A 57,671-nucleotide genomic window follows, 5' to 3' on the forward strand; every position below is an offset into this window, starting at 1 on the left:
AAAGTTGTATGAGAAGTCCATCAGGAAAAAACATAGTTTTGGTTGGACACCTAAGTATGAAGAAGAGACACGTACTGTTCTTAACAAGAAGGTCTTTATCCCCATTACCATCAAAGTATTTGAGAAATTAGGCTGGGACCTGGTGCACCGGGATGAAACATCGGCAGAGGCGAAAAAAGGGGAAGGGAGTCGGTGGACAGAAAAAATATCTGTTACCTGGGTCTATGGGAAAGTGGAGGTGAAACTCAACACTTTGATAATACCAGTACCTAACAACATCTGTACAAGCAATGAAAGAATATAAAATAGCCAAAGGCTGGGCAATATTTATTTATCTGACTGCCCCTTTTTTGATTGCACTATTTGGCTGGCTCTTGATACTACCCATCAAGGCAGGAACTACATCACCCAACATAAGCTGGATCTTCATTCCTGTTTCGATTGGCATGATGGCACTTATGATTGTTGGCGTGATAGACGCTTACAAAAGCAGGCTGATCATTGACAAAGAAAAAATTGCTTCCATTAGTACTCTTTCGAAGCGGGAATTGAAACTGCACGAGATCAAAGGCTATACGGTAAATGAACAGTACATCATTGTTGAGCCGAAGGATAAGCACAAAAAGAAGATTAAAATCAGCAAGTACGTTAGTAAAACACACGAAATCACCCTTTGGCTTTCAAAGAGGTTTCCTGATTTAGACCTGATAACTGCCAAAGAAGAGGAGCAGGAAATACTAACCAACCAGAACCTGGGCTGGACAACCAAGATAAGAGAAGAAAAACTAAAGAAAGCCCGTAAAACAGCTAAGATAATCAATTGGGCTGGTGGCCTTAGTGCTGCCTGGACTTTCTTTTATCCTACCCCTTATCAATTAGCTATTCTTAGCGCCATGGCAATTCCTGTTATAGCATTGGTAGCGGTTAAGCTATCGGATGGTCTTATACGCATTGACGAAAGGAAAGGCAGTGCCTACCCTTCAGTGATCTATGGCCTGATATATCCATCGCTTGGCCTGATGCTAAGGGCTTTTCTTGACTTCGATATTTTTGAATACGACAATGTATGGGGAGGCACCATCCTGTTGACACTTACTTTTGTAGGCCTTGTTTTTCTGATTCAAAAGGAGCTGTCTTTCAAAAATAAATTGGACTATTTCACATTATTGAGCATTAGCTTGTTCTTATTCTTTTACAGTCTTGGGACAATCATTCATATTAACTGCTATTATGATGATTCCCAGGCAGAACAATATGAGGCTAAAATATTAAACAAGCGCGTGAGTTCAGGAAAATCAACCTCTTACTACTTTGAATTATCTCCCTGGGGCAGAAAAAATGAAATAGACGAAGTAACGGTTGATAAAAGCTTATATAACAGAATGGAAGTCGGTGAAGAGGTGAAGATTTATTTTAAGAATGGAAAACTAGACATCCCATGGTTTATGGTTGATGATAGATGACAAAAACAGCAAACAAGCTTAACAGGGCCTGCGAAGTTTATAGCAAAGTAATGGTTCATTGAACCGGAACATGGCAACCAACTTTTGAGTACATTGGGATGTGAATTACCAGGACTACACAGAAATAAGAGCTGTCAAGAGATTTGGCAGGCCTACTATAAAGGGTACCAGGATAACGGTATATGATGTACTCAACTGGCTCTCAAATGGTATAACCAAATCAGAGATCATCTCTGACTTCGAAGAGCTGAACGAAGACATGATCAATGCCTGTCTTACCTTTGCTGCTGATAAAGAACATAAATCCCGGATTGCATCTTGACTCTGCTGTTCGACCAGAATATTTCTCCAAAAAATGTGGTAGCAATTCGCAATTTTCCTGCATTCCGAGGAAGCACAGATCCTGGAAATATTAAAATAGTAAACGAACCGTAACCACAGCAGGCCCGCAGAACAGCTGGCACACAAGCACAGTCTCTCTTTGCAAGCATCATTTGTTTTTATCCTAACAAATACTACCTTAGCCAGTACTAACACCCTGAACTAAGCAGTGACCAGCGCAGCATTGGCAGTGCAATGCTGAATCCGCGCTGCTATCCGCTTCGGTTCTCCTGTACAGGTCTGTAAATTTTTTCAGGTTAAGCTTATGAAATTAACTGCAAGCTTTTTTTTGGCCATTCTGCTACTGTTTGCCGGCTGCGAGAAAGAGGAACCAGCCATTAGCCAGCTGCTGGAGGTTGAGTTTGATGGCAAAACGACCACCTTCATAAATGAAGATTTGTCGGCCAATGAAAATTGTGGCAGGATCTTTATCAATGCCTCTGCAGTGACGAATAAATTCAATTCATCATTTCACATCAGCCTGGATATTACCCGTGACGGTCACATAAACAGCATGCTGCTCGTTGATTATGCAGATAAGAACCAACACTACAAAACAGCAAATTACAATGCTGCAAATGTGTTTTCTATCAGAGACTACAGCTATTCTCCACTTGATAAATCCGTGACTTTTGAGTTTGACGGCACTTTGTATGAAGCGGACAATCCGCTGAACACAAAAGCACTAAAAGGGAAAGTCAGGCTGCAGCACCTGTATGAACATCCCTGCTCCTATTGGCCGGAGGTAGTAAAAGCCAACATCAATAGTGCTCCTTTCCATGCAGTAAAACACACCGGCAGAGGCACCACCTCAATCACCAACAGAACTGCCTATTCTGATGATGGCTACAGAATTTCTATCGTTACAGCCCGTGAAATAAAAGAGATGCCAGTGGGCAGCTATCATTTTGCCAAAGAAGATGCGACCAACCGGGTGATGCTTGAAAAATACCTGGGCAGCCCCAATGCCAATACATACGAACCATTGTGGGAGCAGGAATGGGAAAGTTATGACTACGAGGGGGTGCTGCACATTCTGGAGCAGACCGCCGATCCCATGCCTCATACTAGCGGGACTTTCAGCTTCAAGGCCTACCAAAACAACAAACTGGTGTACGAAGTAACCGGGGGTAAATTCTCACTTTAGATAATCCCCTGGCGGTAGATCTGCTAGAACACCCACTGACAACTCCCTGATCTGCAGGAACAACTTCATTTCAGCTGACTACATCACTCAAAGATTTAACAAGAAACAATCCTCTCCTGATTGCAAAAATATTTGCAGGAAAATTTGTGTAGCCAAATAGCTACACATAAATTAGTAGCCATATAACTACATAATGAATTTAAGACGAGATGTATTTCAGGCCATAGCAGACCCTACCAGGAGAGCAATACTGCTGCTGCTGGCCTCACAATCCCTGACGGCCGGGGCCATCGCCGCAAACTTTGATACCGCAAGGCCTACCGTTTCAAAGCACCTGCAGATACTCACCGAGTGCGAATTGCTTACACAGGAGCAGAGCGGCAGGGAAATATACTATCACTTAAATCCCGGGAAGATCAAGGAAATAGCAGACTTCATTGAACCCTTCCGCAACATGTGGGACGACAGGTTTAACAAACTGGAGAGCATCATGAAGCAGTACAAACCAAAACAATAGCAGCATATGGAACGAAAAACAAAAGTCAATGCCGAAGCGGGCAAGCAGGAAATAGTAATTACGAGGGAATTTGAGCTGCCCCTGGAACTGCTTTTTAAAGCCTATGTGGAGCCTGAAATTGTTGAGCAATGGATGGGTACCAAAGTGCTGAAACTTGAGAGTAAAAAGCACGGCAGCTGGCAGTTTGAAACCACCGATCCAAAAGGAAACAAGCACGGGTTCAATGGGGTCATTCATGAGTTTGTGCCAAACCAGAAAATCACCCGGACATTTGAGATGGAAAAAACGCCATTTCCCGTACAGCTGGAGTTCCTGGAGTTTGAACAGCTCTCCGCCGACAGCAGCAAACTCACCATGCATATCGTGTACAAATCAGTAGCAGACAGAGACCAGATGCTGAAACTACCCTTTGGACAGGGCATTAACATGGCCCATAATCGGTTACAGGACGTTGTCAGCAAATCCAAATATCATGGCAAAGAGCAATAAAATCATCTATTGGGTTGCTACCGCCTGGCTTGCATTAGGTATGCTATCTACCGGAATAGTACAGTTGCTGAAAATGGAAGAGGAAGCAGATAACATTACGAAACTGGGCTATCCTCCCTACCTGCTAAGCTTACTGGGTATATGGAAAATTTTAGGAGTTGTAGCAGTGCTTATCCCTAAATTTCCTTTGCTAAAGGAATGGGCCTATGCAGGCTTTTTCTTTGCCATGTCGGGAGCCACATTCTCACGCATGGCTGCGGGAGATTCCCTGAATGAAGCTTTTCCCTCCCTGCTACTGCTAATCCTGACGGTGGTGTCGTGGTATTTCAGACCTGCAGACAGAAAAATCAATTCTGCTACCTGATTAAATAGTTTAGAAGCATTCCCTGAGCGATACCAGAAATCCAGCCGGTGCACCTGCTGTATAAGGCAGAGCACTTTGAGTTAAGATTTAGAAGTTATACAGTTAGTGTCCCAATCAAAAAGCGTTACTCATACATTATGAACAACATGGTTAGCAGCAAAAAGCAGTTAGCGCCAGCACAAGGTGCAGCACTACTCAACACATTGAAATCCCGTTTTCAGAAAAACCCAGACCGCCACAAAGGCCTTGTCTGGTCAAAGGTACAGGCAAAGCTGGAGGCTAATCCAGAAAAGCTATGGTCACTCAACGAAATGGAAAGGACTGGTGGCGAACCGGATGTTGTTGGGTATGATGATAAAACGGGCGAATACCTTTTTTTTGATTGTTCAGCGGAAAGTCCTAAAGGCCGCAGAAGTGTTTGTTACGACTGGGATGCCCAGGAGTCGAGGAAAGAACATAAGCCGGCAAATAATGCCATTGATATGGCAGCAGCCATGGGAGTTCAGCTTTTAACCGAAGAACAATACCGGGCCTTGCAGCAGCTTGGAAACTTTGATATGAAAACCTCGAGCTGGATCATCACACCTGCTGCAATCCGGGAGCTTGGTGGCGCCCTCTTTGCTGATTTTCGCTATGGTAATGTGTTTGTGTATCACAACGGCGCACAGTCTTATTATGCCGCCAGGGGGTTCCGTGCTTCACTAAGGGTCTAGGTTTAGTACTCCAGCAACATTTAGCACAGCCAGGTTTTTCCACAAAGGCAGAGGCTTCCTTTGCCTTTGCACCTCAAAATCATTACCTTATCATCAGAACAATCAGACTGGTGGCCGGCACCCGGTGCGCAACATCCGGTGGCCGGTGGGCGGTGCTCTACACCACTTGCCCTGCAGCTGCATTTTCAGGAGCAGTACATGAGTAAACAGACAGCAAAAACATGAAAATCTGCATTGCACAGATCAGGCCCTATAAAGGTAATATTGCTGCCAACACTAAAGCCCACCTGGGGTTTATAGAGCTTGCTGTGTTCTTACAGGCCGATGCCATATTTTTCCCCGAGCTGTCCCTCACCTGTTATGAGCCTGAACTTGCCTTTGCACTGGCTACCGAGCAGGAAGCACTCCAGCTCAGGCCATTTCAGCGCATCAGCGACAGCAGCCATATTGCAATAGGGCTTGGCCTGCCCGTTAAATCCTTAACAGGCGTGCAGATCGGCATGGTGATTTTTCGGCCCGGGCAGCCCCGCTTAACCTACTCCAAACAACAACTCCATACCGACGAATACCCATATTTTGAGCCGGGCAGCGGGCAGCTCATCCTGCAGCTGGCCGGTAAAAAGATTGCCCCTGCCATCTGCTACGAAAGCCTGCAGCCTGCCCATGCCGAAAATGCCTTTAACATGGGTGCACAAATTTACCTGGCAAGTGTGGCTAAGTCGGCCAGCGGAGTAACCAAAGCCCGGCAATATTATCCTGAAGTAGCCGGCAAATATGCCATGCCCGTACTCATGGCCAACAGCATTGGCTTCTGCGACAATTTTTTAAGCGTTGGCAACAGTGCCGTATGGTCAAAAACAGGGGTGCTGCTCGGGCAGTTGGATCAGGATACTGAGGGAATACTGGTTTTTGATACCGAAACCGAAGAAGTTGTTCAACAGCTGGTTTAACCAGAGCACATTAGTGCTTACTCAACGATAAGAACTACTCAGGCTACTGATAGAACAAAGCTTTTGAAACTCTAAATACAGGTACCCATGAACAGATTTTTTATTATTACAATCCTGATGTATCTGACTGCTTCTCCCCTGTTTGCACGTTAGGTTTTACAGAAGAAGGTATTTTAAGGGAGCATTACAACTGGAACAATCAACTTTTTGATTCAGTGGTTTTCTCTGTATTAAAGTCTGGATTCATATAAGCGCCTGCGCAAAACACTACGCTGATTTTGGCAGAAGTGATCTGATAAGATTTACTGGAAACTAAACTATATGAAGGGAACATATCATTCTTCAGCAATGGTGAAAAAAGGCCTATCCCCTATCGTGGGGGCTAACGAACTGTTAGCCCTGCATCAGCAGCAAGATTTTATTCTTATTGATGTGAGTAATAGTCATGATGCCTTTACCAATTACCAGAACAGGCATTTGAAGGGCGCCTTGTTTGTTGACTTAAACGCACAGCTTGCCGATATAAAAGATGATTTCAGCAAGGGCGGCAGACACCCCCTGCCTACAACAGAACAATTTTCCAGAACACTATCAAGCCTGGGCATTACCAAAAACAGCCATGTAGTTGTATACGATGATAAAAGTGCTGCGAACTCAGCTGCACGTTTTTGGTGGATGTTGAAAGCCGCAGGCCATGAGTGGGTACAGGTTTTGAATGGGGGGTTGCAGGCGGCCCAAAAAGCAGGATACCCGCTGGAAAAAGATATTAACCAACCCCAACAAGCAGAACCATATAAAATAGAAAAGTGGCAGCTTCCTTTGGCTGATATGGCTGAAGTTGCAAGTGCAGCAACAGACGGAAAAAGCATTGTGATAGATGTTCGGGACAGTGAACGTTACAATGGAATAGTAGAGCCTGTTGACTTAGTGGCAGGGCATATTCCCGGCGCAATTAATATTCCTTTCAAACTGAACCTGGATAGTAACGGACTCTTTTTACCTCCGGAAGCATTACAGAAAATATACCAGGAGAGCTTTAACAGGGCACAGCCTGCTAATATGATCGTGCACTGCGGATCTGGTGTTACTGCTTGCCACACTCTTTTAGCGATGGCTTATGCAGGTTTTGAGCTTCCAAAGCTTTATGTAGGATCCTGGAGTGAGTGGTCAAGAAACAACCAGCCCATTGCAGCACAAAAACTGTAAAGAAACTCAGTACATTGTTTATATAGGCTGTAGATGCATATACAGGAAGTCAAGTTATCGCCACGCCTCAGGGCAATAGTTGAGGCACTACCCCTTTACCCTGGTATTCGGGTGCTGGAAATTGGCTGTGGCCCGGGTGCGGCCGCCAGGGCTGTGGCAAATCGTATTGGCTATGGTTATGTTCTCGCCATTGACCGATCGGCAAAAGCTATACAACAGGCCACAGCAGCCTCGGTGCAAGAAATTGCCTCCGGACGTTTACAGTTTCGCCAGCTTGCAGTTGAAAACTTAGTGCTGGAAGCTGGAGAACCATTGTATGATCTTGCTTTTGCCATGAGGGTTGGCGCACTGGACGGACGTTATCCAGGCATTGGTCAGCTGGCACTTCCACGTATAGCAAAAGCCCTTACTTTAAATGCAAAACTGTTCATTGATGGTGGCAACCCATTGCTGGAAATTCCTCTTGACAGCTACCGCTGAGCATGGCTGTAGCTTAAATACCCGATAAAACTCACCATTACAGAACGTGAACCAAAGAATAGCCCATATTACACTGCTAGTCAGGGATTATGACGAATCCATTGAATTTTACACCAGGAAGTTAGGGTTCCTTGTAGTTGAAGATACTGAACTTGATGCAGGAAAAAGATGGGTACTGGTAGCGCCTCCTGGTGCAACAGCATGTTGTCTCTTACTGGCAAAAGCAACTAATGAACAACAGGCCTCACGCATAGGGAACCAGACAGGTGGAAGGGTTTTTCTCTTTCTCCATACAGATAATTTCTGGAGAGACTACAACAAAATGCTTGAAAGAGGCATTCGGTTTATACGGCCACCAAAACAGCAAGAATACGGTTTAGTAGCCGTTTTTGAAGATTTGTACGGCAACAGCTGGGACCTTTTAGAACCAAATGTAAAGAACAAGGGACTATAGACCTACCTTCCAATTAGTTAGCTTAAGTACAGGCTATCGCAGCAGCCAAGGTGCCTCTGCAAAGTGCAGAAGGCTTCAGGCAAACTTATAAACAGAAAAGAAATGGGAAAACAGTTCTCTGAAATTAGCCCCGAGCAAAAGGAATTCATAGAAAAGCAGAAACTGTTTTTCGTTGGCACAGCGGCGCAGGAAGGCAGGGTAAATATTTCACCTAAGGGCATGGATACTTTTCGGGTAATCTCTCCCAATAAGATCATCTGGCTAAACCTGACCGGGAGCGGAAATGAAACTGCAGCGCATTTGATCCTAAACAGCCGGATGACCATCATGTTCTGTGCTTTTGAAGGCAAACCCCTGATCCTGCGCCTCTATGGAACAGCCAGATTGTACCACAGCCGTGATAGCGCTTACCAACAATTTATCCAGCTCTTTCCTGAGATTGCCGGGGCCCGCCAGATCATAGAGATGGAGGTAGATCTGGTGCAGACCTCCTGCGGATTCGCCGTTCCCTTCATGGATTTCAAAGAAGAGAGAACACAGCTGAAATCCTGGGCGGAAAAAAAGAGCGAAGAGCAGTTGACGAACTACTGGAAAGAAAAGAACAGTCGCAGTATAGATGGCTTTGAAACAGGCATCCTGCGGGATTCATAAAGGGGCAGATGATGTGAGCTTTTCATGAATGCCCAGCCCCTTATTGGGCTGCGGAGGGTCATATATCATACACGCAATCTGTTACCAGCCTAAAAGCCCAGGCCACGCAATACTGGCACAGCAAATAATAAACAGCATTTTGTTCTAAACAAAAGATATTGTATACTTGTACTATACATATAGTACAATATATGTTTAGTACATAGGAGCAATGATTGACTTTAAACTAGATCCTAAAACAGGCACTCCATTTTATCGGCAAATCATCGATCAGATAAAATTCGGTATTGCAACCGGAAAGCTGAAAACAGGTGAACAATTGCCGACCGTACGCTCCCTGGCGGTGGATCTGAAAGTAAACCTGAATACAGTGGCCAAAGCATATAGAGAGCTTGAAATACAGCATATTTTAGAAACCCAGCAGGGCACGGGCACCTTTATCGGCGACATCAGTATTCAGCTTACGGAAAAGGAGAAGCATGACAAACTGGAAGAAATATGCCATGAATTTACCTCCATTGCCTTTAGCTATGGATTCTCGATAGATGACATCATAAACCAACTACAAAAACAGGAATAAGGCAGCAGACACATAAAAAGCTATCGCAGCAAAGAGCGGTAGCCATCATGCAGACGTTGTCCGGCCTTTTAACCCTATTTACTATGAAAGCAAACAAGAATATCAAGAGTGGGCTAAATGCTGTTTCAGTAACAGTGTTTGTCCTGTTGGCCGGAACTTTCGTTGCATTCTTTTACTGGGGCTACATTAACATACCGTTGCTGGTCCTTTTCCTGATTATTACTATATTAATTACCAGCTCCATACATATTGCCGATCAGTGGGAAAAAGCTGTTGTGTTAAGAATGGGCAAATACAAAGGCCTGAAGGGTCCCGGCATTTTTTTCATCATTCCCATTATTGACCAGGTAGATAATTTCATAGACCAAAGGGTAAGGGTTACTGACTTTACTGCCGAACAAACCCTGACAAAAGACACTGTGCCGGTAAATGTAGATGCCGTGGTGTACTGGACGGTGTGGGATGTGGAGAAAGCTGCCCTGGAGGTGCAGGAATATGTAACGGCCATAGGCTATATTGCCCAAACTGGCTTACGGGATGTAATCGGAAAGCATGAATTATCTGACCTGCTCCAGGAAAGAGATAAGGTGGCAGATGTTTTACAGCATATGCTGGATGAAAACACCAGCCCCTGGGGCATTACAATCCAGAATGTGGGCATCAAAGATATTGTGATTCCGCAAATACTGGCCGATGCCATGAGCAAGGAAGCTCAGGCAGAAAGAGAGCGCAGGGCAAGGGTAATTCTGGGTACGGCCGAAACCGAAATAGCAGAAAAGTTTGCAAAGGCCAGCCAGCAGTATATCGATAACCCTGTTGCGCTGCACCTAAGGGGAATGAACATGCTGTTTGAAGGTCTGAAGGAAAAAGGCTCGATGGTGATTGTGCCCAGCTCTGCACTGGATACCATGAACCTGGGGGCGATGGGTGGCCTGGTTTCGCTCTCAAAAACCAATGAACCAGTGCCTGCACATAAACCAAAGCAGATCTATGAGCCGGAACAAGCAAAGATTCAGGAGCCTGAAAAAACAGATAAATCTGAAAAAACGGCATAGGCATATAGCCAGTCTTTGAAAACAAACAGGCGGCGGCTTAGCGGGATACGATCAAAATAAACCAGCCATGGACAAAAGCTTTTACCATTTTGCAAACTTCTTTATCATCCTGTCAGTCGCTGCCAGCGTTTTTCAGAGCACCATCCGCATTATGCTTGGTCCCGGAATTTTCTCGCTGGAATCATTTCCGATATGGTTCCTGGTAACAAGTGCTGTTACCCTGGCAGGATCATACTACATGCTGAAGTACTACTACCTTAGGCAATACAGGGCCACCTTTTATACAGGAACAATAGCTATTCTTACCGGCCTGATCCATGCCGGCATTGTTTACATCATGCTGACGTCAGGAGGGTTAGTGAGTTATGTAATGCCCACGTTATTGATATCTGTGGGCGCTAACCTGGTATATGCCATCAGCCTGATGTTCTCCAGGGCACGCAAAAAGATCTGGCTAAAAACAGCCGGTATTTCCATCTTCATCACTGGCCTGGCGGCAGGAGCCCTGTTTATCTGGGGCATGAATGTACAGGAGGTTCAGTTGGATGGCACCCTGGAAAAAATAATTCAGCGGCTTTCACTGCTTGGTAGTTTAATACCCCTGCTGTATATCCTGAATTTTATGCTTGAGCTGAAGGAGCTAAAGGAAAACTCAGTACACACCGGCACCCATAAATCTGAAGCTGCCCCCATGAGCATTGTGGTAATAATGGCTTTGTGTACAACGCTGGTTTTCGGCGTGCTGGTTGCCACAGAAGCTGGTTCCGCTCTCTACTGGCAGAAACAAAATGCAAAAAAAACAGAAGCGCTGGTACAGCTGTCGGACACCAGAACCTTTGTGGGCAGCAGGGGCGATACCCTGCAATACCTGCTGCTGAAGCCCCTGGACTACGAAGCTGGCAAGCCCAGCAACGATAGCAGCACCTATCCTTTGGTGGTAAACCTGCCCTATGGCGGCTACGAAGGCGCCGAGATTGCACAGATCTTATCAGTTAGTCATTACAGAAAGCATTATCCCGCATTTCTCTTCATCCCCTACTGCCCGCCAGGAAGTGGCTGGGGTGGCATTCCCGCTTATCCCGATATAGACACACTGGTTTTTGAAGCCATCGTGGCACTGGATCAGGAGTTTCCCATAGATACAAACAGGCGTTACATTACAGGCATCTCCAGGGGTGGCTACGGATCGTGGCATTTTATCACTACCCGTCCCCAAATGTTTGCTGCCGCCATACCAGTTTGTGGGGTGGGCGACCCCAGGTTTGCTCCCGATGTTGCCAATGTAGCCGTATGGGCTTTCCATGGCGAAGAAGACAGGAACGTTCCGGTGAGTGGCTCCCGTGAAATGGTTGCGGCTATGAAAAAGGCAGGTGGAGATCCCCGCTATACTGAATTTAAAAATGAAGGACATAACATCTGGCACCTGGTGAGGGACAGCCCGGGCCTACTGGACTGGCTTTTTGCACAAAAGCGGGAATAGGTATAGTGGCGAAAGATGTGTTGTACTATTAAAAAACTATTCAAAGCAAAGTCGGCGCTTTAACTCCTGGCAGATAGCTTCAGGATCAAAATAACATTAAGAATGCAAAGCCCATTAAATAATTACCAGCATAACATACAGCAATACAGGCTCGCTGCAGCTAAACTGGCAGAAAGACTGAAAATGCTTTCTTTCTCCAGGATAGCAGCTTTTGTAGCCTCTATCATCTTCATCGTCATATTTGCCAATGCAAGAATGGTGGCCTTGTTATTCTTCGTTGTGCCACTGGCCGTGCTCGCTTTTGTTGTTTTATTGAAGAGATATAACAAGGCAGCCTACCAGAAACAGCATGCTGTTTTCCTGAAAGAAATAAACGAACAGGAGGTTTTACGGCTGGAGAACAAGCTTTCCTCTTTTCCTGCAGGAGAAGCTTATCGCAGCCCTCATCATCCGTATGTGGCTGACCTGGATATTTTCAGATCGCACTCGCTGTTCCAGCTGATCAACCGCACCACCACAGAATCGGGCAGTGTGTGCCTGGCCGCCTGGATGTCTGCCTCCGCTCCTAAACCTGAAATTCTTAACAGGCAGCAAGCAGTAAAGGAACTTGCGCCCCTCCTGGACTGGCGGCAGGATTTCCAGGCCTCGGGCATGCACCACAGCAATGCCAAGAGCGACTATAACAAGCTGCTGGCATGGCTGGAAAAGCCGGTGCAACTGCTTCCAAACAAGACAAAATATTTAGCTGCAGGCATTAGCCTGGCCCTCTTAACCAGCCTTGCGCTCCTGTATCATTTTATCTATGCCTATACTTCAGATTACCTCCTGAACACATTGCCCCTGCTCCTCATGCTGATCGTCAATTACATCGTACTGAAAAGGCTAAAGCCTGTTGCGGAAGAGATCATTGATGATACCCATCAGAACATTAAAATACTGGGAGGTTACCAGTCACTGATCCGGAAAATTGAGGGCGAACAGTTTAAAGCGCCACTGCTCCTACAGCTTCAGTCTGTTTTTAGCCAGCAAAACTACTCTGCTGCAGCCCAGATCAACAAGCTGAAAAACATACTGGAGGTATCGCAGCTAAAGGGCACAAAAAGAAACTTTGGCAACCAGTTTTACACCATCCTCAACATGTTCTGGCTCCTGGATATTTACTGGATCATCCAGACCGAGCAATGGAAAGTCAGGAACAGCTCCTACCTGAGGTCATGGGCAGCTGCCGTAAGTGAGTTCGAAGCCCTAAGCAGCATGGCTGGCTTTGCTTACTCAAATCCCTCTTACACCTTTCCCGAGATAAAAACAGGCCCCTGTACCATTGATTTTGAAATGCTCGGCCACCCCCTGCTAAAGCCTGAAGGCCGGAGATCGAACGACTTTAGCTTAAGGGCCCGCGAAAACATCGCCATGATCACAGGCTCAAACATGGCCGGCAAAAGCACCTTTTTAAGAACCGTAGGCGCTAACCTGGTGCTGGCGCTCATGGGCGCACCCTGTTGTGCCAAGTGGGGCGAAGTTTCGGAGCTCAAGATATTTACCAGTATGCGTACGCAGGATAACCTGGAGGAGGGCATTTCCTCTTTCTATGCAGAGCTGAAAAAGGTAGAACAGCTGCTGCAGCTGGTTCAAAGCGGAGAAGCCATCTTCTTTATGCTGGATGAGATGTTCAAGGGCACCAACTCCAAAGACCGGCACCGGGGCGGCTTTTCGCTGATCAAGCAGCTGGAGGAACTGAATGCCTTTGGTATCATCTCCACCCACGACCTGGACCTGGCAGATTTAGCAGGAAAGCACCGGCTGGTAAAGAACTACAGCTTTAACAGCGAGATCCGGCAGGGAGAAATGATCTTTGACTATAAACTCACTCCCGGCCTCTGCAAGGATTTCAACGCCAGTGAACTCATGAAAAAAAGCGGCATCAAGGTGCTGGATTACATAGAGGAGGGCTGATCTATCAGGCTACAGTTGCAGACGCCATCCTGATACAAAATCTCTATGCAGCTCAATATTAAAGCTGTTTACCACAGGAATCATCTACCAAAGAAACCACATGCAGCTGAAGCACTGTTTTGTGCATTACTAACAGAAAGGTCTGGAAGTGTTTTCCCGGGGATAGCTTCCTGTTACAGAAGCATTCTGCCCGGGCTTCGATGGTTTAAAAAATTGCCACATGAAGTATAAAATAATCCTTACTTCATGTGGCATCTCAAGGTCTTTCAGCTATCTCCGGGAGTAAAGACCACCCTGTTCATTTAAGAGCACCCACTGCTTTTTCTTTCCATGCTGGAGCAGTACCTTATACTGTACTGTATGGCGGGCAGTTGCTGCGCCTGTTTCAACTTTTTTGATGATCTCGGTTCTTTTGATCAGCCAGCCATTATGTTCTCTGCCAATGTACCTGTACACCTCACGTGGCATGGCTGCGTTAAACATGCTTTCTTTTGAGTGGATCAGGTTCCCTTCTTTATCATATACCTCTGTTTTCCGGTAATTCTTCCCTTTGTATTGAACGTGGTAGGTCGGTGATGACCATGAGTAAATCTTGTTTCCATTTTTCACCTTTTTAGCCTTATCTACAGCTGCTGTCAGGTGCTGACTCATGTTCAGGCCGGGGTTTTTGGTCTCCATCGCGGCAAGCACCTCCTGAGGCACATTCGCTTCTATCCAGGGGCTTACTTTCACCAGCTTTTTTTGTGCATTTACTCCACCTAAAGAAATAAGCAGAATGATTGCTAGTAAACTTAACTTTTTCATGATGATAATTATTTAAAGGTTTGTAAGAGGCATTGTTGAATGCTGTGTTAAGTTACAGGCAGAGGATGTGCCAGAATCAATATACTCTGATAATCAGCATCTTATGTAATAATAAAAAATTTCTGATGCGCGAATGCGTACAGCTGGCGTACGGTTTTAGTACATTTTCACCTGAAAGGGTCTATAAAAATCAACAGCCGTGTAGCTGCTGGTTAATAAGGCTTAAGAATGGATTTTAGGGAAATAATAAATTGGCTACCAAACCTGCTGGCCAGATTCTGAAAGGGCATGAAAGCTAAGTACGACATAATCGGAGATGGATATAATGTAAGCAGGAGCGCAGATCCATACCTGGCTAACCGGTTCCTCCAGCTCCTGGATACAGGCAAAAACGGACTCTGGCTCGACATTGGCTGTGGTACAGGAAACTACACCAGCGAGCTGCAGCAGAAAGGCCTCCGCTTTATAGGCATTGACCCTTCAGTACAAATGATAACCGAAGCGGGAAAGAAAAATAAAATGATCGACTGGCGCGTGGGCACAGCAGAAAACACTGGTTTGGACAACCATAGTGTGGACGGCATTATGGGAAGCCTCACCATTCACCATTGGTCTGACTTTGAAAAAGCCTTCTCCGAATTATCGAGAATCATGAAAGCTAACAGCCGAATTGTAATTTTTACGGCCACACCAGCGCAAATGGAAGGTTATTGGCTGAATCATTACTTCCCTGAAATGCTTAAAGCTTCCATCGATCAGATGCCCTCTTTTGAACGCGTAAGAGGCGCCATGGAAAGTGCAGGCATCAGGGTAATCAGCACTGAAAAGTATTTTGTGCAGCCACATTTACAGGACTATTTCCTTTACTGCGGCAAGCAAAGACCTGAACTATACTTTGAAGAACGGGTCAGGAGGGGCATTTCGTCCTTTTCGGCCCTGGCAAACCAACAGGAAGTTGAAGCAGGCTTACTGGCGTTAAGAAAAGATGTGGATAGCGGAGAGATCAGTAGTGTGATAGCATCATACCAAAACAACGAGGGTGACTACTTATTTATAGCCGGACAAAAGATCAGTAGTTAGCAGCACCAGTCCGCTGATGGCCTGATCAGGCGCAGGGAAACACTACCCGCTGGTTTTTGCCCTGCGTGCTTTCCGCTTCGACATTTTACTGCTCACTTTTGGCTTTTTGTAAACAACCTTTTCTTTTTCCCTGGCTTTTCTACTACTCTTTTGCTTTGTAGTATCCTGCGGATAAAGGGAGCGCCCTCCAGCGGGAAGCACTTCAAAGAGATCATATTTTACATCAACAGCAGCAGCAGCCGCACCATCAGGCATATGTACAGCCGCTGATGCACCGGCAGGCCTTTGCTCAGGCAGAAGAACTTTAGCGACAGCACCCTTCCCCTGCTGACCTATACTGATGAAGGGAATAATGACAGAGGATAACACCAAAAAAAGAGATCGTAATTTCACTTTAGCAGACTCCAGAGGGTTCATCCTCAAATATATAAAGAGAAGGGCCTGGAAATAATGCAGAATAGCAGCAGTTCCTACATTGTAAGCTCCTGCGGGAATAAGTTTCTGTTTAGTGCAGCTTTGGCACTGCAGCTGCTTATATTTAGAAAAACGAAAGACTCACAGCTAAATAAAATTCATGCCTAAATATCTATAACAGAGGTTGTAATCAATAGCTTACTATCTTATGCTCTACAGGCATTAACTGCTATCTTAGCTATAGTTACATTCAGCCAAAGGGCACTACCAGCTGCGGTAAACACCCGGAATGCTGGATCTCCATTAGCGCTAAATCTTCTTTAACTAACTGCCTGTATACCTGCAGCTTTAAAATCAAAACCACATGGCCGGAGAGACTGACATACATAAACTTGTGCGGGGAATGACCCCGGTGCTGAATCCCGGAGAATATATTTTTACAACTACCCAGGATGAAAACATTATCAAACGGGCCGATACAATCGGAACCTTCAGGGAGCAGGAAGGAACCACCCTGATCATGGAGCGCACAAAGGCAGATGCCTTAGCACTTCCCTATGAGTACATTGCAGCCTGGATTAGCCTGATGGTACATTCCTCCCTGGAAGCGGTAGGTCTTACTGCCTTGTTTTCGGCTGCACTGGCAAAGCACAACATTAGCTGCAATGTAGTTGCCGGCTATTATCACGATCATATTTTCGTGGATAAGAAAGATGAAGCCAGGGCTATGGAAGTACTAAGTAAATTATCAGAAACCCAGCAATAAGCACCCAAAACAGGCCGCCACACAACAGGCAGCTTTGATAAGTCAAAGCCTCGATAACAAACCAGGCTTAAGCCACAACAGCGCTTATGCCACGCTCTCTTTTGTTTTTCTGCTCATAAGCAGGAGTGCGAATTTTACAGTACCCCTGTCATCATGCACCGGAGTCATGCTACAGCCATAAACAAGGCCGGGTGTAGTGGTGTGGGCACTGTTGAAAGAGAGTTTCTGGCCGGCAAAAACAGTAGCACAGCGCTCCTGCCATAGCTCCTGATCTTCCTTCAGCAGGTGCAGAAAGTTTTCACCTTTGCTCAGCTTACCCTTTACCCACTTAAAGCTATGCTTCATTTCATCATTAAGGGCTATAATTTTATGATCAGCATTCAGGGCCAGCACAGCATCTTCCGTACCCTCCATAATAGCTCTGAGAATTAATTCACTTTGCTGGCTTTCGGCATGCAGGCGATGCATGGCCTCCTGGGTAGCTTCCAGTTCTTCAATGTTTTGCCGCATTTCCTCTTCTGCAGCTTTTAGTTCTTCAGTACTCTTCTGCGATTCTTCCAGCAGCTTTCCTGTGCGTAAAGTAATGTTGTGGCTGAAGATAAAGGAGGCAATCGTTTCCCCTACTTTCTCTACAAACTCAATCTCATGTTTCCTGAACCGCTTAAAAGAAGCTAATTCCACCACGCCAAGTACTTCACTGTTGAGCTTTAAGGGTACAATGAGCACAGAGTTTGGCGGAGCATCGCCAAGGCCGGAGGTAATGCGAACGTAGTTTTCAGGTAACTGCTCAAGGTAAATGGTATCTGCCTCCAGCACGCACTGACCTACAATGCCCTCGCCTATTTCTATTTTCTTTTCCAGGTGCTTTTTCCGGTCAAAGGCATAGGTCCCCATAAGCTCCAGGTATTTTTTTCCTCCTCCATCTTCATGAATCAGAAAAATTCCACCCTGGTTAGCCTTCAGGTATTTTACAAGGTTCCTGATAATGATAAAGTAGAAATCTTCTGTTTCATCATTGTTAAAGCGCAGTATTTCGGAGAATTCAGCAATACCCTGGGTAAACCAGTTTCTTAGTTCGGCCTGCTCATTATTTTGTTTCAGGCTGTTACGCATGTGCTCCAGTGCTATGCCCAGCTTGTCTTCCCTATCTATTTCACCAATTTGGGTATCCAGCTTATTTTCCCCAATGCTGGTGGCAAACTGCACCTTTTGCTCCAGAGAATCGATCAGTGTATTAAGGGAATGTGCCATTTCACCAAGCTCATCCTGGTTATTGATAGCAAGCTTTAGTTTGCTGTCAACATTACCCCTGGAAAGCTCTTTGAGCAGTTTGCTGGTATGAATAACCGGCTGAATGATTTTACCTGAAATAAAGCCGGTGAGCAGGAACAGGATGATCAGCCCTGTAATACTGATGATGATGGAATAAGTAAGAATACGATCGGTTTCCATGGTCATGTCGTCCATGTGCACAATGGTGCCCAGCGCCCATGGATGATCAGAACCCCCAAGCTGTATGGGAGCAAAGGTTACATATACGGCTTCGTCCTGTAAATTAGTATTAAAGGAAAAAAACTTGCCTTCCCTGATGCTGCCTGCTATTTCCAGCTCGGCACTGTTAAAGATATCTGCAACAGTTTTACCTATCAGCTCCTTGTTCTGGTGCGCTACAATAGTTCCGTTGTTTGCCAGCAGAAAAGTGGTGGAGTGCTCGTAAGGCTTGATCCGGGTAATGAAATCGAAATTATTCAGGGCAATGTCCATGCCTACCAGGCCGGCAAATGCACCATTACGCATAATTGGAAAGCAAACCGAGGTACCAAAAACATCATCTTTGTTGGTACTGGAGTATTCACTAAAAGAATATGGATCGGTAATTTCCTCTTTGCCGGAGAGCTTTAAATTATGGTACAGGCTTCCTGCTTTGTCTCCATCAAGGTTCAGGGAATCAACAACAGAATCTTTACTCCTGTATACAGTATATCTCTTTCTGCCGTAGTTTTTGTTCCAGCCTCCATCCAGTGCATTTAGTTCCAGACTTGCCCAGGTGCTGTGGTAACGGTCGTCCTGCTGAACCACGCCAAGCAAAAGCCTTAAAACGGCCTCGCTGCGCATGCTGTCATGCTCCTGGAAATACTGTTCAATAGCTGCAGCCATTGTACCGGCCACCCCTAAATCATGGGCTAATAAAGCCTTGGAGTCATTTGCATTACGGAGTGCATACTGGTTGGCTAAATCTTTAGCATCAGCAATAGCCTTATTTTGCGTATTGATGATGATGTAGCCTATGATGATCACATAAGTAACCAGAAAAACAGCCGCAATTGATAAGCTAAGCTTAGCCCGTAGTTTTAGCTTCATAACTTTAAATCTTCAGTTTAACGAGGAATAGGGAGCATCAAAAATAGCCTGACATGCTCATTGGCACACCACTATCAGCTAAGCCAGATCAGCTGATGGCAGTTACTTCATAAATAGTTTTTACTAAGTAATTAGCCGGTACAGCCAAAGGTAGCCTAATGGTTTTCCCTTATAAAATAAAAGACTGTTAAAACATTACTTGAAAGAATACAACATACGCAAACGTTCGTTTAGCCATTAATCTCGCTGTATCAGACACTTTTCTCAGAATAAGAAGCTTGTTTTGGTACTAAAAAACCCGGGTGTCATACATGCCGAAAGCTGATGTGATAATTTTTTTAGCTTTTGATTTTACATAAAATTATGCGCTGAGGCATAAAAACATTGGCATTCGCCTGCTTCCTGCCTGGGTAAAAAAACTAAATCAAATGCTTTGATGGCATACAGGCTAACTCTATCTCTGGGAGTGCTATGTTATTATTTCATTATCATTGGGTGTCTGTGATATGAAATTCCTGCAAATACTTGCTACTCTTTTTGCATTTTTTTATTTTAATTATATGTTTGAAAAGTAGTCGTACATTTTTGCAGTTCAGGCTAATCCTGCATAGTCCCCCCTTCAAATGATTGAAATTCAAGATGATTTATTAAGAGATATCAAGGCTGTTAGACAAATACCCATAGTCCCCTCCATGCTGGAAGTAATTTGCCAGACTACAGAAATGGGCTTTGCAGCAATTGCCCGGGTAACAGAAGACAGGTGGGTAGCCTGCAGCGTTCGGGATGAGGTGGAATTTGGGTTGAAAGAAGGGGGTGAGCTGGAAGTCAAGACAACGATTTGCAATGAGATAAGGGATAGCCGCGAACCGGTTGTAATCGATCATGTAGACAAAGACCCGCATTATAAATTCCATCACACGCCGCAGATCTATGGGCTTCAAAGCTATATTTCTTACCCAATTATCCTGCGAGATGGTTCTTTTTTCGGTACACTCTGCGCTATAGATGCCCAGCCGGCGAAAGTGAACAACCCCAAGGTGATCAACACTTTCAAGATGTTCGCAGAGCTTTTGTCCTTTCATTTACAGAGTCAGGATTTGCTGGAACGCAGCTATCATACCACAGCTGAACTCCAGAAGCAAAACGAGGTGCTGACCATCGTTAATAACGACATGGACAATTTTATCTACACAGCATCTCATGATCTTAAATCCCCTATCAACAACATCGAGGGTTTGATTAACGCCCTTTCCCATACATTAGAAAAAGAAAATCTTAACAGGGATGAGCTCAACAAGATCATCCATATGATGAAAATTTCTGTTAAGCGTTTTGCCCTTACCATCCAGGATCTTACCACTATTGTTAAAGCCGACAGTGAGCAGGCTGAGGAGATTACTGAAACGGTAAATCTATTTGAGACAGTAGAGAATGTTAAGCAGGACCTGATCAGCCACATAACAAGTTGTAATGCAAAAATCAACATTAGTTGTGAGGATGGCCTTGCCTTAGACTTTTCTAAAAAGAGCTTCCATAGCATTATATACAATCTGCTAAGCAACGCAATAAAATACCGTTCTCCTGAACGGCTGCCAGAGGTAGAGGTGAAGCTGCATAAGGTTGATGGAAAAGTAAATCTGTCCGTTACAGATAACGGACTGGGAATTCCCGCTGACAAACAGGAAAAATTGTTCACTATGTTTGAACGCTTTCACGACCATGTGGAAGGAAGCGGCGTTGGCTTATACATTGTAAAAAGAATGGTAGACAAGGCCCAGGGGCAGATTAGCGTAAGCAGTACCGAAAGCCAGGGCACTACCTTTACAATCATTTTTAATTAATCGTGCATGCCCGACTGGCTCCCTGGCAAGCGGCTGGCTTAACCTGGAAAAAGAATAGAATAGTTTAATCTGCCAGACCCACCCACCGCACTGCACTCCTGCTTTACCAGCGCCCCCTGCCCTAGGGTAATCGGCAGCGGCCTAAAGCCTGTAATGATCGCTATTGAACAGTAACGTTACCTTTCCCAAAGCCTTCTGCATCCACCCGACACCGATTGCAGCCTTTCTTATAACTTCATGATAAAGTACAGCCTCCTGCTCTTACCTTAGTACTGTCAGCCTTCAGGCAGACTGGCTTTTGCACTTATTCAACCTATTAACAACCACCTGTATCATAACCCGTTAACCGTTCCTGTGGGTTTGTATACGCCTGTAGGTTAAGCGCAACAGCGGTATTATTCATTTGCGAAAAACAGGCTAACTTAATATTCGCCCATGAGTTTGAAAACAGGCTAAGGCTGCACTTTTAAGCATAAAACAAGAGGATAATCTGATGAAAGCCATCGTGTACACAAAATACGGAATGCCCGATGTTCTTAAACTCAAAGAGGTACCGAAGCCTACTCCCAGGAATGGTGAGGTACTGGTAAAAGTACATGCGGCATCTGTAAACTCCTGGGACTGGGACCTGCTAAGAGGCAAGCCATTCCTGACACGCCTCGGTGGTATACTATCACCAAAACACAACATCCTCGGTGCTGATGTTGCAGGACAGATAGAAGCGGTAGGCCCGAACGTAGAGCAGTTTAAGCCTGGAGATGCCGTATTCGGAGATCTATCCGGCTGTAGCTGGGGTGGTTTTGCCGAGTATGTTTGTGCGCCCGAACATGCTTTTGCATTAAAATCTGCCGGCATGAGCTGGGAGGAAGCTGCAGCCATCCCCCAGGCAGCCACACTGGCCCTGCAGGGGCTGCATTATAAAGGCCAGATCAGGAAAGGACAAACAGTGCTGATAAACGGTGCGGGTGGTGGTGTAGGTACCTTTGCAATACAAATGGCCAAATCATGGGGTGCTGAGGTAACCGGTGTAGACAGCACGGGTAAACTGGAGCTGCTGCGTGCAATTGGTGCAGACCACGTGATCGATTATACCAAGGAAAATTTTACTGATAAAGGGCAACGCTATGACTTTATCCTGGATGTGGTAGGCAATCGCTCCTTGTATGACCATAAACGCGCTTTAAACCCCGGGGGCACCTATGTTATGATTGGTGGTTCTACCAACCGTATTGTTCAGCTGCTGTTCATGAGGGCCTGGATCTCAAGGGCCGACAAGCAGCTAGCCGGGCAGGGACACAGTAAAATGGGGCTCCTGATGCACAAGCCAAATACCAGTGATCTGGATATTATCAAAGCCTTATTTGAGGCCGGCAAAGTAGTACCTGTTATTGACAGGCGTTACCCCCTACAAGCGGTTCCGGAAGCCATTCGTTGCCTGGGAGAAGGGCAGGCACTGGGGAAACTTGTCATCACCCTATAGCACACTATTCCCTCCCTGAAACACCTGAAAAGCTAATTTAGGTGAGATAACCGCCCGCAATCCCAAGCACTTTGGCCCGGCCTGTTTGATTTCATATCAACAAAGAATATATTGGAAGCACCATCAGGCTAAACATTCATGCGGGCACTGAAAAGCCCTACGCTTATACTGAACCTGCATAATGAAAGTGTTTGAGCACAAAGGATAGCGGAACAAAGCGCCGCTGACTTGCAACGCTATTACACTTCCCCATTGAAATGTTAAAAACAAGCAATATGAAGCAATTCTTAACAGTTCCTGTTTTACTGTTAATCTATGGCTGCAGTACCGGCACCACCGACAGCACCGCTACTGCAAGTGATACCACCACTGTGGAGGTCAGCGAGGCAACGCTGGCCCGGCATATTGAACGCCTGGCCTCAGATGACTTTTTGGGAAGAATGCCCTTTACTGAGGGTGAAGAAAAAACTGTAAACTACCTGGCAGAAGAGTTTAAAAAGCTGGAACTGAAACCCGGCAACGGCGACAGCTATTTTCAGGAGGTTCCACTGGTAGAGATCACAGGCACCCCATCAGAAACCATGAAAATTTCCGGCCCGAAGGGAAATTTCAACCTTAGCTACATGGATGATTTTGTAGCCCTCAGCAAGAAAACAGAGCCAGAAGTAAGCCTCGAAAATTCCGAGCTCGTTTTTGCAGGCTATGGCATTGTTGCCCCTGAATACGGGTGGAACGACTACGAAGGCATTGACTGGACCGGAAAAACAGCCGTTGTGCTGGTAAACGACCCTGGCTTTGCCAGCGGAGATACTACCCTGTTCAAGGGGAATGAAATGACCTATTACGGCCGCTGGACCTACAAGTACGAAGAAGCCGGTCGGCAGGGAGCTGCCGGCGTGATCATCATTCACGAAACTGCCCCGGCCTCCTACGGCTGGAATGTGGTGCAGTCGAGCTGGAGTGGCGCCCAGCTGAACCTGGAGAGCAATGCACCTGTGGCAAAGGTACAGGGATGGGTATCGCAGGAGGCAGCTGCCAGACTATTTGAGGCCTCTCAGTTAGAAAACAAAGACTATAATGCACTGGCACTGAACAGGGATTTCAAGCCTATGCCCATGGGCCTCACAGCCTCGATAAAGATCAACAATGAGATCAGAAGAAATACTTCTAAAAACGTGGTAGCACTTTTAGAAGGAAGTACTCAAAAAGATGAATACATCATTTATTCAGCCCACTGGGATCATTTGGGGGTGGGCAGGCCTGTAAACGGAGATTCTATTTACAATGGTGCCGTTGACAATGCTTCCGGAACAGCCGCCCTGCTGGCCATTGCCGAAGCTTTCAAGCAAGGGCCGCAGCCCGAAAGGTCTGTTGTATTTATGGCCGTTACTGCCGAAGAGCAGGGGTTATTAGGCTCTGCTTACTATGCTGAAAACCCAATTTACCCGCCTCAGAAAACCGTGGCAAACATCAACATGGATGCCTTTGAAAGCCCAGGCCCTATGAAAGACCTGACAATTACAGGTTTTGGCCATTCAGAAATGGATGAGTATGCCAGGGAGGTTGCCGAAAGGCAGGGACGTTACGTAATCCCTGACCCTGAGCCCGAAAAAGGCTACTTCTACAGATCAGACCACTTCAATTTTGCAAAAATTGGTATACCGGCACTCTATGCGGGTGGATCTTTCGAAGATTTTGCCAACGGGCCTGAATACATCAAAAAAATGAATGAAGAGTACCGGGTAAACAGGTACCACCAGCCCGCAGATGAATACGATCCTGAAACAACAGAATTAAGCGGGGTTCAGTCTGATGTGCAGCTGCTGTATGAAGTGGGCCTGAAGCTGGCCAATGAAGACTATTTCCCGAAGTGGTACGACCGCAGCGAGTTTAAAGCCGCAAGAGAAAGTAACTAACACTAACATGAACCAGGCTATGTCTGATGAAAACTTTTGGATCTGAAAATAATGAATGTTGTCCCTGAGCTAAGTTTCTTTTTTTAGTCCAGAGGTTAGTTGTCAGACACAGCCTGAAGCAATCCACCAGGAAGTTAAAACTCCTGGTGGATTTTTTATTGCTGGCACTCCAGAGCCGCTGCTGCTTAACCATCCACTGCCTCCTCCAGTCCCTTTCGGCTGCTTCTCTAACATTAGCATTAAACAAACTGTTGTGCTACAAATTAATCAGGAAGCTAAACAATGGCAGTTAACAGGCATAACAACCAAAACAACAATACAATTATACTGGCAGGCGCCACAGGCGCACTGGGCGGAAAGATCGCCCGATCATTACTCAAACGAGGGGCAAACGTAAGAGCAATAGTTCGCCCCGGCAGCAACAGAAAAAAAGTAGAAGGGCTTCAGGAGCTGGGTATATCAATCGTTGAGGCAGACTATAACAGCCACGCCAGCCTTACCAGAGCCTGCACGGGCGGTGATTGTGTGGTATCGGCTTTATCCGGACTTAGAGAAGTGATTGTAGAGGTGCAAACGGCCCTGCTGGAGGCGGCAATAGCGGCGGGCGTTCCGCGCTTTATCCCTTCAGATTATGCCATAGATTTTACCAAGATTCCCTTTGGCACCAACCGCAACCTCGACCTCCGCAAGGAGTTCAAGGAACGGCTTGACCAGGCCCCTGTTAAAGCTACCTCTGTACTCAACGGCATGTTTACAGACCTGCTAACAGGAGATGCCCCCGTAGTACTGTTCCCGCTCCAGCGGATCATGTACTGGGGCAATGCAGAACAGCCCATGGATTTCACCACCATGGATAATACCGCTGAATATACTGCCGCCGCTGCCCTCGACCCCAGCACCCCCCGCTTCCTGCACATTGCCGGCGATGTACAAAGCGCCCGCGGGCTAAAGCTGGCAGCGGGCACTGCTACCCGTAAAAAATTTGAACTCCTGCGCATCGGAGGTCTGGGAACACTCCGCTCCATGATAAACCTCACGCGCTTTGTGTACCCCGGGAATGGCGAGGTGTTTCCACCATGGCAGGGCATGCAGTACCTGCACAACATGCTGAGCGGACTCCCGAAACTGCAGCCACTGGATAACGACCGCTACCCCTGTATCCGCTGGACCTCCGTGCAGGAAGTGCTTTCAAGGCGCTAATACTTCCGGGAACTGGATAGATCTGCCACCAACAAACACCAGGCAGCAGCGTTTTCTCTTCTTCCAGCCATGTTTTCTAACTATAAAGCTATCCATATACTGCCTCCTGCATGCTTATGCAGGAGGTACTTGAACCGGTAGTTAGAAAGGGTAGAATCATGAAAACGAAAGCTTTCCCAGTTTACAGAAGGCAACAACAAGCCAGGCACTAAAGACTGTCAGGTACCTCTTGTTATTATTCTCCGGAAACGCTACCTTGCTCCTTTGGGCTGTCTTACAGAAAGCCTATGGGCAGCCTCTCCCATGCTTTTACACAAATACTTTTTAGAACATGCTACGGTTTGTAATATTCCTTTCGCTTTCGCTTATGTACCTGACTGCCAACGCCCAGGAAACAAAAAAGGTAACCAGCCGGAATTCCCTTCAACAGACCAAAGAAACCTATTATGTACTAAAAAGCAACAGCCAAATAAAGCAGGGCGATTATGAAAAACTCATTGCCGGAAGAACTGCTGTAAAGGGTCAGTTTGAAAACAACCAGAAAAGCGGCATCTGGGTGTTTTATGGATGGGATGGCAGGCAGGTTGTTCAAAAATATGATTTCACGAACAATCGACTCCTATACGACCAGTCCCTGGAAAATGCAGAATTTGACAGCTCCCGCTTCACAAGGCCGGCCCTTTACCTTGGTGGATATAACATGATGATGAGAGAATCAGCCTTTTCTATACAGTATCCTCCTGAAGCAATAAGGCTGGGCATTCAGGGAACGGTATCTATAAAAGCACTGATTTCTGAAGACGGCAAAATGACAAACGAAGAAGTGGTGGAAGGAATTGGTTATGGCTGTGACCAGGAAGCTCTGCGTGTTTTAAAGCTGGTACCCGATAGCTGGATCCCGGCGCTGGATTTAAGGGGTAATCCTGTAGCATCGGAGGTTACCATTCCCATGCAATTCAGAGTACAATAAACACCTGCTGCCGGCCTGCTTACAAGCGCCTCTTTGGCTACATTCTTCAAATTATTACTTTCACCTGATTGATTTTTTTTGATGGACAACCAGAACAATGGTCATCCACAACAACTCCTGGGAATTTATCATAGCGCTGAAACTTTAAGAATATGAACAAGACTCACATTCCGGAATTTAAGCTGGTAGGGCTAAGGCTTGGGAACAAAACCACAAATAAGGATGGACAGGCCAACATTGACTGTGGCAGCCTGTGGCAAAAGTTTGAAACAGAAAATTTCAAAGACAGGATCCCCGAAAAATTGAACGATGAAGTTTTTGCAGTATATTTTGATTACGAAGGTGACTACAGCAAACCTTTTTCTTATTTCATTGGCTGCAAAGTTGCATTGCATGCTGCGGTACCTGAAGGCATGGAGCACCTGTTGATTCCTGCTGAACAGTATACCGAAGTTGTTGCTAAAGGCAAAATGCCCGATTGTATTGCCAGTTCCTGGAGGGAGATCTGGAGCTCCGGACTAGAAAGAGCCTATAAATACGATTTTGAGGTTTATGATGAAAAGAGCAAAGACTGGAGCAATGCAGAAGTCCGGATTTTTGTTTCCTGAAACCAGTCTCAACAACAGGCCGGCACCGAAAAAGATTTTTTTACTCACAACTCTTTCTATACCATGGATGTAAAACAGGCATATAACCTTTGGGCCCAACAGTACGACACCAATGTTAACAAAACCAGGGACCTGGAAGCACTTGCCCTACGCACTGTTTTGGCCAGGATTGATTTCAGCAGCTGCCTTGAAATTGGCTGTGGCACAGGAAAAAACACAGCATGGCTCATCACCAAAGCCAGGGAGCTTATGGCAGTAGATCTGTCGGAGGAAATGCTTCAGAAAGCTAAAGAAAAAATAGCTGCTGATGCTGTAGTGTTTCAGCAGGCCGATATAACCAAAGCATGGCAGTTTACCTCCAAAAAGTGGGAGCTGATAAGCTTTAGCCTGGTACTGGAGCACATACAGGACCTGGAGCATATCTTTAGCGAAGCCTCCAGGAAAATTGCGGCCGGTGGCTATATATACATAGGCGAGCTGCATCCTTTCAAACAATACACCGGATCAAAAGCCAGGTTCGATACAGAAGAAGGTCAGCAGGTAGTTAGCTGCTTTAACCATCATGTAACAGACTTTACAGGGGCTGCCAAAAAATGGGGATTCGAAATAGCAGACATCAGCGAGTATTTTGACGACAACGACCGCAACACTATTCCCAGGATACTAAGCCTGCTCCTGAAGAAATCTTAGGCCCCGGGATCCTCATAACATGCCTGATCACAGGCAACCATCCAAACCTGATACAGCAGGTACATCCGGCAGCACCTCGGCCTCTACCCCCGACTTTCGCAGGAGCAGGAGCACCGGCAGCGGCTGTATGGGCCCGTTCAGGCTTTTGACGCGCAATATGTTATCACAGTCCCAAAGATCGAAGTTAGCACTGTAATGGGTAAAGGTGCTGTGAATCTGCGCCAGCAGCCTGTCTGCCTGGCTCCGGCTGCTTACGTTGGTTTTAAAAACTTCCACCACAGCTCTGTGTTCATTAGTTTAAAATACAATTATAATGTTAGGGTTTGCCTGCTACAGCAACAGTAATCACCTGACAGGTTTGAATATGCCTGTCAGGTGAGTAGTGAGCATGTTACACCTGCTCCTGCTGCACTTGCCGCTGCGGCATTTTGCTCATGTCCATATGCAGCACGCTCCAGCGGTGTCCGTCCGGATCTATAAAACCGCAGCCATACATCCAGCCGTGTTTGTAGCCAGGTTCGCCATAGAGGGTGCCACCAGCGCTAAGCACTTTTTCAGCCAGTGCATCTACTTCCTGCGGGCTTTCAGCATCTATGGAAAACAGTACTTCAACGCCCTGCTTTAGCTCTGCAACATGAGTACCGGCAAACTCTTTGAACAGCTCTTCTTTAAAAAGCATCACTGCTACATTTTTCTCCCCAATGTTCAGGCAGGCGCCATCATCGCCATTGCAGTACTGGGGGTTAAATGAAAAGCCAAGGCTGGTGAAAAACGCTTTTGATCTGTTGATGTCTTTCACTGGCAGGTTAATCCATAATTCTTTTGTCATGATTACTTTTCATGTTAATAGAGGTAATTGAGAGAATCAGGCAGTAAGGGTACTTTCGGCCTCCCGGCTGGCCGAGGAAGCCTGCTTATAGTCATAATTGACCATCCACTTAACACCAAACTTATCGGTAAAGGCACCAAAATAATCGCCCCAGAACGCCTTTTCCAGTGGCATCTCAACCTGTCCGCCTGCAGACAGGGCTGCAAAAAGAATGTCTGCTTCTTCTTCACTATCGGTACTGATACTGATGTAAAAATTGTTGCCGGCCGTGAGTGACTGCCCCATAGACTCCAGGACATCGGTAGCCATCAGGATGTTACTTTTGCCAATGGGCAGGGATACATGCATAATCTTATTTTTGTCTTCTACCACCATGCCATCGCAGCCCGGCATATCACCAAAGCGCTGCAGGTACGTAAATTCTCCACCAAAAACCGACTTGTAAAAGTTGAAGGCTTCTTCGGTGGTACCGGGAAAGTTAAGGTAAGGATTAATAGTGGCCATAAGTGTGTTGTTTAAGGTAAAAAATCAATGTTTCAATACTGATATCCAAATAATTATCATCAGCCCCAGGCTTGGGTTTCTGTGCTGCTGACAATACAAACATACGGCGCCGGGGCGTATCGAAGGGGGTGTAAAAACGGCAAGAAGAGGGGTTGATTGCGACATTCGTAATCCATAACTTAGATCCTGACATACAGCTACCCCACGCCATGAAACACATATCTATTCTTGTTCCCCAGGGAGCCATTTTAGGCAGCATAGAAGGCCCCCGCCAGGTGTTCACAGAAGTGAACAAGTTTCTGAACAGCATCAGGCAGCCGGCACTGTTTAAGGTGCAGTTGGTAGGCCTTGCCAGAGAAGTACCCGTAGCAGGCGGTAGGTACACTGTTTTTACAGATGTGCTTACCCCGGATCTGGCCAAAACAGACCTGATCATCATTCCGGCCCTGGATGGCGATATGGTAAAGACCCTGGAATTTAACCAGGAATTTATTCCGTGGATCAAACAGCAGTATAGCCTGGGTGCAGAGGTGGCAAGCCTTTGCGTAGGGGCCTTTTTACTGGCCTCCACCGGCCTTATCAGCGGAAAGCAGTGTGCTACCCACTGGATGGCAGCAAATGCCTTCAGGCAGATGTTCCCGGATGTGCAGCTGGTGGAAGACAAGATCATTACCGACGAGCAGGGCATTTACTCCAGCGGCGGTGCTTTCTCTTACCTGAACCTGATCCTGTACCTCATCGAAAAATATGCGGGCCGCAATGTAGCCGTTTTTATGTCTAAAGCCTTTCAGATCGATTACCAGCGCAACAGCCAGTCGCCCTTCATGATCTTCCAGGGGCAGAAGGAGCATGATGACGAAACCATCAAAAAAGCCCAGGAGTACATAGAGAATAACTTACAGGAGAGAATAACGGTAGATGAGCTGGCGTCTATGCTGGCCCTTAGCCGCAGAAACCTGGAGCGCAGGTTCAAGAAGGCTACTTCTAACTCGGTGGTGGAGTACATGCAGCGCGTAAAGATCGAAGCCGCCAAGCTAAGCCTGGAGTCGGCACGCGAGAATATAAATGAGGTGATGTACAACGTTGGCTATACAGACCCAAAAGCCTTCCGCACCACTTTTAAAAAGATCACGGGCCTGTCGCCGGTTCAATACCGCAACAAATACGTGCGCGAAATGCCCGTAGCGGTTTAGCATGATTTGGCTGATTGCCGCCAGCGTTGCTATGTTTGTACAGGCAGGGAGAAATTATTTTGTTCGGGCAGGGTGGCACAAATTACTGGAATACAGCTGTGCTGCCCCACCCCTTTACCTGCCCCCGGCTTAGCTGTAGGCAGCAGCCATGCTTTGTTCAACGGCATTCAGCACCACTGTATCCTCCAGTTCAGCACAAAAAAAGCCCTGCCCGTTCATTAGCCTGATTATTTCTTCGCATTGTAAACTACTGGATTCTATGCGAAGTATGTGGTCGCAGTCTTCCAGATCAAAATTCCAGATGCCTCTTTTATTGAGCAAATAGTTGAGGGCCGGTGCCAGCCCTGCTACTTCTGCCTTGTTCTGAACCGAAGTTTTAAATACCAGTACCATCAATTATCGATTTTAAATCCTTTAGAACTTTCCCCTGCTTTTAGCAAAATCTATCAGCTTCTGCCCGTGCTGCGTCATTAAACCCTCATCGATCATTCTTGCCACACGTTCTATATTGGGTTTGCTCCAGTTGCTTTTGGGCTTTCGATGTGTGAAACAGAGGTAGTAGCTTTCGCCGTCTCGTTTGTTTGCCCTGCAGTCTATCCAGCCAAAACACAAGGCTTCCTCAACTGCTTGTGCATAGGTTACACTATGTGTTGTACTCTTTTTATGGTAAATAATTAACCATATCGATTTTTCAGATTGGCAATAATCTATTAACCACTCACGCCATTGCGCTCTTGTTTCAGCATAAAAAGCAGGTATGTTGTTTCTGAATTCCATTGGCCACTTAGTTTTTAGATGATGTTGTTGAACCTGCTCCCGTTAAAAATCATAAGCCATTGCCCAGTGCAGTGGGAAAAGAAAAAGCTGCGGGATATAGCAGTAAACAGTATTTGCTTTTCCTTTGACGGCAAACCACTTTTAAAGCAGATCAGGGTGCAATAGCTCTCTTCATCATAAAAATACAAGCGCCCACTGACAACCCTATGTCAGTAGTATCCTGTTTTTTTGGTGATATTTATACCGTGTAGGAGAGGGAATCATGCGGTTGAGTTAGCTGGTTCAGTGTGCGGCAGATGTTTTGGCAGCTTCCCATCCGATCATAGCGCATTTCCGGGTGGTTCCCCACATATAGCCACCCAACATTCCCCCCGACTGTATAACCCGATGGCAGGGGATCAGGAAAGCAACCGGGTTAGAGCCAATTGCAGTGCCCACTGCCCGTGATGCACCACGCCTCGATATGCTCTCGGCAATACTGCCATAGGTAGATAACTGCCCCATCGGGATTTTCAGAAGTGCCTCCCACACCTTCAGCTGAAATTCTGTTCCTTTCAGGTGCAGTTTTACCTGGTTGAGCCTGCTCCAGTCGTGGGTAAAAATAAACAATGCATGCTGTTGCACCAGGTCAAGCATTTGCTTGTATTGTGCCCTGGGAAACTGGTTTTGCAGGCCTGCCAATGCCTGCTGCTTATTTTCTGCAAAGGCCATATGGCATATTCCCTTTTGTGTGGATGCCACCAGCATATCACCAAAAGGACTCTGGGCAAAGCTGTAATTAATGGAAAGGCTTTCTCCACCATTTTTGTATTCTCCGGGCGTCATTCCTTCAATCTTCACAAACAGATCATGAAGTCTGCCAGGGCCGGAAAGACCAGTTTCGAAGGCTGCATCAAATAGGGAAGCCTGCCGCTCCTTTAAGAGCTGCTTGGCATAAGCAATGCTGATGTACTGTAAAAATTTCTTAGGGCTAACGCCTGCCCAATCGGTAAACAGTCTTTGAAAGTGAAAAGGGCTTAGGTGTACTCTTTCGGCCACCTCGTCCAGGCTGGGCTGGCTCCTGAAATTTTCCCTGATATATGCTATTGCCTCTGCAATTCGGTTGTAGTTGATGTGGGCCTGCTCGTTCATATTTTTCCCCTTTGATTGATGTAAAGGTATTTTGTTTCTGCCGGCCGGCACACCCGAAACTTGCTCGATGTACAGCCCTACTTCTGTGGCACCAGCCCCTTATCATCAATAACAAACAGCTGGTAAGCTACTTTCACAAGCTGCCACCACATAGTATACTGATCCACTAACTTAGCGACCGCCACAAGTAAAACACCAGGTATGCCTCCCAGCCCCTGTATGGTTCCAGGCCTTTCACCAGCTCTTCCCGACTGGGTTTGGCAGCAAGATTATGGATTTTTTTCCATGCGTTTTGCAGGCCTGCATCTCCATAGGGAACACTGCTCTGTACCTTCATACTTTTCATGAGGGTGTAATTTGCCGTCCACTCCCCTACCCCGCGTATGGCAGTTAGCCGCTTAAACATTTGTTCCGGCTCCAGCCCTGCCAACGCAGTTTTACTGATCTCTCCGGCATCAAACAGCCGGCTTACTTCTAAAAGATAGGCTGCTTTGCTTCGGGAAAGCTGGAAAGACTGCAGCTTTTCCATGCTTAGTTGCAAAAGTTGAGCCGGCGCAGGAAAAGCATAATAAACGGTGCCGTTCCAGCTTATTCCTGAACCACAGGCTTCCACCAGTCTTCTTTTTAAGCGGTAGGCAAAGCTAAGGTTAATTTGCTGCCCGATAATGGACCAGCAAAGGCACTCGAACAGATCAGGAATCCCCATCAGCCTGAGCCCCCGGTATTGCCGGGCTAAAAATGCGTAATCAGGACTTTTTTGCAGCAGTCCATAGAATGGAGCAATATTTCGCGCCAGATCAAACCACTCCGCCACATATGCCTGTACTGTTTGCCACTCCATTGCAGACAGCACTGCAGGCTGCAATGCCTCTACCTGTAAATGCTTATTTTCAGAGCTGATACGGATCAGTACAGAACTATTGTTTAGCTGCAAAAGCTTTACAATGCCATTGCCCTCCAGCTGATAGGTGCTCTCATCATAATTACGATCCAGATACCAGAGACACTCGGAGAAACTGAAAATTTCCGGAGCAGAGAGCTGAATGGAAGAAGTGTCTTTTTGCATAGGGTTTATTTTACCGCAAAACAGCACCATTAGTCCTGGAATGGTGGATTCACAGCTGTATAAAAAAATCTTAAAAATCCTGCGTCTTTTCGGGAGGCACTACGACTTAAAGGTAAATAACCCGGAAAGACTTATGCAAGTACGTGAATATCCCGTGGCAGTGATTGGCGGAGGACCGGTGGGCCTTGCCGCAGCTGCTCATTTAACAGAAAGAAACATTCCCTTCAGGCTGTTCGAGGCCGGGGCAGGTGTAGGCACCAACCTGATGGAGTGGAAATGGGTACAGGTATTCTCCCCCTGGAAATACAACATCGATAGAGCCATGGGCAGGCTGCTGGATAGGGCAGGCTGGAACAGGCCCCACACCAATGCTCTGCCTACGGGAGAGGAATTAGTAGCGCAATACCTGGAGCCATTTGCAAACCTGCCTGCCATAAAACCCTACCTGCACACCAATAGCCGGGTAGTATCCATCAACCGCAAGGGATTTGATAAAACCAAAACCTCTGGCAGAGAAGCGGTACCCTTTGTACTACGGGTACAACAGCAGGGACAGCTTAAAACGTACGAGGCTTCTGCTATTATTGATGCCACAGGTACCTGGCAAAACCCCAACCCCATCGGGGTAGGCGGTGTGCCTGCCGTGGGCGAAGCGGAACATAAGAGCAGGATCTACTATGGCATACCCCACATCAGCGGCAGCCACAAAATGCGGTATGCCGGTAAAACTGTGGTGGTCGCAGGCGGAGGCCATTCTGCCATCAACTCCCTGCTGGAGCTGGCTGCCCTTAAGCAGGAGTATCCCCAAACCCAGGTCCACTGGGTACTGATCACTGATAAGCTGCACAAAGTTTATGGCGGCAGGGAAAACGACCAGCTTGCAGCCAGGGGAGCCCTGGGACAGCGGATTGAACAACTGGTGAAAGAGGGAAGCCTGCACATACATACTCCTTTCCACATCGATACCATCAGCAGCACCAGCGGAAAGCTACAACTGGATGGGGAATTGCAGGGCAGCCGCTACAGCATAGCAGGCGTAGATGAGATTATTGCCAACACGGGGGCAAGGCCTGACCTTTCCTTCTCCAGGGAAGTTAGAGTTGCCTACCATGAAGCACTGGAGTGCGTGCCGGCGCTAAGTGAGCTGATAGACCCTAACATTCACAGCTGCGGTACGGTAAGGCCCCATGGTGAGCGGGAGCTGCGCCAGCCCGAAAAAGGCTATTATGTGGCAGGGGTAAAAAGCTATGGCAGGGCTCCCACCTTCCTGATGGCTACCGGCTACGAGCAGGTACGCTCCATCGCAGCTTACCTCGATGGCGACCTGGTAGCAGCAGCCAAAGTAGAACTAAACCTGCCGGAAACTGGCGTATGCAGCACGCAAACTGATAATGAAGCTACAAGCAGCAGCTGTTGCGACACTCCTGCTTCCAGACCGGCAATCAATCTCCAAAGCAATCGAAATAGTGAACCAGGCAGCTGCAGCCCCCTTAGCTGCGGCGACAATACAATAAATGAAAACAGTATGAACACCGAGAAAAGTATGAACACAGCAACACCACAGGAACAGAAATCTGCCGCCTGCTGCGGGGCAGCACCGGCGCAAGCACTAAAAGAAGAAGCTCCGGCAGCAGCGACCGGCTGCTGTGGTGGCCCTGCAGAGGCCACCGAAGATGCCTGCTGCAAGCTGGATGAGGAAGCAAAAGCAGGTGGTTTAAGCGGCTGTGGCTGCGGCACCAGCCAGGACATCCGCATGACGGAAAAAGCTGCGCTAGCTGGTCAGCCTGGAGCTGCTGCACCAGGAGCCGAGGCTACATCCTGTTGCGGAACAACTGCCCCAGCCAAACCAAAACAAAAAGCAGTAGAAACAGTTGCCAACAGCTGCTGCTGATTACGCCTTATAAATTGCAAGAAACAGAAATGTTCTAATTTTATACATTGAAAGCAGGGGCAGAGGCGGCATAGCATGCTACAGCCCGCCCCTCCAAAAAAATGCGGTAAAATTGGGTGGGTCTGTGCTCCTCAATTTAACTTTACCCTTTGTAAGCAGCCCTTTATCCAGTAGAAGGGGCTGCTTATATAATTCCGGCCCGTTTATATAGTGCACCATGAAAATCAGCATACTCCCCTACCAGCCCCTATACCAGCCCTATTTCGAAAAATTAAACAAGGCATGGATAGAAGAATTTTTTACCGTTGAGCCCATTGACCGCTGGGTGCTCGAAAATCCTGATGAAGCCATATTGAGCAAAGGAGGTTCTATTTATTTCGCTGAATACAAGGAACAAATCATCGGAACTGTAGCCCTGAAGTGGAACGAAACGGGGGTACTGGAATTAACCAAAATGGCAGTTAACAGGCAGTCACAGGGTTTGGGAGCGGGTAAGCTACTGTGCCGTACGGCCATCGAAAAAGCCGCAGCAATGGGTGCAAAAAAACTGGTGCTCTACACCCATTCAAGTCTGGATACAGCCATTGCCATTTATAAAAAGCTGGGCTTCCAGGAAGTAGCTGTTGAGCCTGGCAAATACGCACGGGCAGATGTTAAAATGGAGATTCTCTTCTAAGGAACAAAAACGGCAGATCACTACCTGAAGCAGCCTTGGCCTTCAATACATCTGCATACAGTAATCATCAATAAACTGCGCACTGGTACGGCCATCAATCCATATTTACAAGCATGAATTTTTCCATCAGGCAGTTAACAGAACAGGATGCCGTAGCCTACAGAGAGCTGCGGCTGGAGAGTCTGCAGGAAGCTCCCTACGCTTTTAGCAGCAGCTATGAAGAAGAAGCGCTGTATAGCCTTGAGCATTTTGCTGCCTGGCTTAAGCCCCTTGGGTCGCCGCCTGAGAGTTATGTGCTGGGTGCTTATACTGATGCCCATGCACTGGTAGGTACTATTACCTTTAAGAGAGATACCCGCCTGAAAGCCCGCCATAAATCCATGATCTATGCCATGTATACCCAGGCCAGCACCCGTGGGCATGGAGTTGGCAAAGCACTGGTGGAAGAAGTAATCCAAAGAGCAAAGAAAATGGAGGGTCTGGAGCAGATACACCTGTGGGTGCTCCACTCCACAACCTCTGCTGCCAACTTTTATAAGAAATGTGGCTTCCAGGGACAGGGCCCCTTAGTAAAAAACGACCTGAAAATTAGGGACCGGTATGTAGATGCAGAATACATGGTGCTGTACCTGGCAGAATAGATTAAGCAGCTGTACCTGCTTAATCTATTCTCCTGCCTTTATGCGAAGGCGAGCTTGCCAGCCTTCGCAGTTCTCTTCCACAAATAATAAGACAGGAACATTACCCCCATAAACAGCAGGGGAGAAAGCACCAGCCCTGCACTGTCTCCGGCAAAAGCCCTGGAAAGGCAGGCGCCCAGGAAGTGAAAAGTAAAGCCGGCATAAGCCCATTCCCGCAGCAGGCTGTACTTTGTCTGCAGCAGTGCAATAGCACCAGATACCTTGGCAACGCCCAGGATGGTGAGCACATAGACCGGGTACCCGAGGTGCCGCATGATCTCCTGTCCTTCTTCAACCTGCATAATGCCCATAGCACCATCCACCAGAAAGAACAACGCAAATAGAATGGTGATGCTCCAGTACAGGATTTTAATGGTTTTAGGCTTCATGGCTTTCAAGATCAGCGGGTTGCTGTGGCAGTGCACTTTCGTCCATGTACATCAGTTCCCACTGGTGGCCATCGGGGTCAGCAAAGCTGTGGTAGTACATCCAGCCATGATCCTGTGGCTCTTTATAAATAGTACCTCCTGCTGCCACAGCTTTTTTCACCATTTCATCTACCTTTTCCCTGCTCTCTACATCAATGGCAATCAAAGCTTCTGTACTCTGCGTAGCATCACAAATTGGTTTTTGTGTGAAGGTTTTGAAAAAGGCTTCTGTGATGAGCATAGAGAAAATATTTTCGCCAATGATCATGCAGGCCGCCTTGTCGTCGGAAAACTGCGGGTTGAACGTAAAGCCAAGGCTGGTGAAAAATGCCCTGGAGACACTAAGGTCTTTTACAGGCAGGTTTACAAAAATTTTAGTTGCCATAGGGGTTTGTGTTTGATGTTATATTACAAAAATATTGCTTAATAACATCTGGTAAGCTGTGTATTTGCGACAACAAAAGGGTTGATTGCGACAACTACTTTAATCGTGGCCTAACGAAAAAAAGCCGGAGTAAACCGGCTTCTTTTATTTTCATAACAACTTAACATTTCAGAGGAGGCTGAACACCTGTTCAACAAAAAACCAGAGGTTGTTGATATAGGCTGGAATAAATCATTTCTATGCAACCGTACAGACTATTATGCCCCTCTAACACAGGTATGATCAGGATTTTGAAGGCACTACTTTCCCTGCCAGCGCCACAATGAGCAGCCCCATGAGGGCAATGATAGAGAAAGATACCTGCAGGTTACTAAAGCCGGCAACAATACCAATAAGGGGTGGTCCGATCAGGAAGCCAAGGAAACCAATGGTTGAAACCGCTGCCAGGGCCACACCAGGGGAAAGTACCTTGGATTTGCCGGCTGCACTGTACACCAGCGGCACCACCGAAGATACGCCTACGCCTACCAGCAAAAAGCCGATAATGGCTGTGTGTAGCGCAGGCAGTGCAATGGCAACGCCCAAACCTATGGAAATTAGCACACCACTTAGCTGCAGCACCAGCTTAAGACCATAACGGCTGGTAAACCAGTCGGCGATAAAACGGCCGGCGGCCATGGTACTCATAAAGGCAGTAAAGCCTGCACCTACCCAGGCCGGGTCTGCTTGTACAACCTTGCGGAAGTACACCCCGCTCCAGTCGAACATGGCACCCTCGCAAAGCATAGAGCAAAAGGCAATAATGCCCAGGATCAGCAGAGCTTTATCGGGTTTGGCGAAAAGCGGTGCATCTTTCTTTTTATTGGCATCTTCACCAAGTGTAAAGCGAAAGCTCAACAAAGCCGTAATCAGCACAAAAAGGCTAATGTAGATGTAATGCTGAAACAGCCCAATGTCGCTGCCAATCATAAAGGTACCTACTGCGGCACCGGTAAAACCTGCAAGGCTCCAGAGTCCGTGAAAAGAAGCCATGATGGATTTCTTGTACAAGGCCTCCACCCCTACCGCCTGGGTATTTACGGAGATATTCATCACGTTGCCAATCAGCCCGAAAACAAACAGGCACACCACCAGCTGAAATATACTCTCAACCAGCCCCAGGCTCAGCAATGAAAGGGTATAAAGGATTGCGGCAATAATGACCACCCGCTGGCTGCCTACTTTAGCCACCAGCCAGCCAGAGATGGGCAGTGACAGCATCAAACCTGCAGGAAGCGCCAGCAGCACAGAACCAAGTGCCGCCTCCGACATACCCAGCTCCTGCTGTATGCTGGGAATCCTTGATGCCCAGCTGGCAAAGCATAAGCCCTGGATAAAGAAAAAAGCTCCTATCGCAAGGCGGTGTGCGCCTCTAGGTATAGTCCTATTATTTTTAAGTGCAACTGATAACATAGGCAATAATAATTCTGCAAATATAGAACCTAAAACAGCCTATAATACGGATATTTCAGAAAAAGATTCCATTCAGATGCCTGAACAGAAGCCTATATCGAGCTCCAGGCACTACATTTGAAAAGTACAAACGGAAGCGCAAACGGTTGAATTACGCTGGTGCAAAGTTTAAATTTTTTTTCAAAAAGAGGCGTAAGGACTATGCCAAAAGCATGAGCAGTGAACATACGCATGCACTGATTGAGATAGTGCAAGAATAGAGAAAGATTAGACCACCTTCTGTAGATATATTCATAAAAAACATTAAATTTATTTAATTTTATTTTTTATAGGCACGGAAAGAGTTTAAGATTCTTCGAGAATTGCGATTTCCATAGCCGGTTTTCTAAGCCTGCAGCTTACAGCTTTAGAAATATTATTGCAGCCCCGCTTTTTTGTTTTTATAAAGCACCAAACCGCTTTCTAAAAATCTTCCTCCTGAATTGAGCTAGTGATACGCAGCTCCGGTGCTCCTGTTTTTACAGTACTGCACAGGCCTGCCTCCGGAGTTTTAAAAGTTGCACCCGTTTTAGCAGTAACTCCAGCTAATGCTCATATAAGCCTTACAGGTTCGGCTGCCCGGGTATGTGATGTCTCTGTGCTGTAACCGCAAAGTTCAAAGACAAACTGTTCCTAATCCAGAATTTCACTTAATCCCATGTATAAAACATTTATTCTACTCATGTGCCTGCTGTGCCTGCAGTACAGCAGCAGTTGCTTTGGGCAAGGCACTGCTGAAAAAAAACGGCCTTTATATCGTGCGCTCGTATATACGGAAGATAAAAACAGCTACAGAGGTGCAGTTTCTGCACTCAACGACTCCACCATCAGCCTTACCTGGATAAGGCTGGCAAAAAAGAACCAGCTTCCCCGGGAGCAGGAGCTAATCACCATACCCGTTAGCAGCATAAAGCAAATTAAGTTTCAGAAAGCTGGTGCCACGGGCCGAGGCTTAGTTTTTGGTGCTTTGCTGGGCACCTTAGCTGGTGTAGTGATCGGAGAACTAGCTGATAAGCCCTGTAGCGGATTCTATGGTTGTATGGAGTTTGTAGATCCGGGCGCAATCGGTGGCATCCTGGGCTTTCTGGGAGGCAGTGGCATTGGCATTGCAATTGCATCGAAAAACCAGAAGTTTGAAATTAACGGGAGCAGGCAAAACTACAATGCGCTGAAAGAAAGACTACAGCCCTACGTCTACATTCCAGATGCTGAACAACAATCAGTGGAAGCCCCTGCAGGCGAATAGCAGAAAAAATTTATTTACTTTACATTGTTAACGCATCACCTGTCCCGCACCTGGTTAAGGGAGGTGTAACACATAAACAATGGAGCCAGCTGAATGATATTTGATTTTAGACTAAGGGTATTTAAGTCGGTTGCCGATAAGCTTAGCTTCACCAAAGCGGCCCATGAGCTATTTATTTCGCAACCAGCCGTTACCAAACACATCAATGAGCTGGAAAAGCAGGTGGGCAGGCCCCTGTTTAACCGGCACGGCAACAGCATAAGCCTCACCGGCGAAGGCGAACTGCTGCTCTCCTACGCCAAAAAAATCCTGCTACTGTACCAGGAGCTCGATGATGAGCTTAATAGCCTGCAGAAAAACTTATCGGGACACCTGCGCATAGGTGCCAGCACCACCATAGCCCAGTACATTTTGCCCAGGATTCTGGCCGGCTTTAAAAAGAGCTATCCTGAGGTGCAGCTCACCCTCATTAATGGCAATACTGAACGCATAGAACAGCTGCTGCTCTCCAATGACATTGACATGGGGATGATTGAAGGCTACAGCACCCTGCCCCAGCTCCATTACGAGCACTTTGTAGAAGATGAAATTGTACTTGTTACCAGCACAGGCAATCCTAAAATAACGCAGCAGGAAATAAACCTGGAAACCCTCAGACATTTGCCGCTGGTAATCCGGGAGGATGGCTCCGGCACCCTCGATATTATTGAACATGCCCTGGAGGAGCACCAGATCAGGCGCCGGGACTGGAACATAGAAGTGCAGTTGGGCAGCACGGAAAGCATTAAGCAGTACCTGGTGCACTCCAATGCATTTGCCTTCCTCTCCATTCACACAGTGGTAGATGAATTAGCCAGCAACAAACTGCGGGTAATTGAGCTGGAGAACAAGGTAATCAGCAGAACCCTCCAGTTCATCTCCCTGCACGGCCAGCACGCCAGGCTCGCCGGCTTATTCAGGCAGCATTGCATCAGGCGTTATAACAAGGACTGACACCGACCAGTACCCCTTACAAACCATTTTACAATCTATCACTGGCTACAAGTGGTATTAGGGAAAGGATATCTACTTACTCAAGAACCTGAAGGCAGGTACTCTGCCGGTATTACCATCAAAATAAACACTATCATTAAAAGTAACCTTAAGGTATTTCATAACCTGTTCATCACATCTGTCTATTCTCATTGCAAAGTCAACAGCTAAGGTATCTTTGTATCCGATTTGGTGCGATAGAAGAAATCGCTTTTTGATTAACCGATCTACAACTCCTCTGTCAAGTTCATCGTCGATGAACCCCATATAAATGAATACACCATTATCAGGAATATGCAGGGTATCATAACCAGTTGAGCTTACTTCCACAACATCCAAACCGTATCCACCATACAGATGATCTCCCGCCGGACTTATCACTTCAAATCCAATTGCATTATCAATCGCAAAGGAATAGTCCCCGGGGCAGCCACGCCAATCATCAGCATCACAGGAGCACATTACAAAAGCATTTGTAAAGAAAATAAGGAATAACTTGTACAAGCTTTTCATGGACTGTGTTTAACCAGACTGGACAATGAGGTGTACGCTGTTTAAAAATAAACTAAATCCATGCACTTACCCAGGAAAATGTATAATGAAAGAAGATTTTCACAGGCTTTACGCCAAGCTGGACACAAAGAAGTTAATTCCGCAACTCGTTTACATGCCCCGATGTACCTCTTTCAGAAAAACAAGCCTGTTCGTGTTAGCATGTTCTCATTTCATCACGGCTCATAACCAAAAGTAATACCGTATCACTATTTGTGATTGGCATGCCTGGGCAGCATGGCTTAAGTTTGTGTAATCTTTTATGGCAGCCCCTGTTTTGGAGGGCTTTAAAATAAAACTTAAGTAAACGGATATCTATATGATAACGACTGATATTTGCATAATAGGCGCTGGCCCGGTAGGTTTATTTGCTGTTTTTGAAGCTGGTCTGTTGAAAATGCGCTGCCACCTGATTGATGCACTGCCACAGGTAGGCGGACAGTTATCAGAAGTATATCCGCAGAAACCCATCTACGACATTCCTGGTTTTCCTGCCATCAATGCACAGGCACTGGTAGATAACCTGATGGAGCAGATCGCTCCTTTTAACCCTGGCTTTACCCTGGGCGAAAGAGTGGAGACTTTTGATCGTCTGGATGATGGTTCTTTTATCGTAAAAACATCAGACGAAACCCACGTACACTGCCAGGTGGTGGTAATTGCGGGCGGCCTTGGCTGCTTTGAACCCAGAAAGCCTGCCATCGACAAGCTGGAGGAGTTTGAAGGAAAAGGCGTGTCGTACATGGTTAAAAAGCCAGAGCTGTACAGGGACAAGCGCATTGTGCTGGCTGGCGGTGGCGATTCGGCCCTTGACTGGACTATCTTCCTGGCCGATGTGGCAGAAAAAGTAACCCTCATCCACCGCAGCGAAAGCTTCCGCGGGGCACCCGACTCTACCGAAAAAGTATTTGAGCTGGCCAAACAGGGCAAAATCGACCTGCTGCTAAAGTCTAATGTAGTGGGCCTGAACGGCAACGGTCACCTGCAGGAAGTGCTGGTGGAGGATAGCAACAAAAACGTAACGCGCCTGGCAACAGACCACCTGATTCCGCTCTTCGGCTTAACCCCTAAGCTGGGACCAATTGCAGACTGGGGACTGGGCATCGAAAAAGCACAGATCCAGGTAAACACCTTTGATTACTCCACAAACGTAGAACGGGTGTATGCCATTGGCGATATTAACACTTATCCCGGTAAGCTTAAGCTGATCCTGTGTGGTTTCCACGAGGCCGCCCTCATGTGCCAGAGTGCTTTTAAATGGGTATACCCAAGCCAGAAGCTAAGCTTTAAATATACCACCGTAAATGGTGTAAATGCTTTCTAGTGTTGGCATCAGCAGCCAGACTCAGAGACAGACGACTTGATTTACCTAAAACAAAGCTGAAAATGAAAGAGTCATCCCCAGGCGGAGATGACTCTTTTTTTATACCAAATATATAAGTCTGGTAAATGTGCTACCTGAAAAAATCAGAACATTGTGTTCGCAGGTATAGATTTTAAGCAATCGGTGTTCAGGATCAAATAATGTTATTTTTCTTCTTCTTCGCCTTTCAGGGTAGAAGGGTTCTTTTGTGAAACCACTTTACCTTTTTCGTCAAAAAGCACCAGTACGCTTGGCGCAGCAGCGGCTGCATCAGCACCATCGGCCAGTGCTACTTCGTACTGAACAGCTGCTGTAGCAGCACCTGCTTCTGGCTTCACTTCAGTTACGGAAACAACTTTATAAGCTTTAAACTCATCACTCTTCAGGTTTGCCTGAACAGCCTGAGGCAGCTCTTCAACTTTTATAGTACGACGTCCGGCCTCTTCAGGCTTGTCAGACATTTTATCTACGCTAATGGACTGCTCGGTATTTTGTTGCTGATCGGTTTGGGGAGTAGTCTGTGCTACTGCTACGCTCATTCCAAAAGCTACTGCTACAAAAGTTAATACTGTCTTTTTCATGTTTAATTCTGTTTTAAAAAATAGTTCTGCCAAGCTAATAGGAAAAGACTGTGCCAAACTTTCACGAAAGGCAAAAAACCGCGTTTAGACCACGTATAGAGAGATTTTGAAGAATTGGCAGGCTTAGCCAATATGATGAAAGCCTCTACAGTTGTAGAGCAATTCCGCCAAAAAGTGTAGAAACCTTACAACAGTTTCATTCAGTAAAGGCGCAACTACCACAGCGGTTCTGCTTCCCCACTACGGGCATGTCAGCTTAAAAATCTTGAGCAGCAAGTAGCGCTTTCTTTAGCGCCACAAGGGCAAGAGCAGTCCTGAACATGTAATGATCACCCCTCTTTTTGATTAACATTCTAAATTCTGTGAGCCTTTGATAGGTTTGATACATAAGCCAGTCCGAAGCAGGATATTTTCCATGAATGTTTGAACAGCGACCAGCCTAAGGGTTTACCCTCACTGCCTTCTGTGATTTTATCAGCATTGATTTTAAAAGCTGTTGCATTTACTGTTTTAGCACACAATTAAGAATTGTTAAGACATTATCCTGCTTTATAAAATTTTTTGAAATACTGCTCTTTCATTCAGTGTAAGGTGTTAATAATGTTTAAGAACCGATTTGGCCAAATAAGCAGCATCTTGTGTACATAAATCAAAGACACCTCTGTTACTCCAAAACCAACCAACTCCCATGAAGCTACCTTATACCCTCATCAAGGCAGATAAACTACGGTTACTCAAGGCAGAGTACCAGAAAATTCTGGATACAAACGCGGCAGCCACAGCTTTTATAAAGGAAATTGAAAATGGTAACCTTAGTGCCAGCTTTACTACTGATACCAGCGAAGCAGAAAGCCTGACAACGGCTTTACTGGCCATGCAGCATCAGCTGCAGCGCATTGCCGAAGAAGAAAGCCAGAGAAACTGGACCACCCAGGGCCTGGCTAAGTTTGCCGAGATCCTTCGGTCTGACAGTGAAAACTCCGGCTTCTTTTACCAGAAGATCATCTCTAATCTTGTAAAATACCTGAATGTTAACCAGGGAGGCTTGTTTCTGGTAGATGATCAGGATCGTGCTAACATAACTATTGAGCTGGTTTCCTGCTATGCCTACAACAGGCAAAAACACATTAGCAAGCAGCTCTATCCCGGTGAGGGTCTTATAGGCCAGTGTTACCTGGAGAAGGAAACCATCTTTATGACAGATGTACCTCAGAGCTATGTTGCCATAACTTCCGGATTGGGTAGCGCCAACCCTGGCTGCCTGGTTATTGTGCCGCTTAAAGTAAATGAGCAGGTGCATGGCTTTGTGGAGCTGGCAAGCTTTAAGCCCCTTTTACCCTACCAGGTGGAGTTTATCGAAAGACTGGGAGAAAGCATAGCCTCCAGTATAGCCAGCGTTAAAATTAATCAGCATACCCGGATCTTACTGGAGGAAAGTCAGCAAAAAGCCGAAGAAATGAAGGCGCAGGAAGAAGAGTTGCGCCAGAATATGGAGGAGCTCTCTGCCACCCAGGAAGGGATGGAGCGGGTAATGAAGGAGGCAAAGGCAAACGAGCGCTATGTTAAAGATCTGATGGCAGCCTCTACCGACTCTATTTTTGTAGTAGACAAGGAATATAAAATCGTTGATTATAATCCAGCATTCCTGGAGCCATTCAAGCATACTGGTTTGCAGGTTGAAAAGGGAGATAGCGTATTTAAGGTGTTGGCAGCGGGAGAAATTGATGGATTCAAGCAGCTACACAGCAGGGCCCTTAATGGTGAAAGCTTTGCCGTTCAGGAGCATATATCGGGTATAGACCTACATTTCCTTTCTAGCTACAGCCCTTTGAAAAACGAACAGGGCGTAAGCTACGCTGTAGCCATATTTGCGAAGAACATTACAGAACTGGTAAAAGCCAGGGAAAAAACCGAACAGCTGCTGCGTGAAAGCCAGCAGCAGGCAGAGCAGATGATGGCCCAGGAAGAGGAACTGCGCCAGAACATGGAAGAGCTTTCTGCCACCCAGGAAGAAATGCAAAGGGTGATGCTGGAGGTTCAGGCAAATGAGGCCTACATCAAAGCATTGATGGATGCCACTACAGATTCAATTTTTGTAGTAGACAAAGCATATAATATCATAGGATTCAATTCATCTTTTAGTGCAGCTTATGAAAACACACCCCTGGCAATACAAAAAGGCGACAGTATATTTAAGCTGCTGGCGGCGGGAGAAGTAGAAAAGCACAAAGCGCAATACAACAAGGCTTTTGATGGTGAGACCTTTGCTGTTCAGGAATATATTTCTGAAATGGACATGCACTTTCTATCCAGCTACAGCCCTTTAAAAAATGCCCAGGGCGAGATTTATGCAGCAGCCATCTTTGCAAAAAATGTAACTGAACTTGTAAAAGCCAAAGAGCAGGCCGATCAGTTCCTGAAGGAAAGCCAGCAGCAGGCGGAGGAAATGAAAGCACAGGAAGAAGAGCTGCGCCAGAACATGGAGGAGCTTTCTGCCACACAGGAAGAGATGGATCGGATCATGCAGGAGGTGCGGGCAAATGAGGCGTACATAAAAGAACTGATGGGTGCCTCCAAAGACACTATTTTCGTGGTAGATAAAAATTTTGCACTACTTGATTTCAACGCCACTTTTGCCGCAGGCATGAAGATCAGCGGCATAGAAATTGGAAAAGGGGATAGTGTTTTTAAACTGCTGGCGGAAGAAAGCTGGGAGAAGCACAGGCAGTATTACAACAGAACCTTTACGGGAGAAGCTTTTGAGGTAAAGGAGCATATTCCCGGCCCGGACCTGCATTTCCTTTCGAGCTATAACCCACTGCGAAATCAGCAGGGAGAAGTTTATGCGGCGGCCATCTTTGCAAAGGATGTAACCGAACTGGTAAGAGCCAAAGAACAGACCGAAAAACTCCTTGCAGAAAGCCAGCAGCAAACAGAAGAGTTAAGCGCCCAGGAGGAAGAGCTGCGCCAGAACATGGAAGAGCTTGCCGCCACCCAGGAAGAAATGAGCAGGATGATTGACAAGATCAACAGCCAGCAACAGCATTTTGGTGAATTACTGAATGGCTCGGATGAATCTATTCTGGCCATTGACAGAAACTACCAGGTGATTAGCTGGAATGACACCTTTGCCGCAATATTTGGAGGTGCAGGAAGTGGTATCTCCCAGGGTATGAGCATCCTAAGTGTATATCCGCCAGAAGAACGGGACGCAAAGAAAAAACTCTATGACCGTGTACTTGCCGGAGAACAGCTGGAAATGAACAACAACATGCAGCGGGATGGTGTGGAGCATACTATTCATGCAAAATACCACCCCCTGAAAAACAAGGGCGGAGAAATAGTAGCCGTAGGCATATATCTTCGGGAAGTAGTTGAGCCGGCAGCAAAAAAGCAAGCTGCTGCATCTTCTGCTAAAAAGAATGGAGAATCAGCATCGGCCTATGAGCGGGAAGCAATCAAACACGATTTACTCAACGGTGTAAATGTTGCCATCAATGTCTTTAACAGGCAGCTTCAGGTTGTTGATTACAACAATGCTTTTGAAAAACTAATGAAGAAGCATTACAATCAGGAGGTAGAAACGGGCATGCACTTATCAGCACTCATCAAAAGCAAAAAGGAACAAGCAGATTTTGAAGTTAACCTGAAGCGGGTTTTTGAAGGAGAAGCCTTTAACCAGACGCATAAATTTGAGGTATCTGACAGGACTGACTATGTACAACTGAGATATCATCCGCTACGGAACAGCCGGGGTGAAGTAATAGCAGCAGCAGTTTATGGCGAAGACATCACAGAAATTATTAACCTGAAGCAGCAAAACATGGAGCTGGTCCAGCAGCATAGCAAAAACTAAAGCAGGCGGTGCCGGGCGCATCATGCCATCAGTTGTGGTTCTGCCAACAGGTACTGTCATTTGAACAGCCTGTTGGCAGAACCACATTTTTTTTGCAAACTTTTTATTGCCAGCAGTTACACACTGGCTTTAATGCCATGCCAATGCTTTGGATGTGACTATTTTCTGGCCAAAACACAGCAAGTTGTTTTGCATTCGCACTGCACCAAGGCCGCCAGCCTAATTCCAAACAGACTAAAGAGGCTGTATACAGCTCCCCTTCCCCTCCCTCAGGCGTCATAACAGGGAGCTAACAGAAATTTAATTTAGAATTATTCTAAATAAGCATTGCTTTACACCTGTTTTATTTTTTAGTTTTACGCATGTTTAGAATTAGTCTAAATTAAAATACATCTCCCTACTACCATGAAACATTTTTTTACACTGATGATTTGCCTGCTTTTTGCAGCTTCTGCTTCTGCACAAGGGCAGACAGGAGCCATTAGCGGAAGGGTAATAACCGCCGCGGGTGCTCCTGCGGAATTTGTGAATGTAAAAGTTAAAGGCACCGATAAAGGTGCTGCCACCAATCAAAAAGGCGAATACACTATTGAAAACCTTCAGCCCGGTACCCACACCCTGCTCTACTCCTACATAAGCATGCAGCCACAGGAAAAAGCAGTTGTGGTGAAAGGGGGCGAAACAACTTATATGCCAGATGTAACCCTGGCAGAAAGCCAGGCGCAGTTACAGGAAATAGTAATCCAGGGCGCCAGCCAAAATAATTATCATGTGGAGCTACCCTCTTCTTCTCTGCGACTGCAAGGACCGCTGCTGGAAACACCTCAGAACATTCAGGTAATTCCGCAGCAGGTTCTTCAGGAGCAGCAGTCTATCGATATGCTGGAATCGGTATCGCGCAATGTAAGCGGTGTACAGATGATAGAGCACTGGGGCAACTTTGCCCGCATTAACATGCGTGGTTTTAAAATTCCTGCCTTCCGCAACGGCATGAATGTTGATATGCCCTGGGGTCCGTTAACAGAAGACATGTCGATTGTAGACAGGATTGAATTTGTGAAGGGTCCCGCCGGCTTTATGCTTTCGTCAGGCGAACCTGGCGGCCTCTACAATGTAGTAACCAAAAAACCTGTACTTAACCAGCAAAACGAAGTAACCCTCACCATGGGCAGCTTCAATACCCTGCGCAGCACCCTGGATCTGGGCGGAAAGCTAAGCAAAGACAATAAGCTGCTGTACCGGCTAAACCTGATGGGACTCACCAAAGGTGCCCATCGTGATTATGAGTTTAACAACCGCTACACCATTGCACCCTCTGTCAGCTACGAGATCAGCAACAAAACAAATGTAACGGCACAGTACATTTACCAGTACTCTCAAATGTCTGTGGTAGGTGCCGCCTATGTTTTCTCCCCCAATGGCTTTGGTGACCTGCCGCGCGATTTCACCCTTACAGAGCCTAATATTGACCCCAGCGATATCCGGGAACACAACCTGTTTGTAAACCTCGAGCATCACATAAGCCCCAACTGGAAACTCTCGGCACAGCTTGGCTACCTCAACTACAAACAGATAGGCAGCTCTATGTGGCCACTGGACCTGGACAGAGCAGGTAATTTGGTCCGCGGCCTAAGTATCTGGGATGCGCTGAATGAAGCTAAACTGGGCCAGGTTTTTGTAAACGGTTCCCTTGCCACCGGTCCTGTAAGACACAACGTACTGGCTGGGATTGACCTGGGACATAAGGATTACTATGCCGACTGGTTCCAGGGTGCAGCCCTCGATGGCGAAGGCTCCTTCAATGTGTATGCTCCCTCCTACGGCCTCCCCTCTTCTGCACTGCCCCGGTTCGACAGGAGTGAAAGCATCCGCAACAGGGCATATGGCACCTATGCTGCCATAGTTGGTCAGCGCTACTCCTCGTTTTATGTGCAGGATGAGCTGGGCTTTTTCAACAACAAAGCCCGCCTTACCCTGGCTGGCCGCTATACGAGCTATAATGGCTGGAGCTATGGTGCTTCTACAGATGATGGTGTGTTCTCTCCCCGTGCAGCGCTTAGCGTAACCGTAGCAAAAAACACTTCTGTCTATGGCCTCTACGATCAGTCTTTTATACCACAGTCGGGTGCCAGTGCCAGCGGTGAGCTGTTTGTTCCGGTAAGAGCCAATAACCTGGAGGCAGGCCTTAAGCGCGAGTGGGCCAATGGCCGCTGGAGCTCTACCCTGGCCGTTTACCAGATCACCAAAGACAATGTGCTTACCGCTGATCCTAACAATCAGAATTTCTCGATCCAGCTGGGACAGGTGGTTTCTAAGGGTTTAGAGTTTGATGTACAGGGCGAAGTTCTTCCGGGCCTGCAGCTTATTTTAAACTATGCCAACACCGATGTTGAAATAACAGAAGATACAAACGAAGACCGCGTAGGCGACCGTCTGGCCGGCCATGCCCGCCACATGACGAACGGCTGGCTCAACTACAGCTTCCGGCGCAGTACATTAAAAGGCTTTGGACTTTCACTGGGCTACCAGTACCAGGCAGATAGATCTTCCTGGAACCTTGGTGCCGATAACGGATCACAGCTACCAGATTATTTCAGGCTGGATGGTGCGCTTAGCTGGAGGAATGACAACTTTTCTGCTGGCATAAACATAAACAACCTGCTGAACGACTACCTCTACTCCGGCAGCACCACTGAATTCAGAACGGGAGAAACCTCCTACTACTGGCAAACAGAACCAGGCACCAACCTGCGCTTAAACCTGGGCTATAAATTTTAAGGAGCATGACGGTAAAAAAACTGGTTGGTAAACTACACCTCTGGCTCGGACTCATGTCCGGGCTGGTGGTGTTCATCATCTCCATTACAGGCTGCATCTATGCTTTTCAGGCCGAACTGCAGGACCTGCTGCAGCCTTTTAGATTTGTTGAGCAGCAGCAGACACCTTACCTGCCGCCATCCCGGCTGCAGGCCCAGGCAGAAAAAGCCCTGCCCGACAAGCTCGTTCACAGCGTGCTGTATGCAGAACCCGGCAGAGCAGCCGAAGTACTCTTTTACAGTCACGACCCTCACTACTACTACAGTGTATTCATGAACCCCTACACAGCTGAGGTTTTAAAGGTACACGACATTAACAACAGTTTTTTCGGACTGGTGCTGGAGGGGCATTTTTACCTCTGGCTACCCCATGAGGTTGGCCAGCCACTGGTGGCTTCTGCTACCCTTATTTTTGTAGTAATGCTGATAAGCGGCATTATACTATGGTGGCCCCGTAATAAAAACGGCACCCGCCAGCGCTTTACCATTAAATGGAATGGGCGCTGGCGCCGAAAAAACTACGATCTGCACAATGTGCTGGGCTTTTACGTAAGCGGCATTGCCCTGCTACTGGCTCTCACCGGCCTGATATGGGGCTTTCAGTGGTTTGCTGCTGGGGTGTATGGCCTGGCATCGGGCGGCAGGGAGCTCAAGCCTTACCAGGAGCCGGTTTCAGATACTACCCTGATGGCAGGAAAAGCAGCAGACATGCCAGCCATAGACAAAATCTGGTACAATATGCGTGCACAGCACCCCAAGGCAGCTGTGCTGGAGATTCACACCCCATTAAGCCCCTCCTCTTCCATCCTGGCCGCCATTAATCCCAATTCAGATACCTACTGGAAAATGGATTACCGTTATTTCGATCAGTACAGCCTGAAAGAGCTGTCGGTAGATCATGTATGGAACAGGTTCCACAAATTAAGCGGTGCAGATAAGCTTATGCGCATGAATTACGATATCCACACAGGCGGCATTCTGGGCTTGCCTGGCAAAATCATCATGTTCCTGGCCAGTCTGCTGTGCGCAAGTTTGCCTGTTACAGGTATCTGCATCTGGTGGGGAAGAAAAAATAAGAAAGCACTGAAAGCAGATAAACCCGATAGAAAAACAAAAAGAGCGTTGGCAAAGGTGTAGCTCTCTGCAGCGAAAAACCAAATCTAGAGCAACAGCTCAGGTCCCTGTGGAAAATACATACGGGCCTGAGCTATTGTATTTAACGTGCGTTAAGGATTAGCATCAGCGTCAGTTGCTCCTTATTCGTCATCCCCTCGCAGGCGGGGATCTGTCAGGTAGGGAGTAATGGTGATTTCACTTGTTTAAGCAACAGATCACCCTCTTCAGGGGAATGACGGCTTGAGTTTGACTCTAGAAGAAGATAACAGGTAGAGTATCAGTAGCTTAAACAATAACTCACCTTATTTATGCTACAGGATGCTTCCGATAAAAGCCGGTATGCCTACTACTCCTGCGCTGCCTCCGCCTGTTTGCAGCAGTATCTGCCACTCCTGCCTGCCTGCAAAATCATAATAGACATAAAGCCTGTAATCATTTTTATTTTCTAATTTTTCGGCTAATATTGCTACTACTGTTACAGCCAATAAAACAGCCTTTTTTTTTACCACCAGGTTCTTAAACAGAACATTAACCTCATTTACGATCAGGATAAACTATACAAGCACATATTTAAAGAGAAGCGTTTTGCAGCTGTCGCAGCCAGGCTTGTGCAGCCACAAAACCTCAAATTATTCAGGCATAATAAATTATTGAACTTACAGCAGAAACAGCCTTTGCCTTTTAAGCGTTAGGCTTTAACAGCAACTGCAGTTATATAGCATTACCGTTATTAAAATCATACTGCTGATGGGCAGCTCTTAGCAAAGCTGGTATTTAAAAAACCAGGCCGCTGCTGCTTAAACCGGGCTGCTGGATCTGCAATATTTTTTACAGATATAAAATTTTTTTACATGACCAGAACTAGCGCAGCAATACTGGGCACCCTGCTCCTGCTGTTTCAATCTGCTGCAGTACTTTCGCAGAGCAGACGGCAACCTCAGCCCCAGCTGATGTCCTACAGCTATGACGTAACATCACCCCTACTCAAGGGTGTACCCCGCGATACACTGATTTGTGCCAACTATCCGCCAGCGCCTAAGGTAACTGCCGTAGATGAGGTGGATGGCCCTATAAACCGTGTTACATTTTCAGAAGAAGTTTCTGAGGGCCCTTTCTTAAATTCAAACCTTATCCTTCGCCAGTGGTCGGCCACCGATGCATCGGGCAATACAGCCGAAGCCTACCAGTTTATTGTTGTCAGGAAACCATACAGCGTAGCTGCCATCTCTGCGCCTGACCAGCCCCTTTCTGTAGATTCAGAAGTTGCTGTGCTTGCAGCCATCAGCCATAGTGGCAATTTAAACAAAGGTGCCCGGGCCAATGTAACATGGACCTGGGCTTGGGGCGATGGAACCGAATCAGAAGGAAACTTTACAGATCACCAGGTAGCCGGCAGCCACACCTATGAACATGCGGGAACCTATATGATTAGCCTGAGGTATGAGGATGAATGTGGTAGTGCAGTGTTCCCGTACCAGCACAAACTTACGATCGGTGAATCATCGCCCACGGCAGATACTTCCCCATTAAACCAGCAGCCGTAGCATTATTCTATTAGATACAGCGCTTTAATTCAGTCTGAAAGCAATCATTTAACTTTTGCTCTTTTGATTATTCCATTAGTAGCACTAGATTGAAAGCGGTTAAATTATCCCGATTGGAAGAGCAACTGATGCATTTTAGTGGCTACGCAGATTTTACCTTACAGGATGAGGATCTGGTAGCAGAAATGGCCAAAGCATATCTTGCTTTGTGCAGGGAAAATAATTTACCACTACTCATCTACTTTAGCCACTTAAGCGAAGAGGAGCAAATAGCATATTGCCGTAAAAGTATTACTGATTTCCTGGAAGAAGTAAAGAGCGGGACTGCGCTGGAAAAGGCATTGGCTACGGTAAATCAATGGAGGGCAAACCAACATCCTGTTATTCCTTCAACTGGTATAACTGTTTCTGATGTTGTGCTGCTCTACAGCATCAGGAAGCAATTGTATCTAAACTTTCTCCCCAGGTATACAGAAGAGATAAAACTTTACCACCAGATTGTGCTGGAGCTGGAGTTTTTTCACAGGCATCTGGAGCAGTATGCTTTCCAGACCTATATAGAAACCCAGCAGGAAAAGCTCAAGCAGGAAAAAGAACTTAGTGAGAACATCATCAACAACAGCTCTGATGGCATTATGGCCTTCGACAGCGAAGAGCGCTTCATTTTGTGGAATAAAAGCCTGGAGCAACGCTACAAAAGGAAAAAAGAAGATGTTTTAGGAAAGAAGTTTTACGAGGTGTACCCCGATCTAAAGGAGAGCCAGGTAGGGCAAAACCTCATCAGGGCCCTGAAAGGAGAGCGAATATTTATACCAGAGCAGGAAAATCCTTACCGGCATGGCTGGTATGAGGCACACGTAATTCCCCTGCTTGATAAAAGCAATCATCCTTTTGGTGCGGTTAGTATTGTTCACGACATCACCCAGTGGAAAGACAGCCAGCTAAAGCTAAAAGAGCAGCATGAAGAGTTACTGGCCATCAATGAAGAGTTGCTTGAAAAACAAAATGAGATAAATGAAGCCTACGAAAAGCTAAAGGAGCATGAGCATTTCATCAAGCATGTAACAGACTCCATACCAGGCACCATCTTCATTTACGATATCATTGAAAACAAAGTCATTTATGCCAATGAAGAGGTGCGCAGCCTGCTGGGCTATTCACCTGAAGAGATCATTGCACTGGGCAGCCGGGTGTACAGCAGCTTAATACTTCAGGAAGACATACATATTCTGGAAGAAAGAAACCGCCGCTACCGGGAGATGAAGGAAGGAGAAACCGCAGAGGTTGTGTACCGGAACAGAACCAGGCAGGGCGAGGTGCGGTTCATCAGGTCAAAGAGCAGAATATACAAATACACCCCTGATGGAAAGGCCTGGCAGGTTCTGGGGATACTCGAGGACGTAACCGACAGGGTAAAACAGGAAATAGAATTAAGGCAGTCGCGTGACTACTACCTGACCATCCTGGAAGATTTTCCCAGCCTCATCTGGCGGGCAAATACCCAGGGCCTCTGCGACTACTTCAATAAAACATGGCTGGAATTTCGGGGGCGTACCATGGAGCAGGAGTGGGGAAATGGCTGGGCAGATGGCGTGCATCCCGACGACTATGCGCGCTGCCTGGAAATTTACCAGACGAACTTCAGGGCTAAAACGCCCTTTGTCATGGAATACCGCATGAAAAGGTTTGATGGTGAATACCGCTGGATTATTGACCACGGCACTCCTTTGCAGGATGTAAACGGCAATTTTACGGGTTTCCTGGGGGCCTGCTTCGATATACAGGAGCGTAAAGACTTTGAACACAACATCCAGGATAAAAACCAGGCACTTTCCAATGCCCTTGAGGCACTAAAAACTACCCAGGAGCAGCTGGTGCAGGCCAACGAAACCCTTGAACAGCGGGTGCAGCAACGCACAGAACAGCTAAATGCCGGCGAAGAACAACTGCGCCTTTTAACCGATTCCCTGCCCACACTGATCTCTTATATTGATAAGGACCTGGTTTATCGTTTTGTTAACCGCACGTATACCACCTGGTTCGGATTACCTAAAGAAGAAATTGAGGGCAGACATGTAAAAGAGCTTGTTGGTGAGGGGGTGTTCCAGGATCTGTATCCTTATATACAGGATGCACTGAAGGGCAAGCAGGTGAAAATAGAGGGCAAGATGGCCTATAGGTATGGCGGGAGCAGAAATGTGTCTAATAACCTGATACCACATCTGGACAATGGAGAGGTAGTAGGCTTTTACGCGCTTGTGTACGACATTAGCGAAATCAGGAAAGCACAGGAATCGCTTGAAACAGCCTTAACAGACATTACTCTTAAGAATGAGCAGCTTAGCAAGATCAACAACGACCTGGACAGCTTTGTGTACACCGCCTCTCATGACTTAAGAAACCCGGTAGTTAACCTGGAAGGGCTGCTGATGGCACTCCGAAAGCGGTTGTCGGATGTTGAAAAAACTGATGTAAACCAGTTACTGGTCATGATGGAAACCTCGGTTTCTAAGCTCAACCAAACGATCCGCGACCTCACCGAGATTACCAAAGCACAAAAAGGGCTGGAAGAAACTGAAGAGGAAATATCCATCAAAAACAAGCTGGATGATATTAAACTGGAACTGCAGGATAAGATCAGGCAAAGCAACCCCATCATCAGGGAAGACCTGCAGGTAACCAGCCTTACCTATGCCAGGAGAAACCTCCGCAGTATATTGTACAACCTCCTGACCAATGCCCTTAAGTACAAATCAGAAGAACGCCGCCCGGAGATAACCATCCGCACATACCGGGAAGGAGAATGGGTTGTGCTTTCAGTTCAGGATAACGGACTGGGCCTAAACGAACAACAACGCCAGAAGCTGTTCACCATGTTCAAGCGGCTTCATACCCATGTGGAAGGCACCGGCATTGGACTCTACATCATAAAACGTATTGTGGAGAACAATGGCGGCAGAATAGAGGTAGAAAGCCAGCCTAACGTAGGCAGTACGTTTAAGGTGTACTTAAAACAGGCAGTCTAGTGCTTTGATCACACTTTTGGCAGCCGCCGCTGCGTGTAAAGCAGTATGTAGGCATCAACCCAAATAAATACTGGCAAATCAGTACTCTTTATGCTGAAAACAGTCTTCAGCAGTGGCTTTCTCCAGCACAGCTGATTGCTTTAAAATCATCAGGCAGCTATCACTTTTTTATATAGATTTTGGCTATTTCCGGGGCTGTTTTGTGGCGCCAGCATCATTGTCAGTAAATAAAGTCTTATATTTATTGACCAAATTTCTTAGAACTCCCCTACTGCACAGCTTTTATGAAAAATGCTTTCTTTGGCATCCTGCAGAATAATGCAAAAGTTTTGTTCCTGTCAGCACTGCTTCCTGCTTTCTCCCTATCGGGATGCAGGGAAATGGCCTCCGGCGAAACTACAATACCACAGCAACAGGCTCCTGTTGATTTGAGAATTACCACGCTGGACTCTGCCAGTGCTGCTTCTATGGCAAAAACAATAGAAGCCTCGGTTAATCCCGAACTGGCAGAAGGCCTTAGTCTCCGGATCTGGGCTGTAGATTCCCTGGTGGCCGATCCTATCTCCATAGATATAGATGACCTGGGCAAACTCTATTATACCAGGACCAACAGGCAAAAAAACTCTGAATTTGATATACGCAGCCACCAGGAGTGGGAAACCCCATCCATACAGCTGCAAACGGTTGAGGATAAAAGAGCCTTTCTGCATAAGGTGCTATCGCCGGAAAACAGCGACAAGAATAAGTGGCTGGCCGACCTGAACAAGGATGGCTCCCACGACTGGAAGGACATGACTCTTGAAAAGGAACATATTTACCGGCTAGAAGATACCTCCGGCGATGGGCTTGCAGACCTCTCGCAGCTGGTGGTGGAGGACTTTCACGATGAGGTAACCGATGTAGCCGGTGCAGTGCTGGCCCATGGCCAGGACCTTTTTGTAGGCGTAGCTCCGGATATGTGGCGCATAAAAGACAGGAATAATGATGGCATTGCTGATGACAAAACCTCTATCTCCCATGGCTATGGTGTGCACGTAGGCTTTGGCGGCCATGGCATGTCTGGCCTCGAAATGGGTCCGGACGGAAAAATCTACTGGGGCATTGGCGATATCGGTTTTAACGGAACCAGTGCCGACGGCACCAAATGGGAGTTTCCGAATGAGGGTGTGATCGTTAGGGCGAATCCCGATGGCAGCGATTTTGAAGTCTTTGCCCATGGCCTCCGCAATACCCACGAATTTACTTTCGATGAATGGGGCAACCTCATCAGTGTGGATAACGATGGCGACCACCCCGGCGAAAAAGAAAGGCTGGTGTACATTGTAAACGGTTCCGATACGGGCTGGCGCATTAACTGGCAATTTGGCAAGTACCGCGATCCCGATAACAACGCCTACAAGGTATGGATGGATGAAGCCCTCTATAAGCCCTGGTTTAAGGGACAGGCTGCGTACATCACGCCAGCGATTGAAAAC

The 57,671-nt window shown here is 46.7% G+C and carries 55 protein-coding genes (2 of these 55 only partly in view); 39 read left to right on the forward strand and 16 right to left on the reverse strand.

The annotated features are described in order from the left end of the window. The 17 genes from KWJ01_RS19470 to KWJ01_RS19550 all read left to right on the forward strand — a co-directional run. On the forward strand, positions 1–304 hold the 3' portion of the coding sequence (locus KWJ01_RS19470; RefSeq protein ID WP_224998752.1) for a hypothetical protein. The gene continues 14 nt to the left of window position 1, outside the view; 304 of the gene's 318 nt are visible here — the last part of the coding sequence; its start codon lies off the left edge, out of view; it ends in the stop codon at positions 302–304. Beyond that, the gene (locus KWJ01_RS19475) at positions 291–1,463 is read left to right on the forward strand and encodes a hypothetical protein (protein ID WP_224998754.1); all 1,173 of its coding nucleotides are present in this window, start codon (positions 291–293) and stop codon (positions 1,461–1,463) included. The genes KWJ01_RS19470 and KWJ01_RS19475 overlap by 14 nt, the downstream gene beginning before the upstream one ends. A gap of 100 nt (positions 1,464–1,563) precedes the next feature. Beyond that, entirely contained in the window at positions 1,564–1,785 is a 222-nt protein-coding gene (locus KWJ01_RS19480; RefSeq protein WP_224998755.1) for a DUF433 domain-containing protein, read from the forward strand. Positions 1,786–2,109: 324 nt separating this feature from the next. After that, positions 2,110–2,991, forward strand: coding sequence for a hypothetical protein (locus KWJ01_RS19485; RefSeq protein WP_224998757.1), 882 nt, complete (start codon positions 2,110–2,112; stop codon positions 2,989–2,991). Between the two features lie 193 nt (positions 2,992–3,184). Then, positions 3,185–3,508: a helix-turn-helix transcriptional regulator gene (locus tag KWJ01_RS19490; protein WP_224998758.1), complete on the forward strand. Its 324-nt coding sequence runs from the start codon at positions 3,185–3,187 to the stop codon at positions 3,506–3,508. Positions 3,509–3,514: 6 nt separating this feature from the next. Beyond that, entirely contained in the window at positions 3,515–3,997 is a 483-nt protein-coding gene (locus tag KWJ01_RS19495) for an SRPBCC domain-containing protein (protein ID WP_224998759.1), read from the forward strand. Then, positions 3,981–4,361, forward strand: coding sequence for a DoxX family protein (locus KWJ01_RS19500; RefSeq protein WP_224998760.1), 381 nt, complete (start codon positions 3,981–3,983; stop codon positions 4,359–4,361). The genes KWJ01_RS19495 and KWJ01_RS19500 overlap by 17 nt, the downstream gene beginning before the upstream one ends. Before the next feature lie 146 nt (positions 4,362–4,507). Next, entirely contained in the window at positions 4,508–5,074 is a 567-nt protein-coding gene (locus KWJ01_RS19505) for a DUF4256 domain-containing protein (protein ID WP_224998843.1), read from the forward strand. 221 nt (positions 5,075–5,295) lie between these two features. Beyond that, on the forward strand, positions 5,296–6,024 hold the full coding sequence (locus tag KWJ01_RS19510) for a carbon-nitrogen hydrolase family protein (RefSeq protein WP_224998761.1): 729 nt from the start codon (positions 5,296–5,298) through the stop codon (positions 6,022–6,024). A 321-nt stretch (positions 6,025–6,345) separates the two neighbouring features. Next, positions 6,346–7,230 (forward strand): sulfurtransferase, encoded by an 885-nt coding sequence (locus KWJ01_RS19515; protein ID WP_224998762.1) that lies wholly within the window; start codon positions 6,346–6,348, stop codon positions 7,228–7,230. A gap of 33 nt (positions 7,231–7,263) precedes the next feature. After that, the gene (locus KWJ01_RS19520) at positions 7,264–7,710 is read left to right on the forward strand and encodes a bifunctional 2-polyprenyl-6-hydroxyphenol methylase/3-demethylubiquinol 3-O-methyltransferase UbiG (RefSeq protein ID WP_224998763.1); all 447 of its coding nucleotides are present in this window, start codon (positions 7,264–7,266) and stop codon (positions 7,708–7,710) included. 46 nt (positions 7,711–7,756) lie between these two features. Then, positions 7,757–8,164, forward strand: a complete 408-nt coding sequence (locus KWJ01_RS19525) for a VOC family protein (protein WP_224998765.1) — start codon at positions 7,757–7,759, stop codon at positions 8,162–8,164. A 102-nt stretch (positions 8,165–8,266) separates the two neighbouring features. Further along, positions 8,267–8,815: a pyridoxamine 5'-phosphate oxidase family protein gene (locus KWJ01_RS19530; protein WP_224998766.1), complete on the forward strand. Its 549-nt coding sequence runs from the start codon at positions 8,267–8,269 to the stop codon at positions 8,813–8,815. A gap of 211 nt (positions 8,816–9,026) precedes the next feature. Beyond that, positions 9,027–9,395, forward strand: a complete 369-nt coding sequence (locus KWJ01_RS19535; RefSeq protein ID WP_224998767.1) for a GntR family transcriptional regulator — start codon at positions 9,027–9,029, stop codon at positions 9,393–9,395. 83 nt (positions 9,396–9,478) lie between these two features. Continuing rightward, a complete protein-coding gene (locus tag KWJ01_RS19540) occupies positions 9,479–10,450 on the forward strand; it encodes a slipin family protein (RefSeq protein ID WP_224998768.1) in 972 nt (323 codons plus the stop codon). A 67-nt stretch (positions 10,451–10,517) separates the two neighbouring features. Next, the gene (locus KWJ01_RS19545; RefSeq protein ID WP_224998769.1) at positions 10,518–11,930 is read left to right on the forward strand and encodes a prolyl oligopeptidase family serine peptidase; all 1,413 of its coding nucleotides are present in this window, start codon (positions 10,518–10,520) and stop codon (positions 11,928–11,930) included. Positions 11,931–12,032: 102 nt separating this feature from the next. Next, positions 12,033–13,883, forward strand: a complete 1,851-nt coding sequence (locus KWJ01_RS19550; protein WP_224998770.1) for a DNA mismatch repair protein MutS — start codon at positions 12,033–12,035, stop codon at positions 13,881–13,883. 270 nt (positions 13,884–14,153) lie between these two features. Here the strand turns inward: KWJ01_RS19550 and KWJ01_RS19555 are convergent, their stop codons facing one another. Beyond that, on the reverse strand, positions 14,154–14,687 hold the full coding sequence (locus tag KWJ01_RS19555; RefSeq protein WP_224998771.1) for a hypothetical protein: 534 nt from the start codon (positions 14,685–14,687) through the stop codon (positions 14,154–14,156). 288 nt (positions 14,688–14,975) lie between these two features. On the opposite strand from KWJ01_RS19555, the gene KWJ01_RS19560 reads away from it, so the two are divergent. Beyond that, positions 14,976–15,767 (forward strand): class I SAM-dependent methyltransferase, encoded by a 792-nt coding sequence (locus KWJ01_RS19560; protein ID WP_224998772.1) that lies wholly within the window; start codon positions 14,976–14,978, stop codon positions 15,765–15,767. A gap of 42 nt (positions 15,768–15,809) precedes the next feature. Here the strand turns inward: KWJ01_RS19560 and KWJ01_RS19565 are convergent, their stop codons facing one another. Further along, complete coding sequence (locus KWJ01_RS19565) at positions 15,810–16,160, reverse strand: hypothetical protein (RefSeq protein WP_224998773.1); 351 nt, start codon at positions 16,158–16,160, stop codon at positions 15,810–15,812. A 385-nt stretch (positions 16,161–16,545) separates the two neighbouring features. On the opposite strand from KWJ01_RS19565, the gene KWJ01_RS19570 reads away from it, so the two are divergent. Next, on the forward strand, positions 16,546–16,947 hold the full coding sequence (locus KWJ01_RS19570) for an ACT domain-containing protein (RefSeq protein WP_224998774.1): 402 nt from the start codon (positions 16,546–16,548) through the stop codon (positions 16,945–16,947). 84 nt (positions 16,948–17,031) lie between these two features. Here the strand turns inward: KWJ01_RS19570 and KWJ01_RS19575 are convergent, their stop codons facing one another. Further along, entirely contained in the window at positions 17,032–19,308 is a 2,277-nt protein-coding gene (locus tag KWJ01_RS19575; RefSeq protein ID WP_224998776.1) for a GAF domain-containing protein, read from the reverse strand. A gap of 623 nt (positions 19,309–19,931) precedes the next feature. Here KWJ01_RS19575 and KWJ01_RS19580 point away from each other — a divergent pair. From KWJ01_RS19580 to KWJ01_RS19610, 7 genes are all read left to right on the forward strand, one after another. Next, positions 19,932–21,149 (forward strand): ATP-binding protein, encoded by a 1,218-nt coding sequence (locus tag KWJ01_RS19580; protein WP_224998778.1) that lies wholly within the window; start codon positions 19,932–19,934, stop codon positions 21,147–21,149. Positions 21,150–21,642: 493 nt separating this feature from the next. Then, positions 21,643–22,629, forward strand: a complete 987-nt coding sequence (locus KWJ01_RS19585) for an NAD(P)-dependent alcohol dehydrogenase (protein ID WP_224998780.1) — start codon at positions 21,643–21,645, stop codon at positions 22,627–22,629. A gap of 275 nt (positions 22,630–22,904) precedes the next feature. After that, positions 22,905–24,545 (forward strand): M28 family metallopeptidase, encoded by a 1,641-nt coding sequence (locus tag KWJ01_RS19590; RefSeq protein WP_224998782.1) that lies wholly within the window; start codon positions 22,905–22,907, stop codon positions 24,543–24,545. A 282-nt stretch (positions 24,546–24,827) separates the two neighbouring features. Further along, positions 24,828–25,745, forward strand: coding sequence for an NmrA family NAD(P)-binding protein (locus KWJ01_RS19595; RefSeq protein ID WP_224998784.1), 918 nt, complete (start codon positions 24,828–24,830; stop codon positions 25,743–25,745). Positions 25,746–26,076: 331 nt separating this feature from the next. Continuing rightward, the gene (locus KWJ01_RS19600; RefSeq protein ID WP_224998785.1) at positions 26,077–26,715 is read left to right on the forward strand and encodes an energy transducer TonB; all 639 of its coding nucleotides are present in this window, start codon (positions 26,077–26,079) and stop codon (positions 26,713–26,715) included. 152 nt (positions 26,716–26,867) lie between these two features. Then, positions 26,868–27,323, forward strand: coding sequence for a GyrI-like domain-containing protein (locus KWJ01_RS19605; protein WP_224998787.1), 456 nt, complete (start codon positions 26,868–26,870; stop codon positions 27,321–27,323). A 63-nt stretch (positions 27,324–27,386) separates the two neighbouring features. Further along, positions 27,387–28,013, forward strand: a complete 627-nt coding sequence (locus tag KWJ01_RS19610; protein ID WP_224998788.1) for a class I SAM-dependent methyltransferase — start codon at positions 27,387–27,389, stop codon at positions 28,011–28,013. A gap of 27 nt (positions 28,014–28,040) precedes the next feature. On the opposite strand, the gene KWJ01_RS19615 is transcribed toward KWJ01_RS19610, so the two are convergent. The 3 genes from KWJ01_RS19615 to KWJ01_RS19625 form a co-directional block, all read right to left on the reverse strand. Beyond that, on the reverse strand, positions 28,041–28,292 hold the full coding sequence (locus KWJ01_RS19615) for a hypothetical protein (protein ID WP_224998790.1): 252 nt from the start codon (positions 28,290–28,292) through the stop codon (positions 28,041–28,043). Between the two features lie 112 nt (positions 28,293–28,404). After that, positions 28,405–28,842, reverse strand: coding sequence for a VOC family protein (locus KWJ01_RS19620; protein ID WP_224998791.1), 438 nt, complete (start codon positions 28,840–28,842; stop codon positions 28,405–28,407). A 36-nt stretch (positions 28,843–28,878) separates the two neighbouring features. Beyond that, positions 28,879–29,346 (reverse strand): VOC family protein, encoded by a 468-nt coding sequence (locus KWJ01_RS19625; RefSeq protein WP_224998793.1) that lies wholly within the window; start codon positions 29,344–29,346, stop codon positions 28,879–28,881. A gap of 209 nt (positions 29,347–29,555) precedes the next feature. Here KWJ01_RS19625 and KWJ01_RS19630 point away from each other — a divergent pair, with 209 nt between their 5' ends. Further along, the gene (locus tag KWJ01_RS19630) at positions 29,556–30,539 is read left to right on the forward strand and encodes a GlxA family transcriptional regulator (protein ID WP_224998795.1); all 984 of its coding nucleotides are present in this window, start codon (positions 29,556–29,558) and stop codon (positions 30,537–30,539) included. 129 nt (positions 30,540–30,668) lie between these two features. On the opposite strand, the gene KWJ01_RS19635 is transcribed toward KWJ01_RS19630, so the two are convergent. The 4 genes from KWJ01_RS19635 to KWJ01_RS19650 all read right to left on the reverse strand — a co-directional run bounded on the left by KWJ01_RS19635 (position 30,669) and on the right by KWJ01_RS19650 (position 33,513). Then, the gene (locus KWJ01_RS19635; RefSeq protein ID WP_224998797.1) at positions 30,669–30,932 is read right to left on the reverse strand and encodes a hypothetical protein; all 264 of its coding nucleotides are present in this window, start codon (positions 30,930–30,932) and stop codon (positions 30,669–30,671) included. A gap of 21 nt (positions 30,933–30,953) precedes the next feature. Beyond that, positions 30,954–31,316 (reverse strand): YdeI family protein, encoded by a 363-nt coding sequence (locus KWJ01_RS19640; RefSeq protein WP_224998799.1) that lies wholly within the window; start codon positions 31,314–31,316, stop codon positions 30,954–30,956. Positions 31,317–31,598: 282 nt separating this feature from the next. Next, the gene (locus tag KWJ01_RS19645; protein ID WP_224998800.1) at positions 31,599–32,447 is read right to left on the reverse strand and encodes a methylated-DNA--[protein]-cysteine S-methyltransferase; all 849 of its coding nucleotides are present in this window, start codon (positions 32,445–32,447) and stop codon (positions 31,599–31,601) included. A gap of 166 nt (positions 32,448–32,613) precedes the next feature. Then, complete coding sequence (locus tag KWJ01_RS19650) at positions 32,614–33,513, reverse strand: DNA-3-methyladenine glycosylase (RefSeq protein ID WP_224998802.1); 900 nt, start codon at positions 33,511–33,513, stop codon at positions 32,614–32,616. Between the two features lie 133 nt (positions 33,514–33,646). Here KWJ01_RS19650 and KWJ01_RS19655 point away from each other — a divergent pair, with 133 nt between their 5' ends. The 3 genes from KWJ01_RS19655 to KWJ01_RS19665 all read left to right on the forward strand — a co-directional run bounded on the left by KWJ01_RS19655 (position 33,647) and on the right by KWJ01_RS19665 (position 36,721). Then, the gene (locus KWJ01_RS19655; protein WP_224998804.1) at positions 33,647–35,404 is read left to right on the forward strand and encodes an NAD(P)-binding domain-containing protein; all 1,758 of its coding nucleotides are present in this window, start codon (positions 33,647–33,649) and stop codon (positions 35,402–35,404) included. 217 nt (positions 35,405–35,621) lie between these two features. Further along, on the forward strand, positions 35,622–36,080 hold the full coding sequence (locus tag KWJ01_RS19660; RefSeq protein WP_224998805.1) for a GNAT family N-acetyltransferase: 459 nt from the start codon (positions 35,622–35,624) through the stop codon (positions 36,078–36,080). 113 nt (positions 36,081–36,193) lie between these two features. Beyond that, positions 36,194–36,721, forward strand: coding sequence for a GNAT family N-acetyltransferase (locus tag KWJ01_RS19665; protein WP_224998806.1), 528 nt, complete (start codon positions 36,194–36,196; stop codon positions 36,719–36,721). Positions 36,722–36,759: 38 nt separating this feature from the next. Here KWJ01_RS19665 and KWJ01_RS19670 read toward each other — a convergent pair whose 3' ends face one another. The 3 genes from KWJ01_RS19670 to KWJ01_RS19680 all read right to left on the reverse strand — a co-directional run bounded on the left by KWJ01_RS19670 (position 36,760) and on the right by KWJ01_RS19680 (position 39,025). Then, a complete protein-coding gene (locus KWJ01_RS19670) occupies positions 36,760–37,149 on the reverse strand; it encodes a DoxX family protein (protein ID WP_224998807.1) in 390 nt (129 codons plus the stop codon). After that, a complete protein-coding gene (locus KWJ01_RS19675) occupies positions 37,139–37,573 on the reverse strand; it encodes a VOC family protein (protein WP_224998808.1) in 435 nt (144 codons plus the stop codon). The genes KWJ01_RS19670 and KWJ01_RS19675 overlap by 11 nt, the downstream gene beginning before the upstream one ends. A 282-nt stretch (positions 37,574–37,855) precedes the next feature. Beyond that, positions 37,856–39,025: an MFS transporter gene (locus tag KWJ01_RS19680; protein WP_224998809.1), complete on the reverse strand. Its 1,170-nt coding sequence runs from the start codon at positions 39,023–39,025 to the stop codon at positions 37,856–37,858. Positions 39,026–39,722: 697 nt separating this feature from the next. Here KWJ01_RS19680 and KWJ01_RS19685 point away from each other — a divergent pair. Beyond that, a complete protein-coding gene (locus KWJ01_RS19685) occupies positions 39,723–40,310 on the forward strand; it encodes a hypothetical protein (protein ID WP_224998810.1) in 588 nt (195 codons plus the stop codon). Positions 40,311–40,403: 93 nt separating this feature from the next. Next, a complete protein-coding gene (locus tag KWJ01_RS19690) occupies positions 40,404–41,303 on the forward strand; it encodes a LysR substrate-binding domain-containing protein (RefSeq protein WP_224998811.1) in 900 nt (299 codons plus the stop codon). Between the two features lie 72 nt (positions 41,304–41,375). Here the strand turns inward: KWJ01_RS19690 and KWJ01_RS19695 are convergent, their stop codons facing one another. Next, entirely contained in the window at positions 41,376–41,855 is a 480-nt protein-coding gene (locus KWJ01_RS19695) for a hypothetical protein (protein ID WP_224998812.1), read from the reverse strand. Between the two features lie 358 nt (positions 41,856–42,213). Here KWJ01_RS19695 and KWJ01_RS19700 point away from each other — a divergent pair, with 358 nt between their 5' ends. Further along, a complete protein-coding gene (locus KWJ01_RS19700; protein ID WP_224998814.1) occupies positions 42,214–43,218 on the forward strand; it encodes an NAD(P)/FAD-dependent oxidoreductase in 1,005 nt (334 codons plus the stop codon). Positions 43,219–43,421: 203 nt separating this feature from the next. On the opposite strand, the gene KWJ01_RS19705 is transcribed toward KWJ01_RS19700, so the two are convergent. After that, positions 43,422–43,838, reverse strand: coding sequence for a hypothetical protein (locus KWJ01_RS19705; RefSeq protein WP_224998816.1), 417 nt, complete (start codon positions 43,836–43,838; stop codon positions 43,422–43,424). A 688-nt stretch (positions 43,839–44,526) separates the two neighbouring features. Between KWJ01_RS19705 and KWJ01_RS19710 the strand changes: the two genes are divergently transcribed. The 3 genes from KWJ01_RS19710 to KWJ01_RS19720 all read left to right on the forward strand — a co-directional run bounded on the left by KWJ01_RS19710 (position 44,527) and on the right by KWJ01_RS19720 (position 51,647). Further along, on the forward strand, positions 44,527–47,694 hold the full coding sequence (locus tag KWJ01_RS19710; RefSeq protein ID WP_224998818.1) for a PAS domain-containing protein: 3,168 nt from the start codon (positions 44,527–44,529) through the stop codon (positions 47,692–47,694). A 405-nt stretch (positions 47,695–48,099) separates the two neighbouring features. Then, positions 48,100–50,472 (forward strand): TonB-dependent receptor, encoded by a 2,373-nt coding sequence (locus tag KWJ01_RS19715; RefSeq protein ID WP_224998820.1) that lies wholly within the window; start codon positions 48,100–48,102, stop codon positions 50,470–50,472. Between the two features lie 5 nt (positions 50,473–50,477). Beyond that, positions 50,478–51,647, forward strand: coding sequence for a PepSY domain-containing protein (locus KWJ01_RS19720; protein WP_224998822.1), 1,170 nt, complete (start codon positions 50,478–50,480; stop codon positions 51,645–51,647). A 290-nt stretch (positions 51,648–51,937) separates the two neighbouring features. Here the strand turns inward: KWJ01_RS19720 and KWJ01_RS19725 are convergent, their stop codons facing one another. Continuing rightward, positions 51,938–52,135 (reverse strand): hypothetical protein, encoded by a 198-nt coding sequence (locus tag KWJ01_RS19725; protein ID WP_224998824.1) that lies wholly within the window; start codon positions 52,133–52,135, stop codon positions 51,938–51,940. A 342-nt stretch (positions 52,136–52,477) separates the two neighbouring features. Here KWJ01_RS19725 and KWJ01_RS19730 point away from each other — a divergent pair, with 342 nt between their 5' ends. The 3 genes from KWJ01_RS19730 to KWJ01_RS19740 all read left to right on the forward strand — a co-directional run. Next, the gene (locus tag KWJ01_RS19730; RefSeq protein ID WP_224998825.1) at positions 52,478–53,170 is read left to right on the forward strand and encodes a PKD domain-containing protein; all 693 of its coding nucleotides are present in this window, start codon (positions 52,478–52,480) and stop codon (positions 53,168–53,170) included. A 113-nt stretch (positions 53,171–53,283) separates the two neighbouring features. After that, positions 53,284–56,196, forward strand: a complete 2,913-nt coding sequence (locus tag KWJ01_RS19735; RefSeq protein WP_224998827.1) for a PAS domain S-box protein — start codon at positions 53,284–53,286, stop codon at positions 56,194–56,196. 284 nt (positions 56,197–56,480) lie between these two features. Then, positions 56,481–57,671: the 5' end (the start) of a HEAT repeat domain-containing protein gene (locus KWJ01_RS19740; protein WP_224998829.1), read on the forward strand. Its footprint extends 2,343 nt past the window's final position; the window shows 1,191 of its 3,534 coding nt (coding positions 1–1,191); its start codon is at positions 56,481–56,483; its stop codon lies off the right edge, out of view.

Origin of the sequence: Cesiribacter sp. SM1 (assembly GCF_020178975.1) — a bacterium.
In the GTDB taxonomy this organism is placed as follows: Bacteria; Bacteroidota; Bacteroidia; order Cytophagales; family Cyclobacteriaceae; genus Cesiribacter.

What these genes read in the sequence shown, in the direction of transcription:
- KWJ01_RS19680 (WP_224998809.1), bottom strand. Translation starts at nt 39,025, where the DNA reads ATGTTATCAGTTGCACTTAAAAATAATAGGACTATACCTAGAGGCGCA.
- KWJ01_RS19595 (WP_224998784.1), top strand. Translation starts at nt 24,828, where the DNA reads ATGGCAGTTAACAGGCATAACAACCAAAACAACAATACAATTATACTG.
- KWJ01_RS19555 (WP_224998771.1), bottom strand. Translation starts at nt 14,687, where the DNA reads ATGAAAAAGTTAAGTTTACTAGCAATCATTCTGCTTATTTCTTTAGGT.
- KWJ01_RS19660 (WP_224998805.1), top strand. Translation starts at nt 35,622, where the DNA reads ATGAAAATCAGCATACTCCCCTACCAGCCCCTATACCAGCCCTATTTC.
- KWJ01_RS19510 (WP_224998761.1), top strand. Translation starts at nt 5,296, where the DNA reads ATGAAAATCTGCATTGCACAGATCAGGCCCTATAAAGGTAATATTGCT.
- KWJ01_RS19585 (WP_224998780.1), top strand. Translation starts at nt 21,643, where the DNA reads ATGAAAGCCATCGTGTACACAAAATACGGAATGCCCGATGTTCTTAAA.
- KWJ01_RS19545 (WP_224998769.1), top strand. Translation starts at nt 10,518, where the DNA reads ATGGACAAAAGCTTTTACCATTTTGCAAACTTCTTTATCATCCTGTCA.
- KWJ01_RS19485 (WP_224998757.1), top strand. Translation starts at nt 2,110, where the DNA reads ATGAAATTAACTGCAAGCTTTTTTTTGGCCATTCTGCTACTGTTTGCC.
- KWJ01_RS19490 (WP_224998758.1), top strand. Translation starts at nt 3,185, where the DNA reads ATGAATTTAAGACGAGATGTATTTCAGGCCATAGCAGACCCTACCAGG.
- KWJ01_RS19610 (WP_224998788.1), top strand. Translation starts at nt 27,387, where the DNA reads ATGGATGTAAAACAGGCATATAACCTTTGGGCCCAACAGTACGACACC.
- KWJ01_RS19625 (WP_224998793.1), bottom strand. Translation starts at nt 29,346, where the DNA reads ATGGCCACTATTAATCCTTACCTTAACTTTCCCGGTACCACCGAAGAA.
- KWJ01_RS19505 (WP_224998843.1), top strand. Translation starts at nt 4,508, where the DNA reads ATGGTTAGCAGCAAAAAGCAGTTAGCGCCAGCACAAGGTGCAGCACTA.
- KWJ01_RS19500 (WP_224998760.1), top strand. Translation starts at nt 3,981, where the DNA reads ATGGCAAAGAGCAATAAAATCATCTATTGGGTTGCTACCGCCTGGCTT.
- KWJ01_RS19570 (WP_224998774.1), top strand. Translation starts at nt 16,546, where the DNA reads ATGGCCGGAGAGACTGACATACATAAACTTGTGCGGGGAATGACCCCG.
- KWJ01_RS19675 (WP_224998808.1), bottom strand. Translation starts at nt 37,573, where the DNA reads ATGGCAACTAAAATTTTTGTAAACCTGCCTGTAAAAGACCTTAGTGTC.
- KWJ01_RS19690 (WP_224998811.1), top strand. Translation starts at nt 40,404, where the DNA reads ATGATATTTGATTTTAGACTAAGGGTATTTAAGTCGGTTGCCGATAAG.
- KWJ01_RS19695 (WP_224998812.1), bottom strand. Translation starts at nt 41,855, where the DNA reads ATGAAAAGCTTGTACAAGTTATTCCTTATTTTCTTTACAAATGCTTTT.
- KWJ01_RS19730 (WP_224998825.1), top strand. Translation starts at nt 52,478, where the DNA reads ATGACCAGAACTAGCGCAGCAATACTGGGCACCCTGCTCCTGCTGTTT.
- KWJ01_RS19590 (WP_224998782.1), top strand. Translation starts at nt 22,905, where the DNA reads ATGAAGCAATTCTTAACAGTTCCTGTTTTACTGTTAATCTATGGCTGC.
- KWJ01_RS19670 (WP_224998807.1), bottom strand. Translation starts at nt 37,149, where the DNA reads ATGAAGCCTAAAACCATTAAAATCCTGTACTGGAGCATCACCATTCTA.
- KWJ01_RS19620 (WP_224998791.1), bottom strand. Translation starts at nt 28,842, where the DNA reads ATGACAAAAGAATTATGGATTAACCTGCCAGTGAAAGACATCAACAGA.
- KWJ01_RS19475 (WP_224998754.1), top strand. Translation starts at nt 291, where the DNA reads ATGAAAGAATATAAAATAGCCAAAGGCTGGGCAATATTTATTTATCTG.
- KWJ01_RS19645 (WP_224998800.1), bottom strand. Translation starts at nt 32,447, where the DNA reads ATGAACGAGCAGGCCCACATCAACTACAACCGAATTGCAGAGGCAATA.
- KWJ01_RS19710 (WP_224998818.1), top strand. Translation starts at nt 44,527, where the DNA reads ATGAAGCTACCTTATACCCTCATCAAGGCAGATAAACTACGGTTACTC.
- KWJ01_RS19630 (WP_224998795.1), top strand. Translation starts at nt 29,556, where the DNA reads ATGAAACACATATCTATTCTTGTTCCCCAGGGAGCCATTTTAGGCAGC.
- KWJ01_RS19655 (WP_224998804.1), top strand. Translation starts at nt 33,647, where the DNA reads ATGCAAGTACGTGAATATCCCGTGGCAGTGATTGGCGGAGGACCGGTG.
- KWJ01_RS19580 (WP_224998778.1), top strand. Translation starts at nt 19,932, where the DNA reads ATGATTGAAATTCAAGATGATTTATTAAGAGATATCAAGGCTGTTAGA.
- KWJ01_RS19700 (WP_224998814.1), top strand. Translation starts at nt 42,214, where the DNA reads ATGATAACGACTGATATTTGCATAATAGGCGCTGGCCCGGTAGGTTTA.
- KWJ01_RS19550 (WP_224998770.1), top strand. Translation starts at nt 12,033, where the DNA reads ATGCAAAGCCCATTAAATAATTACCAGCATAACATACAGCAATACAGG.
- KWJ01_RS19685 (WP_224998810.1), top strand. Translation starts at nt 39,723, where the DNA reads ATGTATAAAACATTTATTCTACTCATGTGCCTGCTGTGCCTGCAGTAC.
- KWJ01_RS19520 (WP_224998763.1), top strand. Translation starts at nt 7,264, where the DNA reads ATGCATATACAGGAAGTCAAGTTATCGCCACGCCTCAGGGCAATAGTT.
- KWJ01_RS19535 (WP_224998767.1), top strand. Translation starts at nt 9,027, where the DNA reads ATGATTGACTTTAAACTAGATCCTAAAACAGGCACTCCATTTTATCGG.
- KWJ01_RS19560 (WP_224998772.1), top strand. Translation starts at nt 14,976, where the DNA reads ATGAAAGCTAAGTACGACATAATCGGAGATGGATATAATGTAAGCAGG.
- KWJ01_RS19705 (WP_224998816.1), bottom strand. Translation starts at nt 43,838, where the DNA reads ATGAAAAAGACAGTATTAACTTTTGTAGCAGTAGCTTTTGGAATGAGC.
- KWJ01_RS19665 (WP_224998806.1), top strand. Translation starts at nt 36,194, where the DNA reads ATGAATTTTTCCATCAGGCAGTTAACAGAACAGGATGCCGTAGCCTAC.
- KWJ01_RS19495 (WP_224998759.1), top strand. Translation starts at nt 3,515, where the DNA reads ATGGAACGAAAAACAAAAGTCAATGCCGAAGCGGGCAAGCAGGAAATA.
- KWJ01_RS19575 (WP_224998776.1), bottom strand. Translation starts at nt 19,308, where the DNA reads ATGAAGCTAAAACTACGGGCTAAGCTTAGCTTATCAATTGCGGCTGTT.
- KWJ01_RS19530 (WP_224998766.1), top strand. Translation starts at nt 8,267, where the DNA reads ATGGGAAAACAGTTCTCTGAAATTAGCCCCGAGCAAAAGGAATTCATA.
- KWJ01_RS19715 (WP_224998820.1), top strand. Translation starts at nt 48,100, where the DNA reads ATGAAACATTTTTTTACACTGATGATTTGCCTGCTTTTTGCAGCTTCT.
- KWJ01_RS19640 (WP_224998799.1), bottom strand. Translation starts at nt 31,316, where the DNA reads ATGGAATTCAGAAACAACATACCTGCTTTTTATGCTGAAACAAGAGCG.
- KWJ01_RS19720 (WP_224998822.1), top strand. Translation starts at nt 50,478, where the DNA reads ATGACGGTAAAAAAACTGGTTGGTAAACTACACCTCTGGCTCGGACTC.
- KWJ01_RS19650 (WP_224998802.1), bottom strand. Translation starts at nt 33,513, where the DNA reads ATGCAAAAAGACACTTCTTCCATTCAGCTCTCTGCTCCGGAAATTTTC.
- KWJ01_RS19635 (WP_224998797.1), bottom strand. Translation starts at nt 30,932, where the DNA reads ATGGTACTGGTATTTAAAACTTCGGTTCAGAACAAGGCAGAAGTAGCA.
- KWJ01_RS19600 (WP_224998785.1), top strand. Translation starts at nt 26,077, where the DNA reads ATGCTACGGTTTGTAATATTCCTTTCGCTTTCGCTTATGTACCTGACT.
- KWJ01_RS19605 (WP_224998787.1), top strand. Translation starts at nt 26,868, where the DNA reads ATGAACAAGACTCACATTCCGGAATTTAAGCTGGTAGGGCTAAGGCTT.
- KWJ01_RS19515 (WP_224998762.1), top strand. Translation starts at nt 6,346, where the DNA reads ATGAAGGGAACATATCATTCTTCAGCAATGGTGAAAAAAGGCCTATCC.
- KWJ01_RS19540 (WP_224998768.1), top strand. Translation starts at nt 9,479, where the DNA reads ATGAAAGCAAACAAGAATATCAAGAGTGGGCTAAATGCTGTTTCAGTA.